At 71.2% G+C, this 54,891-nt stretch carries 42 protein-coding genes, 1 tRNA gene and 2 rRNA genes (1 of these 45 running past the window's edge); 17 read left to right on the forward strand and 28 right to left on the reverse strand.

Annotated elements, in window-relative coordinates; translation table 11 throughout:
* The 3 genes from Q8791_RS11630 to mca all read right to left on the reverse strand — a co-directional run.
* Positions 1 to 1,782 carry the 5' portion of a thioredoxin domain-containing protein gene (locus Q8791_RS11630; RefSeq protein WP_330091655.1) on the reverse strand. 339 nt of this gene lie to the left of the window's left edge, so 1,782 of the gene's 2,121 nt are visible here — the first part of the coding sequence; it begins with the start codon at positions 1,780 to 1,782; its stop codon lies beyond the left edge, outside the window.
* Positions 1,783 to 1,948: 166 nt separating this feature from the next.
* On the reverse strand, positions 1,949 to 2,230 hold the full coding sequence (locus Q8791_RS11635) for a hypothetical protein (protein ID WP_330091656.1): 282 nt from the start codon (positions 2,228 to 2,230) through the stop codon (positions 1,949 to 1,951).
* Between the two features lie 5 nt (positions 2,231 to 2,235).
* A complete protein-coding gene (gene mca / locus Q8791_RS11640) occupies positions 2,236 to 3,114 on the reverse strand; it encodes a mycothiol conjugate amidase Mca (protein ID WP_330091657.1) in 879 nt (292 codons plus the stop codon).
* Positions 3,115 to 3,271: 157 nt separating this feature from the next.
* Between mca and Q8791_RS11645 the strand changes: the two genes are divergently transcribed.
* The 3 genes from Q8791_RS11645 (at position 3,272) to Q8791_RS11655 (ending at position 5,218) form a co-directional block, all read left to right on the forward strand.
* Positions 3,272 to 3,712, forward strand: coding sequence for a DUF4307 domain-containing protein (locus tag Q8791_RS11645; protein ID WP_330091658.1), 441 nt, complete (start codon positions 3,272 to 3,274; stop codon positions 3,710 to 3,712).
* Positions 3,713 to 3,854: 142 nt separating this feature from the next.
* On the forward strand, positions 3,855 to 4,355 hold the full coding sequence (greA, locus tag Q8791_RS11650; RefSeq protein WP_267946558.1) for a transcription elongation factor GreA: 501 nt from the start codon (positions 3,855 to 3,857) through the stop codon (positions 4,353 to 4,355).
* A gap of 263 nt (positions 4,356 to 4,618) precedes the next feature.
* The gene (locus Q8791_RS11655) at positions 4,619 to 5,218 is read left to right on the forward strand and encodes an RDD family protein (RefSeq protein ID WP_330091659.1); all 600 of its coding nucleotides are present in this window, start codon (positions 4,619 to 4,621) and stop codon (positions 5,216 to 5,218) included.
* A 76-nt stretch (positions 5,219 to 5,294) separates the two neighbouring features.
* Here the strand turns inward: Q8791_RS11655 and Q8791_RS11660 are convergent, their stop codons facing one another.
* Both Q8791_RS11660 and Q8791_RS11665 read right to left on the reverse strand, forming a co-directional pair.
* Positions 5,295 to 6,605: a hypothetical protein gene (locus Q8791_RS11660; protein ID WP_330091660.1), complete on the reverse strand. Its 1,311-nt coding sequence runs from the start codon at positions 6,603 to 6,605 to the stop codon at positions 5,295 to 5,297.
* A gap of 211 nt (positions 6,606 to 6,816) precedes the next feature.
* On the reverse strand, positions 6,817 to 7,968 hold the full coding sequence (locus Q8791_RS11665) for an FIST signal transduction protein (protein WP_330091661.1): 1,152 nt from the start codon (positions 7,966 to 7,968) through the stop codon (positions 6,817 to 6,819).
* Between the two features lie 246 nt (positions 7,969 to 8,214).
* Between Q8791_RS11665 and Q8791_RS11670 the strand changes: the two genes are divergently transcribed.
* Both Q8791_RS11670 and Q8791_RS11675 read left to right on the forward strand, forming a co-directional pair.
* Complete coding sequence (locus Q8791_RS11670) at positions 8,215 to 9,624, forward strand: sigma 54-interacting transcriptional regulator (protein ID WP_330091662.1); 1,410 nt, start codon at positions 8,215 to 8,217, stop codon at positions 9,622 to 9,624.
* A gap of 384 nt (positions 9,625 to 10,008) precedes the next feature.
* On the forward strand, positions 10,009 to 11,217 hold the full coding sequence (locus Q8791_RS11675) for a VWA domain-containing protein (RefSeq protein ID WP_330091663.1): 1,209 nt from the start codon (positions 10,009 to 10,011) through the stop codon (positions 11,215 to 11,217).
* 125 nt (positions 11,218 to 11,342) lie between these two features.
* On the opposite strand, the gene Q8791_RS11680 is transcribed toward Q8791_RS11675, so the two are convergent.
* Positions 11,343 to 12,155 (reverse strand): GntR family transcriptional regulator, encoded by an 813-nt coding sequence (locus Q8791_RS11680; protein ID WP_330091664.1) that lies wholly within the window; start codon positions 12,153 to 12,155, stop codon positions 11,343 to 11,345.
* Positions 12,156 to 12,163: 8 nt separating this feature from the next.
* Complete coding sequence (locus Q8791_RS11685; RefSeq protein WP_330091665.1) at positions 12,164 to 12,895, reverse strand: GntR family transcriptional regulator; 732 nt, start codon at positions 12,893 to 12,895, stop codon at positions 12,164 to 12,166.
* Positions 12,896 to 13,203: 308 nt separating this feature from the next.
* Here Q8791_RS11685 and Q8791_RS11690 point away from each other — a divergent pair, with 308 nt between their 5' ends.
* Positions 13,204 to 13,443, forward strand: coding sequence for a hypothetical protein (locus Q8791_RS11690; RefSeq protein WP_330091666.1), 240 nt, complete (start codon positions 13,204 to 13,206; stop codon positions 13,441 to 13,443).
* 297 nt (positions 13,444 to 13,740) lie between these two features.
* Here Q8791_RS11690 and Q8791_RS11695 read toward each other — a convergent pair whose 3' ends face one another.
* The 3 genes from Q8791_RS11695 to Q8791_RS11705 form a co-directional block, all read right to left on the reverse strand.
* A complete protein-coding gene (locus Q8791_RS11695) occupies positions 13,741 to 14,886 on the reverse strand; it encodes a cystathionine gamma-synthase (RefSeq protein WP_330091667.1) in 1,146 nt (381 codons plus the stop codon).
* A 99-nt stretch (positions 14,887 to 14,985) separates the two neighbouring features.
* A complete protein-coding gene (locus tag Q8791_RS11700) occupies positions 14,986 to 15,726 on the reverse strand; it encodes an acyltransferase (protein ID WP_330091668.1) in 741 nt (246 codons plus the stop codon).
* A gap of 197 nt (positions 15,727 to 15,923) precedes the next feature.
* Entirely contained in the window at positions 15,924 to 17,291 is a 1,368-nt protein-coding gene (locus Q8791_RS11705; RefSeq protein ID WP_330091669.1) for a cystathionine beta-synthase, read from the reverse strand.
* A 405-nt stretch (positions 17,292 to 17,696) separates the two neighbouring features.
* Between Q8791_RS11705 and Q8791_RS11710 the strand changes: the two genes are divergently transcribed.
* The 3 genes from Q8791_RS11710 (at position 17,697) to Q8791_RS11720 (ending at position 20,699) form a co-directional block, all read left to right on the forward strand.
* Complete coding sequence (locus Q8791_RS11710) at positions 17,697 to 18,749, forward strand: SGNH/GDSL hydrolase family protein (protein ID WP_330091670.1); 1,053 nt, start codon at positions 17,697 to 17,699, stop codon at positions 18,747 to 18,749.
* 144 nt (positions 18,750 to 18,893) lie between these two features.
* Entirely contained in the window at positions 18,894 to 20,114 is a 1,221-nt protein-coding gene (locus Q8791_RS11715) for an acetyl-CoA C-acetyltransferase (RefSeq protein WP_330091671.1), read from the forward strand.
* A gap of 333 nt (positions 20,115 to 20,447) precedes the next feature.
* Positions 20,448 to 20,699, forward strand: a complete 252-nt coding sequence (locus Q8791_RS11720; protein ID WP_330091672.1) for a DUF4287 domain-containing protein — start codon at positions 20,448 to 20,450, stop codon at positions 20,697 to 20,699.
* Positions 20,700 to 20,818: 119 nt separating this feature from the next.
* Here the strand turns inward: Q8791_RS11720 and Q8791_RS11725 are convergent, their stop codons facing one another.
* The 3 genes from Q8791_RS11725 to pruA all read right to left on the reverse strand — a co-directional run bounded on the left by Q8791_RS11725 (position 20,819) and on the right by pruA (position 24,847).
* Positions 20,819 to 21,751, reverse strand: coding sequence for a Bax inhibitor-1/YccA family protein (locus Q8791_RS11725; protein WP_330091673.1), 933 nt, complete (start codon positions 21,749 to 21,751; stop codon positions 20,819 to 20,821).
* Positions 21,752 to 22,149: 398 nt separating this feature from the next.
* Positions 22,150 to 23,076: a proline dehydrogenase family protein gene (locus Q8791_RS11730; RefSeq protein ID WP_330091674.1), complete on the reverse strand. Its 927-nt coding sequence runs from the start codon at positions 23,074 to 23,076 to the stop codon at positions 22,150 to 22,152.
* A 145-nt stretch (positions 23,077 to 23,221) separates the two neighbouring features.
* Complete coding sequence (gene pruA, locus Q8791_RS11735) at positions 23,222 to 24,847, reverse strand: L-glutamate gamma-semialdehyde dehydrogenase (RefSeq protein ID WP_330091675.1); 1,626 nt, start codon at positions 24,845 to 24,847, stop codon at positions 23,222 to 23,224.
* Between the two features lie 142 nt (positions 24,848 to 24,989).
* On the opposite strand from pruA, the gene Q8791_RS11740 reads away from it, so the two are divergent.
* Positions 24,990 to 26,825 (forward strand): helix-turn-helix domain-containing protein, encoded by a 1,836-nt coding sequence (locus Q8791_RS11740; RefSeq protein WP_330091676.1) that lies wholly within the window; start codon positions 24,990 to 24,992, stop codon positions 26,823 to 26,825.
* A 346-nt stretch (positions 26,826 to 27,171) separates the two neighbouring features.
* On the opposite strand, the gene Q8791_RS11745 is transcribed toward Q8791_RS11740, so the two are convergent.
* The 7 genes from Q8791_RS11745 to Q8791_RS11775 all read right to left on the reverse strand — a co-directional run bounded on the left by Q8791_RS11745 (position 27,172) and on the right by Q8791_RS11775 (position 33,307).
* Positions 27,172 to 27,248 (reverse strand) — tRNA-Leu (locus Q8791_RS11745).
* 149 nt (positions 27,249 to 27,397) lie between these two features.
* On the reverse strand, positions 27,398 to 28,774 hold the full coding sequence (locus Q8791_RS11750) for an NAD(P)/FAD-dependent oxidoreductase (RefSeq protein WP_330091677.1): 1,377 nt from the start codon (positions 28,772 to 28,774) through the stop codon (positions 27,398 to 27,400).
* Positions 28,775 to 29,098: 324 nt separating this feature from the next.
* Positions 29,099 to 30,097, reverse strand: coding sequence for a Ppx/GppA phosphatase family protein (locus tag Q8791_RS11755; RefSeq protein WP_330091678.1), 999 nt, complete (start codon positions 30,095 to 30,097; stop codon positions 29,099 to 29,101).
* Positions 30,094 to 30,708 carry a DUF501 domain-containing protein gene (locus tag Q8791_RS11760; protein ID WP_330091679.1) on the reverse strand — a complete coding sequence of 205 codons (615 nt, stop codon included), beginning with the start codon at positions 30,706 to 30,708 and terminating at the stop codon, positions 30,094 to 30,096. The genes Q8791_RS11755 and Q8791_RS11760 overlap by 4 nt, the downstream gene beginning before the upstream one ends.
* An 86-nt stretch (positions 30,709 to 30,794) precedes the next feature.
* A complete protein-coding gene (locus tag Q8791_RS11765; protein WP_330091680.1) occupies positions 30,795 to 31,166 on the reverse strand; it encodes an FtsB family cell division protein in 372 nt (123 codons plus the stop codon).
* Between the two features lie 177 nt (positions 31,167 to 31,343).
* Positions 31,344 to 32,627 (reverse strand): phosphopyruvate hydratase, encoded by a 1,284-nt coding sequence (gene eno / locus Q8791_RS11770; RefSeq protein WP_330091681.1) that lies wholly within the window; start codon positions 32,625 to 32,627, stop codon positions 31,344 to 31,346.
* A 104-nt stretch (positions 32,628 to 32,731) separates the two neighbouring features.
* A complete protein-coding gene (locus Q8791_RS11775) occupies positions 32,732 to 33,307 on the reverse strand; it encodes a TetR/AcrR family transcriptional regulator (protein ID WP_330091682.1) in 576 nt (191 codons plus the stop codon).
* A 354-nt stretch (positions 33,308 to 33,661) separates the two neighbouring features.
* Between Q8791_RS11775 and Q8791_RS11780 the strand changes: the two genes are divergently transcribed.
* Positions 33,662 to 35,155, forward strand: a complete 1,494-nt coding sequence (locus tag Q8791_RS11780) for an FtsW/RodA/SpoVE family cell cycle protein (protein WP_330091683.1) — start codon at positions 33,662 to 33,664, stop codon at positions 35,153 to 35,155.
* Here Q8791_RS11780 and Q8791_RS11785 read toward each other — a convergent pair.
* A complete protein-coding gene (locus tag Q8791_RS11785; protein WP_330091684.1) occupies positions 35,131 to 35,877 on the reverse strand; it encodes a MazG family protein in 747 nt (248 codons plus the stop codon). The two genes, Q8791_RS11780 and Q8791_RS11785, sit on opposite strands and share 25 nt — an antisense overlap.
* 54 nt (positions 35,878 to 35,931) lie before the next feature.
* On the reverse strand, positions 35,932 to 37,497 hold the full coding sequence (gene cysC / locus Q8791_RS11790; protein WP_330091685.1) for an adenylyl-sulfate kinase: 1,566 nt from the start codon (positions 37,495 to 37,497) through the stop codon (positions 35,932 to 35,934).
* Between the two features lie 347 nt (positions 37,498 to 37,844).
* On the opposite strand from cysC, the gene mfd reads away from it, so the two are divergent.
* Positions 37,845 to 41,453, forward strand: a complete 3,609-nt coding sequence (mfd, locus tag Q8791_RS11795) for a transcription-repair coupling factor (protein WP_330091686.1) — start codon at positions 37,845 to 37,847, stop codon at positions 41,451 to 41,453.
* A gap of 96 nt (positions 41,454 to 41,549) precedes the next feature.
* Here the strand turns inward: mfd and Q8791_RS11800 are convergent, their stop codons facing one another.
* The gene (locus Q8791_RS11800; RefSeq protein ID WP_330091687.1) at positions 41,550 to 43,271 is read right to left on the reverse strand and encodes a cell division protein PerM; all 1,722 of its coding nucleotides are present in this window, start codon (positions 43,269 to 43,271) and stop codon (positions 41,550 to 41,552) included.
* Between the two features lie 155 nt (positions 43,272 to 43,426).
* Here Q8791_RS11800 and Q8791_RS11805 point away from each other — a divergent pair, with 155 nt between their 5' ends.
* On the forward strand, positions 43,427 to 43,933 hold the full coding sequence (locus Q8791_RS11805) for a DUF1707 SHOCT-like domain-containing protein (RefSeq protein ID WP_330091688.1): 507 nt from the start codon (positions 43,427 to 43,429) through the stop codon (positions 43,931 to 43,933).
* A gap of 249 nt (positions 43,934 to 44,182) precedes the next feature.
* Here Q8791_RS11805 and sucD read toward each other — a convergent pair whose 3' ends face one another.
* The 3 genes from sucD to Q8791_RS11820 all read right to left on the reverse strand — a co-directional run bounded on the left by sucD (position 44,183) and on the right by Q8791_RS11820 (position 47,096).
* Positions 44,183 to 45,061, reverse strand: a complete 879-nt coding sequence (sucD, locus tag Q8791_RS11810) for a succinate--CoA ligase subunit alpha (RefSeq protein WP_330091689.1) — start codon at positions 45,059 to 45,061, stop codon at positions 44,183 to 44,185.
* Positions 45,062 to 45,076: 15 nt separating this feature from the next.
* Positions 45,077 to 46,258: an ADP-forming succinate--CoA ligase subunit beta gene (gene sucC, locus Q8791_RS11815; RefSeq protein WP_330091690.1), complete on the reverse strand. Its 1,182-nt coding sequence runs from the start codon at positions 46,256 to 46,258 to the stop codon at positions 45,077 to 45,079.
* Between the two features lie 427 nt (positions 46,259 to 46,685).
* Positions 46,686 to 47,096, reverse strand: a complete 411-nt coding sequence (locus tag Q8791_RS11820) for a cobalamin B12-binding domain-containing protein (RefSeq protein ID WP_330091691.1) — start codon at positions 47,094 to 47,096, stop codon at positions 46,686 to 46,688.
* A 142-nt stretch (positions 47,097 to 47,238) separates the two neighbouring features.
* On the opposite strand from Q8791_RS11820, the gene Q8791_RS11825 reads away from it, so the two are divergent.
* The 4 genes from Q8791_RS11825 (at position 47,239) to Q8791_RS11840 (ending at position 51,412) form a co-directional block, all read left to right on the forward strand.
* Positions 47,239 to 47,643: a hypothetical protein gene (locus tag Q8791_RS11825; protein ID WP_330091692.1), complete on the forward strand. Its 405-nt coding sequence runs from the start codon at positions 47,239 to 47,241 to the stop codon at positions 47,641 to 47,643.
* A 56-nt stretch (positions 47,644 to 47,699) separates the two neighbouring features.
* A complete protein-coding gene (locus Q8791_RS11830) occupies positions 47,700 to 49,271 on the forward strand; it encodes a DNA-3-methyladenine glycosylase 2 family protein (RefSeq protein ID WP_330091693.1) in 1,572 nt (523 codons plus the stop codon).
* Between the two features lie 150 nt (positions 49,272 to 49,421).
* Positions 49,422 to 50,027 carry a methylated-DNA--[protein]-cysteine S-methyltransferase gene (locus Q8791_RS11835; RefSeq protein WP_330091694.1) on the forward strand — a complete coding sequence of 202 codons (606 nt, stop codon included), beginning with the start codon at positions 49,422 to 49,424 and terminating at the stop codon, positions 50,025 to 50,027.
* A gap of 317 nt (positions 50,028 to 50,344) precedes the next feature.
* A complete protein-coding gene (locus tag Q8791_RS11840) occupies positions 50,345 to 51,412 on the forward strand; it encodes a M23 family metallopeptidase (protein WP_330091695.1) in 1,068 nt (355 codons plus the stop codon).
* A gap of 84 nt (positions 51,413 to 51,496) precedes the next feature.
* On the opposite strand, the gene rrf is transcribed toward Q8791_RS11840, so the two are convergent.
* Both rrf and Q8791_RS11850 read right to left on the reverse strand, forming a co-directional pair.
* Positions 51,497 to 51,612 (reverse strand): 5S ribosomal RNA (gene rrf / locus Q8791_RS11845).
* A gap of 105 nt (positions 51,613 to 51,717) precedes the next feature.
* Positions 51,718 to 54,811: ribosomal RNA gene (locus Q8791_RS11850) — 23S ribosomal RNA — on the reverse strand.
* Positions 54,812 to 54,891 lie beyond the last annotated feature (80 nt).

Below are 54,891 nucleotides of genomic sequence, written 5' to 3' on the forward strand. Positions count from 1 at the left end.
CTCGGCGGCCGTCCTGTGGCGTTCCGAACCGGTGAGGGCGGCGTAGGTCACCAGCGCGGACGCGACGGCCGAGCGCCCTGAGGGGGTCGCGTTGTCGGTGGGGTCCTGCGGGCGGCTGAAGAGCTTCTCCGCGTCGTCCGCGGTGTCGAAGAACCCTCCCTCGCCGTCACCGAAGTGCTCCAGGACGGCGTCCAGGAGCCTCCCGGCCTCGTGCGCGTAGCGCGGCTCACCGGTCACCCCGTGCAGGGCCAGCAGCCCCTCCGCCACGTCGCCGTAGTCCTCCAGCACCCCGGCGCTGGTGCCGGCCCGGCCGTCACGGGACGTGCGCGCCAGGCGTCCGTCCCGCAGGTGCACGGAGAGCAGCAGCTCCGCGGCGTCGCGGGCGGCGTCCACGAGGTCGGGGCGCTCCAGCAGCGCTCCGGCCTCGGCCAGTCCGGCGATCGCCAGACCGTTCCAGGCGGCCACCACCTTGTCGTCGCGCGCGGGCGCGACCCGCTCGGCGCGGGCGGCCAGCAGGGCGTCCCGGACCCGCTGGAAGCGCCACGTGTCGGCGGGAGGGACCGGCAGCCGGAGCACGGAGGAACCGTGCTCGAAGGTGCCCTCGTCCGTCACCCCGAACACGTCGGCGGCGAAGGCGGCGTCCTCCTCGCCCAGGACCTCGCGCAGCTGGGCGGGCGTCCACACGTAGTAGGTGCCCTCCTCGCCCTCGCTGTCGGCGTCCAGTGCCGAGGCGAACCCTCCCTCGGGGGTGCGCAGGTCGCGCAGCATCCAGTCGGCGGTCTCCTCCGCCACCCGGCGCAGCAGGGCGTGGACGGCGGTGTCCGCGGTCGCGGCGCCCGGCCGCGCCGGACGGCGGCCCATACGGAGGTAGGCGCGCAGCAGCAGCGCGTTGTCGTACAGCATCTTCTCGAAGTGGGGGACGACCCACGCGCGGTCCACCGAGTAGCGGGCGAAACCGCCGCCGAGCTGGTCGTACATGCCCCCCTGGGCCATGGCCAGGGCGGTGCCGGTGGCCATCAGCCAGGCCGGGGTGGACTCTGCCGTGTCGGAGGCCGGGGACGGCGGCGCGCTCCGGTGCAGCGCGGCCCCGTACGGCGCCGTCGGGCGGTTCTCGGTGGCGCCGGTGCTCGGGAAGGGCCGGGTGCGCTCGTCCTGCGCGGTCAGGAAGGACAGCAGCATCGACGGCGGGAACTTGGGGGCGTCGCCGAACCCGCCCTCCAGGCTGTCGTAGTCGCGTACCAGCGCGTGGACGGCCAGGTCGAGCTGGTCGGCGGAGGGCGGCGGCGCGGACGGCAGGGTGCGCGGGGCCCCGAGGGCGTCCACCACGCGCCTCCCCTGGTCGAGGAGTTCGGGGCGCTTGTCCCGCCAGGCGGTGGCCACGCCCTCCAGCAACCGCTGGAAGTGGTCGCGCGGGAAGTAGGTACCGCAGTAGAACGGCGCCCCGTCGGGGGTGGCGAACACGGTCATGGGCCACCCGCCCTGGCCGGTCATGGCCTGGGTGGCCTCCATGTAGACGGCGTCGACGTCCGGGCGCTCCTCGCGGTCCACCTTGACGTTGACGAAGTGCGCGTTCATGCGCGCGGCGGTCGCCTCGTCCTCGAAGGACTCGTGGGCCATCACGTGGCACCAGTGGCAGGCCGCGTAGCCGACGGACACGAGGACGGGGACGTCGCGCCGGCGGGCCTCCGCGAAGGCCTCCTCACCCCAGGGCCACCACTCCACGGGGTTCTCGGCGTGCTGCAACAGGTACGGGCTGGTCGCTTCGCTCAAGCGGTTGGGCATGCCACCACTGTGCCACCCGCGGCCGGGAACCGCCCGGGGCGGGAGGGCCTGCCGGTCCGTGCCGGAAACCGTCCCGCCCCGCCGGGCGGGGGACGGTTTCCGGGGAGCGCTCCCGCGGACTCCGCCGGGCCTTCCCGTGCCCGTGTCCGAACCGGCGCCCGGGGGATCAGCCCCTGGGCTCTGCGGCGCCGTCGGCCGCGGAGGCGGCCACCTCGTCCGCCCCCGCCTCCCCGGCGGAGGCCTCGGAACGGTCGGGGCCGCCGGTCTCCGGCGTCCCGCCCTCCCCGGGCAGCGCGCGGAGCTTGCCCGTCAGGCTCCTCATCAGGAAGTACAGCACGACGCCGATCGCGAAGATGACCAGGAAGCCCATGACCCCGGGTGTCACGGTGTCCTTGTCCAGCGAGACGTCGGTGGCCAGCACAGCCGAAGAGGTGAGAAGGGTATTCATGCCACTCATACTCTCACTGCTTCTCGGACACCCGCGAAGAGGTCCTTCTCAGGGACCTCGGTGTCCACCAGCGAGCGCACCAGGTGGTAGTCCTCGGTGGGCCAGGCCTCGGAGAGGATCTCGTTGGGGACGGCGAACCAGAAGCCGTTCGGGTCCACCTGGGTCTCGTGCGCCTTGAGCGCCTCCTCCGCCACGCCGAACTGCTCGCTGCAGTGCACCCGGGTGGTGATCTCCCACCGGGGGTACTCGCGGTCGTTGATCCGCTTCATCCAGTCCTCGAAGGGGTTCTCGATGCCGCGCTCGGCGAGGACCGCCGCCAGGGCCACGAACCGCTCCGGCGGGAACGAGACGAAGTAGTACAGCTTCAGCGGCTGCCAGGGGTCTCCGGCGTCCGGGTAGGCGTCGGGGTCGCCCGCGGCGTCGAACGCGTGCATCGAGACCTTGTGGGTCATGATGTGGTCCGGGTGCGGGTAGCCGCCGTTCTCGTCGTAGGTGAGGATGACGTGCGGCCGGAAGCGGCGGATGGACTCCACCAGGGGCGCCGAGGCCTCCTCCACCGGCAGGGTCGCGAAGCACCCGTCCGGCAGCGGCGGCAGGGGGTCGCCCTCGGGCAGGCCGGAGTCGACGAATCCGGCGAACTCCTGCTGGATGCCGAGGATCTCCCGGGCCCGGTTCATCTCCTCTCGGCGAACCGCGGCGATGTTCTCGCGGATCTCTGGACGCTCCATGGCGGGGTTGAGGATGTCGCCTCGTTCGCCACCGGTCATGGTGACGACGAGCACGTCGGCGCCCTCGTCCACGTAGCGCGCCATCGTGGCCGCGCCCTTGCTGGACTCGTCATCGGGGTGGGCATGGACGGCCATAAGCCGCAGGCGCTCGGACAACGAAGGGTTCTCCTTGACTTGGTGAACACGGGTGCGGGGGCGTGGCTGTCCGGCTCCCCTGGGGCACGGCTTCGACGACTCACGCACGGGCCGCGTAGGGGGGCTGTCAGGTCGGGGATATCTTAGACAACACCGTCCCCTTGTTCGGAGATTCCCGATGCAGCACACCCCGGAAGAAGACGCTGTGAACAGTGCCGACACCCCGGCCGACACGGCCGAACCCGTAGCGCCGGCGCTCCGCAGACGCCACGGCAACGGCCCCGTCTTCTTCGTCATCGCGACCGTGTTCGCGGTCCTGTGCGCGGTCGGCTGGGGCTACTCCATGATGAGCTACAGGGGCCTCGGCGGTGGCGTGTACCACCAGGTGGTGACCTACTCGCTGGAGTCCCCGGACGAGGTCACCATCAGCTACGAGGTGAACAGCCGGGACGGGGCCGAGTGCCTGATCGTCGCCCTGGACGATCAGCACGTCGAGGTGGGCCAGAAGCGCTCCGAGGCGCAGGCGGGGAACCGGATGGTCACCGCGACCGTTGAAACGGTTCGTCAGGCTTCCACGGTACAAGTGGCCTCATGCAGGGAACAAGGTTCGCAGGACTGATTGTTCGAGCCCTTCCTCTGCCTGGTCCCCGGTGCCACCGCCACGCCCGCGAGATCCATTGTGCCACCACACACGGTGATATTCTCGTGAGTTCAGCTTTGGCCGCCTGGTGGCCCTTGCTTCTAGTACACAAGGAGTTCCAGTGACCCAGACCCGCGATGACAACGTCACCTGGCTCACCCAGGAGGCGTATGACCGGCTCAAGTCTGAGCTGGACACCCTGTCGGGGCGTGGGCGGATCGAGATCGCGGAGAAGATCGAGGCCGCCCGCGAGGAGGGCGACCTCAAGGAGAACGGCGGTTACCACGCCGCCAAGGAGGAGCAGGGCAAGATGGAGGCCCGCATCCTCCAGCTCACCGGGATCCTGCGGACCGCGCGCGTCGGGGAGGCCCCCCGCACCGAGGGCGTGGTCGGCCCCGGCATGACCGTCACCGTCAAGTTCGACGGGGACGAGGAGGAGGTCACCTTCCTGCTCGCCTCCCGTGAGGAGAGCGGTTCCCCGATCGACGTGTACTCCCCCAAGTCCCCTCTCGGCTCCGCCATCAACGGCAAGCGCATCGGTGAGAGCGTCAGCTACACGCTCCCGAACGGCAAGAGCCTCGGAGTCGAGATCATCGACGCGGTCCCCTACAGCGGCATGTGACACCGGCGGTACGGGTTGGGGGGCGGCCGTCGGCCGCCCCCCACCGCGTTCCGGGTGGCCCGGTCCGCGCGCGGTGCGCCGGCGCGCGGTGGGGAACGGCGGGACCGGGGCCGCTCCGGCAAGCGGGCCGGGACGGGAGGACCCGTGACGCATCCGTTCGCGGTCCCGGTGCGTCATAGTCTCGGAGTCCCGGAGATCCGACGGGTGCCGCCCGTCCTCTCCGCCCCCCGCCCAGACCGACGAACAGAGGGACCAACGCCGCGATGTCCTCCCCCCACTGGAACCCCCAGGAGCCCCGGCCCGGTTCGTACGCCCCGCAGGGCGGATGGGGACCGGTCTCCCCGCCTCCCGCAGCCGACTGGGGCCGACCGGGGACGGAGCTCTCCCCCATGGCCGGGCCTCCCCGCACGGTGGAGACGGTCGGCCTGGGACGACGCCTGGCCGCACGCACCATCGACTACGTGCTGGTGGTGTTCGCCGCCTGCGTGTTCTTCGTGTTCATGGCCCTCGTGACGGTGGTGCTCACCGCGGGGGCGGAGACCACCGACGCCCAGGGCTCCCTGTGGGCGCTGCTGTTCTTCTTCGGCTGGGGACTGCTGCTCTTCTTCTACGACTGGCTGTACCTGGTCACCTGGGGACGCACGATCGGCAAGATGATGCTCGGCATCAGGGTGGTCAGCGCCGACGGCGGACGGCTCACCCAGGGCCAGGCACTGGGCCGGGCGGCGTTCTTCGGCCTCCCCCAGACCCTGCCGGGTGTGGGGCACCTGTTCTCCCTGGCGGAGGCGCTGCCCATCCACTTCGACCCGGACTCCCGGGCCCTGCACGACCGCGCCGCCGGAACCGTGGTCGTCCGCGGCTGAGGCCCGCGGAGGCGGCCCCGGGCACCGGGACCGCCTCCGCCGGGACGCATGGGCGCCCGAACACCGGGGCCGGGGACTACAGGTCCGCGCAGTCCGGGGCGTCGGCGCCGCCGTCGGCGAACGCCGCCGGGACGTAGTGGCCGGGACCGATCCGGTACCAGGCGCTGCTGGTGCCGAACGGGCCCGTCGCCTCGTCCCCGACAGCCTGGCAGGCGACGTCCACGTTGGCCTTGTACGCCGCCAGGCCCACCGGGTCGTGGTCCCGGCCGGGGCCGCCGCGCACGACCACGGGGTCGCTCTGGGTCACGGTGGTGATCTCGGCACGCTGCCGGTACTCGGCCGTCCACAGGTAGTCGACGTTCACCCAGCCGTTGGTGGGCAGCTGGAGGGCCTCCTGGAAGGCGCCGTCGGCCAGGTCGATCCCGGCCGGGTTGCGGACCTCGCGCCCGAACCCGTCCAGGCCCCCGTTGTATCCCTCCTGGTACGCGGCCTGCGCCTGGGGGCGGCCGCGGTCCAGGTCGCGCCACGACTCGCGGTCGCCGTTCCAGTGGTCGTCGGTGGTGTTCCAGGGGCCCACGTCCCACACGGGGAGGTAGGCGCAGCGCGGTTCGTGGTCCGCGGTCCCGCCCTTGCCCTCGGGGCCGAGCGCGCCCGTGGTGCACACCCGCACCGTGTACTCGCCGCCGCCGCGGGTGGCGAGGCCGCGGCGGGAGGGCAGTGCCGCGAAGTGGTCGTCCTGCCGGACGGTGTGCCCGTTGGCGGTGGTGCCGCCCACCAGGCCGATGCGGGTGGCGAAGAGCCTCGCCGAGAACGGTTCCGCCGCTCCGGACTCCTCCGCGGCGCCGTCCTCCCCGCGTCCGCCGTCGGGATGGTCGGCGCTGCTCACCAGCGGGCGGAGGCGGAGGCCGGTGAGTGCCGTTCCGTCGCCGTCGACCTCCACCCGCGACTGCACCCGGGAGACGTCGTGCGGCAGGGTCACACGGCCGCCGCGCTCCGGGGCCGGGTGCCACTCGGTCCACATCCCGTCCGGGCGGACGCCCCGCACCTCGGTCAGCAGGTCCTCGATGTCGCCGTCCGCCCGCACCCGCACGTCCACGGAGTCGGTGGGGTGTTCCAGTGCCTGTTCCGGGAAGGTCGCCAGCCCCGCACCGCCCTGCCCCTCCTCCAGCCGCAGCGAGGCCCCTCCCCCGTCCGCCTCCCCGCCGTCCAGCCGCAGGGTGCCCGATTCCAGCACCAGCCCGACCCGGTCCGCCGAGTCCAGGTCCTGCCGCGTCCAGCCGCTCTCCGCGAACGCGGGCGCCGGCGCAGCCAGGGGCACGAGAAGGGCCGCGGCGCCCAGGGCCGCCAGCGTCTGGGCCGTGGTGCGCTCGCACCGTCTGTCGGACATCTGTACCTTCCCTCACCAAACACCGAGAGTCACGCAATTGGTCACTCTCAGTAAGGGTCCTGGTGTGCGCGCACTCAAGGAGCTTGTGGCGGGTGTTGGTGATAGGGCGGTAAAAGTCCGACTCGCGTCCTACGGGACAGCGGTGACCCGCCGGGGCGCCGAGGGTTCCCGTTCCTCGCGCGCCCGCGGCGATCGCGGCCCGGCGCCCTCCCTAGGCGAAGGCGAGCAGGCAGGCGGTGAAACCGTGCACGTGGTTGACGCCGCCGACGGGGCCGATCTCCCCCGCCGCGAAGAAGCCCGCGACGGCGTCGACGCCCAGCACGCGGTGCACCGCGAGGACGTCGTGGTCGGCATGGGGGAAGAGCGCCGCTCCCCGCCCGTTGCAGGAGAAGAGCAGACCGGCGCCGACCGGGTGCTCGGCCCCGAAGTCGGCGAGCCGCCGGGCGAGGTCCTCGTCGGCGGTCCCCGCGTCGCGGACCTGGAAGCGGACGGTCTGGCCGATCTCGACCATGTCGCCGACGGTGAGTCCGCCGAGTTCGGGGTCGGCCCCGACGACGCTGCGGATGAGGAAGTCGCCCTGGCCGTGGTGGTCCGCGTACTCGTCCATGGCGATCCCGAGGTGCAGGCCGTTCGAGGCGAGTTCGCGGTCCTCCTCCGAGAGCTCCTCGACGAGCTCCTCCAGCTTGTCGTAGGCGTTGACGCCCGCGAGTTCGAGGATGAGGTTGCCCTCGGCCTTGGTGATGGTCATCGGCGGGCCGACGGGGCGGCAGCCCTGGCTGACGACGGTGCCGAGGACGTTGGCGCCGCCGAGCAGGATGCCGATGGCCCCGTGTTCGGCGACGTCGCCCTCGCAGAAGAGCCGGACGGACTCCTCCCCGCGCATGCCGTCGGCCATGCCGCCGATCAGGGGAAGGCCGTTGAGCGCTTCCGTGGACTCGCGCACGAACGCCTGGGTGGGGAACTCGTACGGGTTGGTCAGCAGGACGGCGGCTCGGTCGTCGGGACCGGGTTCGCGCATGCCGACGACGGCGAGGTGGTCGCCCTCGATGACGGTGTCCAGCCGGAACGGGGTGATATCGACCCCGGGCAGCTCGGCGCACCACACGCTCACCGAACCCTGCCCCTCGACGCCGCGCCCGCCCCCGATGACCCCGGTGGAGCTGCACCCGAGGGTGGTCGCCTCACCCGCCAGGGCCATGACGCGCTTGCCCGCGAGGGTGACCTCCTCGGGGTCGGCGCCGCAGACGAAGAAGCAGACCAGGTCGGCCGATCCGTCGACCTGCTCCAGTGCGCCGAGGACGGCGCGCTCGGCCGCGTTCACGAGGTCGGCCCCCGTCGTCAGTGCATTGCCGAACCGTGCCACCAGCCGCCACCTCCGGTTTCACCGGCCGCCTGGGCCGTGCGTGGGACTCCACCGTCACGTCCCATTCTTCCACCCCGGTGCCCATCGGGGGGTTTTCCGGTGAACAAGCCCGGACACCGGCTCGGGCGGCGGGGCGGTCGAACGGGGACGCGTTGACGGGGGGTCTCTTTCCTCAACCGCGCCCCGGAAACCCCGGACGGGCGACACTCCGGTTCGCGCGGCGCCCGGTGCGGATAGGTTCGGAGGGTGAGCGCACTCCCCGAACTCCCCCGGACCCGTGCGGCGTTGCGCGAGTCCGGCCACGTCCACCGTTCCGTCGCCGCCGAGGTGCGGGAGAACCTGCTCGGCCTGATGGGTTCCGGCGAGCCGCGCTTCCCCGGGGTGCGCGGTTTCGACTCGACGGTGCTCCCCCAGGTGGAACGCGCGCTGTTGGCGGGACACGACCTCGTGCTGCTCGGCGAGCGCGGGCAGGGCAAGACCCGGCTGATCCGCGCCCTGGTGGGCCTGCTCGACGAGTGGTCCCCGGCGGTGGCCGGGTGTCAGGTCAACGACCACCCCTTCGCCCCGGTGTGCCCGGCCTGCGTGCGGCGGTCGGCGGAGGAGGGGGACGGGCTGCCGGTGGTGTGGCGCCACCGGAGTGAGCGCTACGGGGAGAAGCTGGGCACCCCCGACACGGGCGTGGGCGAGCTGGTCGGCGACGTGGACCCGGCGCGGCTGGCCGAGGGGCGTTCGCTGGGGGACCCGGAGACCATCCACTACGGTCTCGTGCCGCGCGCGAACCGGGGAGTGTTCTGCGTGAACGAGCTCCCCGACCTGCCCACCCGCGCGCAGGTCGCCCTGTTCAACGTGCTGGAGGAGCGCGATCTCCAGGTGCGGGGCTACAGCCTGCGGCTCCCCCTGGACGTCCTGGTGGTCGCGAGCGCCAACCCCGAGGACTACACGAGCCGGGGGCGGATCGTCACCCCGCTCAAGGACCGCTTCGGCGCACAGGTGCGGACCCACTACCCGCTGACCCTGGAGGACGAGCTCGCACTGGTCCGCCAGGAGGCGGTGCTGCCGGAGGGGACGATGCTGCCCGCGCACGTGTGGGAGACCGTGGCGCGGTTCACCCGGCTGGTGCGCGCCTCGAAGCGGGTGGACGCCGCGTCGGGGGTGTCCGTGCGCTTCGCCGTGGCGGCGGCCGAGACGGCGGCGGCGTCGGCGCTGCGCCGGGCCGCACTGTCCGGCGGGGAGGCTCCCGTGGCGCGTGTGTGCGACCTGACGGTGGCGGTGGAGCCGCTCCTGGGCAAGGTCGAGTTCGAGCTGGGATCCGAGGGCCGGGAGTCGGAGGTCCTGCACGCGCTGCTGCGCCGGGCGACGGCGGAGACGTTCAGGGAGCGGCTGGGCGGGACGGACCTGTCCCCGCTCAGCGACCGGTTCTCGGGGGGCGCGACCGTGGAGTCCGGCGACCTCGTGGGCGCCGTGGAGCTGCTGCGCCGGGTCGGCGCCGTGCCGGGGCTCTCGGCGATGATCGACAGCGCGGCGCCGGAGTCGGAGGACGGACCTCCGACGCAGAGCCTGGCGGCGGCGGTGGTGGAGTTCGCGCTGGAGGGTCTGTACCTGGAGCGCCGCCTCTCCAAGGACGTGCTCCCCGGTGGAGGGGTGTACCGGTTCTAGGCGGGATTCCTGCCTCCTGGCCCGCGTGCACCGGGCTTCCTCTCGCCGCGCCTCTGCGCCCGTGCGGCACCACCGGGGCCGGACCCCGCACATCCTCCCCCGAGAGATCCCCCGGACAGTTGATCGCCGACCCGGGAGCCGGCCGGGGAACACTCCCCCGGCCGGGCCCACCAGCCCCGGACCCGCGCCCCCATCTCGCCTGCCGCTTCGGTGTCCCGCCCCCGAGCTCCCCCGGCCTCCCGTCCCGCCGGGACCGCGCACGGCAGGGGCGACGGCCGTCGGCGCCCGTCCGTCCGCGGGCAGGACGCCCGGGACGCGGCGCCGGGCGTAGGGTCGTGCCCGACGCGCCCGGAACGGTGCGCCGGGTGGATCGGAGGGGTGCGAGTGAGGTTCCGGTACCGGGAGTACGCAGGCGGGCCCGATCCCCTGGAGGGGCCCGGGCCGTCCGCGGGTGAGGACGCCTCCGACGGGGTCGCGGCAGCGCTGCGGGAGCGGCTGGCCCGGCTGGCGCACGGCGTCGGCCCCACCTCCGGGGCCGAGCATCTGGAGGCCACTGCCCTGGAGGGAGCGCTGCTGCGCTACGAGGAGGGCGATCCCACGGCCCTGGACGGACTGGACCCCGACGCGTCCGGCCCTCCGGACGGGTGGCCGGGCGCGGGGAGCTCCGCGGAGGAGGCTCCCGGAGGCGGGGCCGCCCCGGACGGCGGCCCCCGGGAGGGCCGGGCCGACGTGGGAGCGCCCGCCCGCGGATGGGGACCGCGCGAACTCCGGCGGCTGGGCGAACTGGCGCTGCGCGACATCGAGGCGGTGAGGCGCGTCCGCGGCCATCTGGGCGGGGACCTCCGGGGCGGCGCCGGTCCGGGCGGCGGACCGACCGGCGGCCACCTGCCCCGCGCCGAGGGCGGGGACCGGGCGCTGGACGCGGTCGCGACGGTGCGGGAGGCGGCCCTGCGCCGCGCCCGGCCCGGGGAACGGGACGTGGTCCTGCGCCCGGAGGACGTGCGGGTGGCGGAGACCGAGCCCGCGGAGGCTGCCGCGGTGGCGTTGCTGGTGGACCTGTCCCACTCGATGACGACCCGCTCGCTGCACGAGGCGGCCACCGGCACGGCGCTGGCCCTGCACACGCTGGTCCGGGTCCGCCGCCCGCAGGACCGGCTGCGGCTGGTCGGCTTCGCTGACCGGGCGCGGGTGATGACACCGGCGGAGCTGGCCGCCCACGACTGGAGCCGCGTCCCGGGGACGAACCTGCACCACGCGCTGAGACTGGCGCGGATCCACCTGCGGCGCCACCGCGACCTGCGTCCGCAGGTGATGGTGGTGACCGACGGGGAGCCGACCGCCCACCTGGGCGAGGACGGGGGCGCCCGCTTCTCGTGGCCCCCGGACCCCCGTACGGAGGAGCTGACGCTGGCCGAGCTGGACGCCGCGCTGCGGGAGGGGGCGGAGGTGGCGTTCTTCGTCCTGGCGGACGATCCGCGGCTGCGCGCGTTCCTGGAGCGTGTGGAGCGGCGCCGGGGCGTCCGGGTGGAGCGTGCCGGCGCCGGGGAGCTGGGCCCGCTGGTGGTGGACCGGTACCTGCGCCGCCCCGGCTGACCTCGGGGCCGAGGCCCGCGCGGGCGGACCGCCCGTCCCGGGGACGCCACCCGTGTCAGGGGCCGCCCGTGCCCGCGACGGACGGGCCGCCGCCCCGCGCGGTCACGCGGGGCGGCGCAGGGGTGTCACCGCTCGAAGATGTTGACGTCGGAGGCCATCAGGAGCAGTTCCTCGGGCGCCTGCCCCCCGGAGTACAGGAGCTGGTGCCGGTTGGCGGGCATGATCGTCTCGGTGAACCTCAGGGGGACCTCCCCGTCGTAGGCGACGCGCTCCTGGACGAGCAGGGGGATCCCCGGGCTCAGGCCGAAGGACTCCGCCTCGTCCTGGGAGGGCATCCGGGCGCCGACGATGTCCCAGTTCCACTCCTCCCGGTAGCCGAGGCCCTGGAGGATCGCGGCCACACCCTGCTCCAGCCGGTCGGGGGACATGAGCGGGGTGTTGTTGGCGATGTGGAAGGGGAAGTAGGTCACCTGGGACTGCCACAGGCCGCCGTCGACGAACCGGTCGGAGGCCCGGATGACGACCAGCCCCCCGTGAGGACCGTCCGCGGCCTCGCCGTGGCGGAGCCGTCGGGCCACCTTGGGGCGCATGGTGTCCAGGCTGACCTTGATCTTCTCGTCGATCTGGTCGTATCCGGCCTCGCGCAGGTGCGGCTGGTATCCGGCGTCGAAGCGCTCGGAGTCGCTGCCGCCGCTGATGGGGGTGGCCAGGTGGACGATGGGTCGGTGGTCGGAGACGAAGGCCCCTCGTCCCGCCTGGATGGCGATGCGGCCCTCGTCCTGGAGGATGCGCATGCCGAGGCGCGCGGTGGCCCGGGAGACGTCGAGCTGCTCGGCGAGCTCCTCCTCCCCGGGGAGCCGCTCGCCCGGTTTGTAGTCGCCCCTGGACAGCGCCTCCCGCAGGTGGTCGGCGACCTCGGTCTTCCTCGACGTGCTCATGGGTGTGCTCAGTCCCGGCGGTAGGCGTTCATGTTGCCGTGTTCGTACTGGTAGCGGATGCTGTGCCCCGCGTAGACCGTCTCCACCACACGGATCGGCCTCTCCTCCGAGAGGTCGGTCCGGTGGACCTGCAGTACCGGGACCCCGGGGGGGAGTTCGAGCTGCCCGGCCTCGTGGGGGCTGGGCATGCGGGTCGTGAGTTCGTCGACGAAGCCGACCTGGCGGTGCCCGTGCTCCGCCAGTACGGACAGCGCGCTCTCGACGTCCTCGGGCAGCATGAGCGGGGTGCCGCCGACGAGGTTCATGGGGTAGTACGCGGAACTGATCGAGCCCGAGATCTCACCGGAGAAGCGGTACATCCGCCGGACGACCGTCATGTCGCCCTCGGGGACGCGCAGGCGGCTGGCGATGTCGGGGGTGGCGCTGAGGAGTTGGAGCTCCTCCAGCATCTGCCCGGTCATGCCCGACTCGTTGAGTCCGGGGGGACCGCCCCTGGAGCGGTTGGCGTAGAAGGTCTCCGGGACGACGTCCTGCACGAAGTGGCCCCTGCCGGGGCGGCTGACGATCAGGCCCTGGTTGCGCAGCATGCCGAGGGCCAGTCTGATCGTGTTGCGGGACGCGTCGAAGCGTTCTTCGAGCTGCTTCTCCGACGGCAGCTGTCCGCCGAGCGGCAGGCTTCTCTCCTGGATCTCCCGCCTCAGGGTTCGAGCGATCTGACGGTATCTGCTTTCTGCCCGCATAAGTCAGCCCTCGCTGGGGTACTAGACCAACAACCTAGCTTGTACCAACAAGGTGATCGGTACACCATCCGAACAGGTCCATCCGGTTCTCCTGAACCTATCGTAGATGAAGGCCACCCTAAGTCCAGGGTGGAGCCACCGACGAGACACCCGTGAAGACGACACCGGACAGGCCGCAACCCGCAGGACCGAACACCCGAACACCCTCGACAACGGATACAGCACTCGTGAGAGATCACCTCGCGCCCCCTCACCCCGCACGGGGGCGTACGAAGCACTGAGAAGAGACTTCCCCTGAGGAGACCAGTATGATCCCGATCGTCATCACGCTCGTAGGAGTCGTGCTTCTGGGACTGGCCGTAGGATTCCTGCTCGCCATCTCCATCGGCATGCGCCGCCAGGACCGCCGTGGAACCTACCGCTCCCTGCGGGGCGACGACGGCACCGCGCTCTCCCGCACCGGCAGCCTCGTCGTCGGACTCCGCTTCGCCAACGAGAAGCCCTCCGCGCCACACCCTCCCCAGGACCGCACCTCCACCACGGTCTGAACCGGGAGCACGGGGCCGGAGACGGCGCCGCGGCCCCCGCCGCGGAACCGCGGACCGGCCCGACGGCGGGAGCACCGCCGGAGTGAACGGACCCCCAGCAGGGGTCGCCGCAGGTGCCCGCGGGCACCGCACGGCGGGCTCACCGAGGAGCCCGCCGGCCGGGACCCCGCGCGACACCGGACACGCGGTGCCGGAGAGGCGCCGTGAGGGGCCCGGCGACGAGGCCGGGAGACCCGCACGGCGGGGCCGGACGGGCGTCACGCCGCGGCCCGGCGCCCCAGCCCCCCGGAACACGCCCTAGCCCTCCAGGGCCTGCAACAGATCCGCCACCAGGTCGTCACCGGACTCGATGCCCACGGAGATCCTCACCAGGTCGGAGGGGACCTCCAGCGGGGAGCCCGCGGTGGACGCGTGCGTCATCCGCCCGGGATGCTCGATCAGGGACTCCACCCCGCCCAGGGACTCGCCCAGCGTGAAGACCTCGGTCCGCTCGCACAGGTCCAGCGCGGCCTTCTCCCCGTCGCGCAGAGCGAAGGAGACCATCCCGCCGAAGGACCGCATCTGCCGCTCGGCGACTTTGTGCCCCGGGTGGCCCTCCAGCCCGGGGTAGTAGACCCGCCGGACCGCCGGGTGGCTCTCCAGCGCGGCCACGACGCGCTCCGCGTTGGCGCTGTGCCGGTCCATCCGCACGCCCAGGGTCTTCACTCCGCGCAGGGTCAGCCAGGAGTCGAAGGGCCCCGGAATGGCACCCATGGTGTTCTGGTGGAAGGCCAGCCGCTCCCCCAGCTCCGCGTCGGACACGACCAGGGCGCCCCCGACCACGTCGGAGTGCCCGCCGAGGTACTTGGTGGTGGAGTGCACGACGACGTCCGCGCCCAGGGTCAGCGGCTGCTGGAGGTAGGGCGAGGCGAACGTGTTGTCGACGACGTACAGCGCACCGGCCTCGTGGGCGATCTGCGCGACCGTCTCGATGTCGGTGATGTTCAGGAGCGGGTTGGTGGGCGTCTCGGTCCAGACCACCTTGGTCTCGGGCCGGATCGCCGCGCGCACCGCCTCGGGGTCGGACTGGTCGACCGCGTCCCACCGCACGCCCCAGCGCTCGACCACCTTGGAGACGAGGCGGAAGGTGCCGCCGTAGGCGTCGCCCGGGATGATCATGTGGTCACCAGGCGACAGGACCGTGCGCAGCAGGGTGTCCTCCGCCGCCATCCCGGAGGCGAACGCGAGGCCGCGCGTCCCGGACTCCAGCGCGGCCAGGCACTCCTCCAGCGCGGCGCGCGTGGGGTTGCCGGTGCGCGAGTACTCGTAGCCCTGGCGCAGACCGCCCACACCGTCCTGGGCGTAGGTGCTGGTCTGGTAGATCGGGACCACCACGGCGCCGGTCCCGGCGTCCGGTTCCTGCCCTGCGTGGATGGCCAGTGTTTCAAACCCGTCGAACTTCATGGGGCCACACTAGCGCCCGCGGACCCCTCGGAACCCGTGTTCAGCTGGGAGGGAGCACCGCGAACGGGGGCCGGCGGCGGTCTGCGCGCCGGGCCGGGGTCAGGCGGGCGGGAAGCGGGTGGCCGACCCGGGCAGGGGCGGCTCCACCGGGACCTCGGGGGGCAGTCCGCTGACCGGGGTGGGCACGCGGGTGGGTGTCCCGGTCTCCCGCAGCGGGGGCTCCCATCCGAGGTCGGCGTCGTAGGTGCGCACGACCTTCCCGGGGATGCCCGCGATGACGGCGTGGTCGGGATAGGCGCCGGGGCGGACCACCGTGCCCGCCGCGACGACGGAGTTGCGGCCCAGGTGGACGCCGGGGAGGATGACCGCGTTCGCGCCGATCCAGGTGCCGTCGCCGATGCTGACCGGGTCGTCCACGGGCCACTGGAGGCCGACGGGGATCTCGGTGTTGGCGTAGGCGTGGTTCTGGTCGGTGATGTAGACGTAGGGGCCGGTGTACACGTGGTCGCCGATGTCCACGGACTTGTGGGCGACGATGTGGGAGCCGCGGCCGATGGCGCAGCCCGATCCGATCCGCACGACGGAGCCCTCGCCCAGGTCGTAGTCGGGCCCCATGCCGGCGGCGAGGGTCATGTCGCCGCCCAGGACGGTGTGCACGCCGATCTCGATCCAGGGCTCGCCGTAGAGGGTCGCCGTGGGGAAGGCGATCGCGGACCCCGCCCCGAAGCGCGCGAACTTCCGGGCGGCCCCGGATCCGGCTCGGATCTCGGCCTTGCTTCGGGCGTACGACCAGACGGAGCGGATGATCCAGGACAACAGCCGAGACACGCGTGCTCCCATTTATTACCTGCCAGTAATACTGCCGCGAACATTAGCAGTGTCCGAGTATGCGTCGGAGTGCCCGCTGCCCGCACACCGGGGCCCCGGGACGCGTCCGGAGGGGACGTGTCCCGGGGCCCCGGAGGCCTGCGGGTGTTCGGGTCGTACTCGGGCAGGGGCGGACCGCGGTGGGGCAGGGGCGCCGGGTTCGCGGTCCGCTAGTTGGCCAGGTGGGCCAGCAGGTCCTGGCGGGTGAGAATGCCCACCGGCTTGCCGTCGCGCAGCACCACCAGGGCCCCGGACCCGCGCAGCAGGCGCACGCAGTCGCCGACCGGCGTGCCCGTACCGACCGTGGCGAGCGGCTTGCCCATGTGGGCCTCGACCATGTCGTCCAGCTGGGCGCGGCCGTCGAACAGCGCGTCCAGGAGGTCGCGCTCGGCGATGGAGCCGACCACCTCGGCGGCCATGACCGGCGGCTCCTCCTTCATGACGGGGAGCTGGGAGACGCCGTACTCCCGCATGATCGCGACGGCGGTGCCGACGGTCTCGTCCGGGTGGCTGTGCACGAAGTCGGGCAGCGCCCCGCCCTTGTCCCCGAGGACGTCGCCGGCCGTGGCCTCCTCCGTCTCGTTGGTCAGGAACCCGTAGTCGGACATCCACTCGTCGTTGAAGATCTTGCCGAGGTAACCGCGGCCGCCGTCGGGGAGCAGGACGACGATGACGTCGTCGGGGCCCGCGTCCTTGGCGACGCGCAGGGCGGCCTCGACGGCCAGGCCGCAGGAGCCGCCGACCAGGAGGGCCTCCTCGCGGGCGAGGCGGCGGGTCATCAGGAAGGAGTCCTTGTCGCTGACCGCCACGATCTCGTCGCACACGGTCGTGTCGTAGGTGCCGGGCCAGATGTCCTCGCCCACGCCCTCGACCAGGTACGGGCGGCCGGTGCCGCCGGAGTACACGGAGCCCTCGGGGTCGGCGCCGACGATCTTCACCGCGCCCTGGGAGACCTCCTTGAGGTACCGGCCGGTGCCGCTGATGGTGCCGCCGGTGCCGATGCCCGCGACGAAGTGCGTGATCCGGCCCTCGGTCTGGTCCCAGATCTCCGGGCCGGTGGAGTGGTAGTGCGACTCCGGGTTCTCGACGTTCTCGTACTGGTTGGGCTTCCAGGCGCCGGGGATCTCGGCGGCCAGCCGGTCCGAGACCGAGTAGTAGGACTCGGGGTGGTCGGGTGCGACCGTGGTCGGGCACACCACGACCTCGGCGCCGTAGGCGCGCAGCACGGACAGCTTGTCCGGTCCGACCTTGTCGGGGCAGACGAAGACGCAGCGGTAGCCCTTCTCCTGCGCGACGATCGCCAGACCGATACCGGTGTTCCCGGAGGTGGGCTCGACGATGGTTCCGCCGGGGCGCAGGGCGCCGCTCTTCTCCGCGGCCTCGACCATGCGGAGCGCGATGCGGTCCTTGACCGAGCCTCCCGGGTTGAAGTACTCGACCTTGGCCAGGATCGTCGGCGCGAGCCCCTCCGCGACCTTCCGCAACCGGACGAGAGGGGTGTCCCCCACCAGGTCGATCAGTGAGTCGTGTACCCGCACTTGTGCTCCCTCAGCATCGTGGCGACCGGGTCTTCGGCCCGCCGTGTCCTCGCCCCGGCGGCGAGACCGGGGCCATGGGCCGGTCCGGCCCGTCTCACCCCGACTCTAACGTTTCCCACCAGGGTGTTCGGCGCGTGGAAGACGACGCGGACCGGCACCCGGGCCCGCCCCCGCGCACGGTCGGAGGCGGACCCCCTCGGGGCCGGGCGGCGACGGCGCCGAGGGGCGCCCGGGGCACGGCCCCTCCCGGGACCGGGAGGTGTCGCCCGAACGCCCGTCCACCCTCACCCCGCGGCGCGGACGGTGTGCCGCGCAGGTACGTGACCCGCGGGTTCCCCGCCGGTAACGTCGCACGTGACCGGCGCGCCCCAGGGCAGGCGGGTCCGAGGAATCGGAGGTCGTTCTGTGCTGCGAGCCGCACGTGCACGGCGGATCGCCGCTGCCACCGCGTTCGGTGGCGGCGGGCTCACACTCGTGGGTGGCGGGACGGTGGCGCTCCTCTACCTCCAGGCGAGGTTGGCCCGTCGCGCCGTCGGCACGACCCAGTGGGACCGCCCGGTCGTCAACGGTGTCTACGGAGACGGCGAGGGGCCGCCGGTCCGGATGCTGATGATGGGCGACTCCACCGCCGCCGGGTTCGCGGTCGACAGGGCCGACCAGACCCCCGGCGTCCTCCTCGCCGTCGGGGTCGCTGCGGCGTCGGACCGTCCGGTCCGACTGCGCTGCACCGCCTCCCCCGGCGCCACCTCCGCCAACCTGGCCGCCCAGGCCGAACGCGCGGGGGCCCTGGAGCCGGGTTCGCACTACGACGTGGCGGTCGTCTTCATCGGGGCCAACGACGTCATCCGGCGCGTACGCCCCAACGACGCCATCGCCCGGCTGCGCGACACCGTGCGCGCGCTGGTCGGACAGGGCACCGCCGTGGTCGTCGCGACCTGTCCGGACCTGGGCACCGTCCGCCCCATCGGCTGGCCGCTGCGCACGGTCGCCCGCCGTGCCTCGCGGCAGCTCGCCGCGGCGCAGACGATCGCCGTCACCGAGGTGGGCGGTCGCACCGTGTCCCTGAGCGACATCCTCTCCGACGACTTCCGGACGGACCCTACGGCGATGTTCGGGCCTGACCGTTTTCATCCGTCAGCTCGCGGGTACGCGCAGGCCGCGTTCGCGGTCCTCCCCTCCGCCTGCGCAGCCCTGGGGCTGCTCCCGGAGCTGGACGAGGTCCGCAGGACGCGGGGCATCCTGCCCGTCGACCGGGCGGCCGTCGTCGCCGCGGAGACCCCCGGCACGGAGGTCTCCCGCGCGGGAGCCCACGTCAGCGAACAGCCGACGGGGGCGCGCGGGCGGTGGGCCGCGCTCATCCGGAGCCCCTTCCGGCTCCGGGCCCACGGCGAGCACGAGGAGAGCACAGCCGAACTCGGTGCGGCCGACACCGCGCAGCTCCCCGGCGACTCCGCCTGAAGGCCGCCCCCGGGTGGCGGGAGGAGGGGCCGTACGGGTTTACTGGGCGGTAACAAGACATGCTGTGACCTGTCCCGGCGCGCCGACCGCCCGGCCGAAACCCACAGCCAGCCCGCAGCACCCCAACCGATAGGGACGAAGCCCATGCCCGAAGCAGTCATCGTCGCCACCGCCCGCTCCCCGATCGGCCGCGCCTTCAAGGGCTCGCTCAAGGACATCCGCCCGGACGACCTGACCGCCCAGATCATCGGGGCCGCCCTGGCCAAGGTCCCCCAGCTGGACCCCGCGGGCATCGACGACCTGATGCTCGGCTGCGGCCTGCCCGGCGGCGAGCAGGGCTTCAACATGGCCCGGATCGTGGCCGTCCAGCTCGGCCTGGACACCGTCCCCGGCACCACCGTGACGCGCTACTGCTCCTCCTCGCTCCAGACCACCCGGATGGCCTACCACGCCATCAGGGCGGGCGAGGGCGACGTGTTCGTCTCCGCCGGCGTCGAGACCGTCAGCCGCTTCGCCCACGGCAGCAGCGACAACCCGCAGAACGAGAACCCGCTCTTCGCCGACGCCAAGGCGCGCACCGAGAAGCGCAAGGAGGGCGGCGCCCAGGCCTGGACCGACCCGCGCGAGGACGGCCTGCTGCCCGACGCCTACATCGAGATGGGCCAGACCGCCGAGAACGTCGCCCAGATCACCGGCGTCTCCCGGCAGCGCCAGGACGAGTTCGCGGTCCGCTCGCAGAACCTCGCCGAGAAGTCCCTCGACAACGGCTTCTGGGAGCGCGAGATCACCCCGGTGACCCTCCCCGACGGCACCGTGGTCAGCACCGACGACGGCATCCGCCGCGGCACCACCTACGAGAAGGTCGCGGGCCTCAAGCCGGTGTTCCGCCCCGACGGCACCGTCACCGCGGGCAACGCGTGCCCCCTCAACGACGGCGCCTCCGCCGTGGTCGTCATGAGCGACACCAAGGCCGCCCAGCTCGGCATCACCCCGCTGGCGCGCATCGTGTCCACCGGCGTGACCGGCCTGAGCCCGGAGATCATGGGCCTGGGCCCGGTCGAGGCCTCCCGGCAGGCCCTCGCCCGCGCCAACATGGCCATCGGCGACATCGACCTGGTCGAGATCAACGAGGCGTTCGCCGCGCAGGTGCTGCCCTCGGCCGACCAGTTGGGCATCGACATCGACGGCACCCTCAACGTCAACGGCGGCGGCATCGCGGTCGGCCACCCGTTCGGCAGCACCGGCGCCCGCATCACCGGCACGCTGATCAACGGCCTCCAGTTCCACGACCGGACGTTCGGCCTCGAGACCATGTGCGTGGGCGGCGGCCAGGGCATGGCGGCGATCTTCGAGCGCCTGAGCTAGGGCCGTCCCGTGCGGGCCCCGGGGCCCGCGCCCCGGTCCGGCCGGAACAGCCCGAGGGCCCTCGGCCGCCTCCCGGATTCCGGGGGGGCCGAGGGCCCTTCTTCGCATTCATGGATATTTCCGACACTCCACCGATGAACGCCCTTACCCCTGCACTTCGCCGGAACGCGTGTTTTTCCCTTATGTCGCATCCGGGATCGTCTGTCGGTCCGCGTGAGGCGAACGTTCCCGCACGGGCAAGGTAAAAGCTGATGACCGGGGCTTGTCCAGAACGTGATCCTGATGCAGGGTCGCAGATAAGTGCCACACGCCGAAGCGCTGCCGGAGGTGCCTATGTCGGTAACCCACTCGCCGGAGATCCACGCCAAGCTCATCGAACGCATCCCGGTCGTCACCGGCCGAGGACTCCACGAGTGGTTCGACGCCCTCGACAAGGGACCGGGGCTGCTCCGCTGCCAGGACAGGTCCAACTGGCTCGCGGACGAGTACGAGCTCCCCCAGTGGTACGCACAGGCCCTCGTGACGGAGTACGACCGCCGTCGCAGGAACCGTTCGATCCCCGCACCGCGGCCCGAGAACGCCTGACCACAGGTCCCACGACCGACACCGCACGCGACATGACGAAGGGGCCACCACCCGGATGCCCCGGGTGGTGGCCCCTCGCCGCGCGACGTGAAACCGTGTCGACCGACGGCCGCCGACCGCTAGTCGGCGAAGATCGTCTTGATGATCCAGAGCAGGCGCAGGATCTCGATGTAGAGCCAGACCAGGGAGACGGTCAGGCCGAAGGCGAACTGCCAGGCGAACTTGTTCGGGATCCCGGCGTTCAGGCCCTCCTCGATCCCCCGGAACTCCAGGGCGAGGGTGCAGGCCGCGATGACGACGAACACGAGGCCGACGATCAGGCCGAGCGGGCTGGGCTCGCGGATGCCGATGCCGCCGGAGACGAAGAAGCTGGCCACGAAGTTCACCAGCATGAGCGCGGCGGCGCCCATGGTGGCGTACATGACGACCTTCATGAAGCCGTCGGTCACCTTGATGATGCGGAACTTGTAGAGCGCCAGCATCACGGCGAACACCATGACGGTGCCCAGCACCGCCTGGGTGACGAGGGCGCCACCCGCACCGGCGTCACCGGTCGTCGCCTCCAGGGACGAGGCCAGGAGCGCCGAGAGCCCGCCGACGAGCAGGCCCTCCAGGGCCGCGTAGGCGAGGATCGCGACGGGGTTGGTGATCTGCTTGAAGGCGATCACCAGCCCGAGCACCAGGCCGCCGAGGGCGCCGACGATCATCAGACCGAGGGTCAGGCCCGGGGCGAACGGGTCGAAGAGGAAGTAGTTGACGACGGCGAAGAGCGCGACGACACCGAGGGTCATTCCGGTGCGCACGACGACGTCGTCGATGGTCATCCGCTGCTCGCCGGCGCCCTGCGCCGGTCCGCCCGGGTATCCCTGCTGGGGGTAGCCCTGCTGGGGGTATCCCTGCTGCGGGTACTGCTGGCCGTACCCCTGCTGCGGGTACGGCTGTCCGTACCCCGGCTGGCCGTAGCCCTGCTGACCGTACCCCTGGTGGGGGGCCCCGGCCGGGGCCTGCTGAAGTGCCCGCTTGAGGACGGGGTTGGAACTCCGCATCCGCATGTCTAGTAATGGCCTTTCACGCGTGGATTGCTGCCCACAAGGTAACGTACGGCACTGACACGGGGTTCCGCCGGACAGGTCACCGTTGGGAAACGGGTCGGACCGCCGGCCGCGGTGTCGCGCGCGGCGCTGAGCGCCCGTCCCCCGCGGGGGACGACGCGGGTCCGTGCCCGCCGAGCGGACACGGACCCGGTACCGGCCGGAGGCGAGGGATAGGGCGTGTTCCGTGGATGCTTTCGGTTGACTCGGCGCTTGCGCCGATCGACGCGAGCGGCTTCCAGGCCATCTCTCGCAAGACGAGTAGCGCAGGTCAGCCCGGGTTTGGCTGTCCAAGCGCAGTCGGCGCAGCGAGAGGCAGCCTGGGGGACGCGAGCCCGGAATGATCCGCGGAACGCGGCCTAGCCGCGCGTCACCAGCGAACGGGCGAGGAAGAGCACGTTGGCCGGGCGCTCCGCCAGACGGCGCATGTAGTAGCCGTACCACTCGGTGCCGTACGGGACGTAGACGCGCATCTTCTTGCCCTCGGCGGCGAGTCGGACCTGCTCCGCGTCGCGGATCCCGTAGAGCATCTGGTACTCGTAGTCGTCCGCCGAACGGCCGTTGACCTGGGCCAGCTCACCGGCGATGGCGACCATGCGCGGGTCGTGCGAGGCGACCATCGGGTAGCCGTCGCCCTCCATGAGAACGCGCAGCGCGCGCACGTACGCCTTGTCGACCTCGGCCTTGTCGCGGTAGGCGACCGACTCGGGCTCGTCGTAGGCGCCCTTGCACAGGCGCACTCGGGAACCGGCGCCGCTGAGGTCGCGGCAGTCCGCCACGGTGCGGCGCAGGTAGGCCTGGAGCACCGCGCCCACGAACGGGAAGTCCTCGCGCAGCTCGCGCAGGATTCCCAGGGTGGAGTCGACGGTGGTGTGGTCCTCCATGTCGAGGGTCACCGTGGTGCCGATCGCCTTGGCCGCCTCGGCGATCTGCCGGGCGTTCTCCAGGGCGATCTTCTCGCCGTCCCTGTCGAGGAACTGGCCGACGGCCGAGAGCTTGACCGACACCTCGGCCCGGTCTCCCAGACCGGCCTCGCCGAGTGCGGCGAGAAGGTCCTGGTAGGCGGTCACCGTCGCCGTGGCCTGCGCCGTGTCGGCGGTGTCCTCACCCAGGAAGTCCAGGGTGACGTAGCGGTCCCGGGTCAGGTCCGCGACGGAGGGGAGCGCCTCCTCCAGGGTGGAGCCCGCCACGAACCTGTGGACCATGGCCCGGGTCATGGGGGTGCGCTCGACGATGGTGCGGCAGGTCGCGGACCTGGCAGCGAGCAGAAGTGGCTTACGAAGCATGGTGACCTCGAAGAAGACGTGCACGAGCCTGTGGGCTGGCGCGGACGGGGCAGCGGCCGGGGGGTGTCCCCGCGGTGCCGGTGGATTCCTCGGGGGGCGGAAGGTGCCGCACCCCCTCAGGACGGGAGGGGGTGCGGACCCGGGACTACCCCTGGTGGGGGTAGGAGGAGACCGTCGGCGCGACGAACGTCTCCTTGATGGCACGCGGGCTGGACCAGCGGGACAGGTTCTGCGCGGAACCGGCCTTGTCGTTGGTGCCGGAGGCGCGTCCGCCGCCGAAGGGCTGCTGGCCCACGATGGAGCCGGTCGGCCGGTCGTTGATGTAGAAGTTGCCGGCCGCGAAGCGCAGCGCCTCGGTGGCCTTGGCGACGGCGGCACGGTCCTTGGCCAGGATGGCGCCGGTCAGGGCGTAGGCCGAACCCTCGTCGACGACCTTGAGGATGTCGTCGAACTCGTCGTCCTCGTACACGTGGACGGCCATGACCGGACCGAAGTACTCGGTGCGGAACACGTCGTTGGTCGGGTCCGTGCCCTCGATGATGGTCGGGCGCACGAAGTAGCCGACGGAGTCGTCGGCGGTCCCGCCCGCGATGATCTCCAGGGTCGGGTCGGACTTGGCGTCCTCCAGGACCTTGGCCAGCTTGTCGAAGGAGCGGCGGTCGATGACGGCGCCGATGAAGTTCGACAGGTCGGTGACGTCGCCCATGGTCAGGGCCTCGGTCTCGGCGACCAGGTCGTCGCGGACCTGCTCCCACACCGAGCGGGCGACGAAGGCGCGCGAGGCTGCCGAGCACTTCTGCCCCTGGTACTCGAAGGCGCCGCGGACGATCGCGGTGCGCAGGACCTCGGGGTCGGCGGAGGAGTGCGCGACGATGAAGTCCTTGCCGCCGGTCTCGCCGACGATCCGCGGGTAGCTGCGGTACGAGGAGATGTTCTCGCCGACGCTCTTCCACAGGTGCTGGAAGGTCTTGGTCGAACCGGTGAAGTGCACACCGGCCAGCTCGGGGTCGTTCAGGGCGACGTCGGAGACGGCGAGGCCGTCACCGGTGACCATGTTGATGACGCCCGGGGGCATCCCGGCCTCCTCCAGGAGGCGCATGGTCAGCTCGGCGGCGAACTGCTGGGTCGGGGACGGCTTCCACACGACCACGTTGCCCATGAGGGCCGGGGCGGTGGGGAGGTTGCCCGCGATGGCGGTGAAGTTGAAGGGGGTGATCGCGTAGACGAACCCCTCCAGCGGGCGCTGCTCCATGCGGTTCCAGACGCCGCGGACGCTCAGCGGCTGCTGGGCGATCAGGTCGCGGGCGTAGGAGACGTTGAAGCGCCAGAAGTCGATGAGCTCACAGGCCGCGTCGATCTCCGCCTGCTGCGCGGTCTTGGACTGGCCGAGCATGGTGGCGGCGTTGATGGTGGCGCGCCAGGGGCCGGCGAGGAGGTCGGCTGCGCGCAGGATGATGGCGGCGCGGTCGTCGAAGGACATCGCGCGCCACGCCGGTGCGGCGGCCTTGGCCGCGGCGACGGCGGCGCGGGCGTCGTCGTGGGTCGCGTTGCGCATGGTGCCCAGGACGGCGGCGTGACGGTGCGGCTGCACGACGTCGATGGGCTCTCCGCCGCCCATGCGGCTCTCGCCGTTGATGCGCATCGGCAGGTCGATGCTCTGCTTGCCGAGCTCCTCCAGCGTGGCGACGAGCTCGGCGCGCTCGGCGCTGCCGGGCGCGTAGGACAGAACGGGTTCGTTCTGCGGCAGCGGGACGTTGGTCACGGCGTCCATGGGCACCTCCCCAGTTAAGAATGTCCCTGAAACGAGCAGGGTTGAGCTGACTCAACGCTCTCAGAACAAGGCCGTGCGAACCTTGTGGGGCAGGCCACTCTTTGCCCGCCTTATTTGTTCACTAGGACAAAATGGGACACATATGAGTACTGACACCCCACCACCGGGCCCGTTTCACTCCGCTGGCGGCGACGCGCACCGGCCAGGATCGGGGACGAGCGTCTTCGCAGGTCATTCCACCCACGACGGGGAGGGGACGACGGGCGTCCCGTTGCGCAGACTACTCCTGGCGCTCGGCGACCCCGTCGTGGACGTGGCCGCCGCACCGGGCGGGCTCGATGTCCAGGTGGACAACGTCGTCATCCTGGACCCCGAGGACCGCGCCGAGGTCCGCGAGGGCGACCTGGTGCTCCTGATCGGGGCCCGCGGCGCGGCCGCGCGGCGGCTCGTCCGGACGCTGGCCGAACAGGGCGCCACGGCGGTCGCCGTCAAGGCCGGCGGGCACGCCCAGGAGGACGTGATGCCGCCCGGGGGCTCCAGGACGGGTCGTCCGCGACCGGGCGGGACCGACGAGTCGCGGGCCCTGCGGAACGAGGCGCGGGAGGCGGGGATCGCGCTCCTCGCCGTCCGCGCCGAGGTGCGCTGGGACCAGTTGCAGGCGGTGTGCCAGAGCATCGTGGACGACGCCCGGCTCACCGCCGTCGAGGACCCGGGCGAGTCCGGCGGCGACCTGTTCTCGATGGCCCAGACGATCGCCCATCTGACCGGGGGGCTGGTGAGCATCGAGGACGCGGCCAGCCGGGTGCTGGCCTACTCCAGCGGCGCGGAGGTCGACGAGCTGCGGCGGCTGTCGGTGCTGGGCAGGCGCGGGCCTGAGTCGTACCTGGCTCTGCTGCGCGAGTGGGGCGTGTTCGCCAAACTGCGTGCGGGCGAGGAGGTGGTGCGTATCGAGGAGCACCCCGACCTGGGCATCCGCCGCCGCCTGGCGGTGGGCATCCACGCGGGACGGCAGCCGCTCGGGGCGATCTGGGTGCAGGAGGGGGCGGTACCGCTGGCCGAGAACGCCGAGGAGGCGCTGCTGGGCGCCGCACGCACCACCGCGCTGCAGATGATCCGGCAGCGCAGCCAGGCCAGCGCGGGACTGCGGTTGCGCGAGGACCTGCTGTCGAGCCTGCTGGAGGGGCGGATCGACGCCGGCGCGCTGGCCGACACGGTGGAGGTGCACGCCGACCGCGGCGCGCTGGTGGTGGCGTTCTCGCTGTTGGAGGCCCCGGACGGCACAGGCGAGGAGCGTGCGGAGCGCCCCGACCGGCCCGCCCGGGAGTTGCGGCGGCGGCAGCTGATCGACCTGGTGTCGGTGCACACCGCGGCCTACCGTCGCAGTGCCCTGGTGACGGAGCTGGGCGGCCGGGTGTACGTCCTGCTGCCGGACCTGGAGCGCGGCCGGGAGGGGTGGCGTGGGATGGAGCAGTCGGTGCTCGCGCTGACGCGCAAGACGGTGGCGGCGGCGCGCACAGCCCTGGGCGCCCGGGTGCAGGCGGCGGTGGGTTCGCTGATGGAGCAGCTCGCGGACGTGCCGGACTCACGGGCGGAGGCCGACCGGGTGCTGGACGCGATGGGCCGCGACCTGGAGCGGAACCTGGACTGGGAGGTGGCGACCATCTCGGACGTGCGCTCGCGGGTGCTGATCAGCGAGACGCTGGCCCGGCTGAGGGAGGACCCGTCGCTGCGCGATCCGCGGGTGAGCCGGTTGATCGAGCACGACCGCGCGGGCGGCGCGGACCTGGTGCACTCGCTCCTGGCCTACCTGGAGGCGTTCGGGGACGCGCGGTCGGCGGCCGAGCGGCTGCACATCCATCCCAACACGCTGAGGTACCGGGTGCGCAGGGCGGCGTCGGTGAGCGGGATCGATCTGGGCGACCCGGGGGAGCGGCTGTTCACGCAGTTGCAGCTGCTGATGGAGCAGCAGAGCACGTGACCCCGCCCCAGGGGGTGTGTGCGTGAGGGCGCCGCCGGGATGCTGCAGGACGAGTCAAGCCGCGAGCGAGGAACGAGCGACAGGCACCGACGAGGACGAAGCACCCCGGCCACCGGGCGCCCGAACACGGGGCGAAGCAAAGCGGAGCCCCCAACAGCAAGGACTTGCCGGTCAAGACCCGCCCCGCCCCAGGGGGTGTGTGCGTGAGGGCGCCGCCGGGGCGCTGCAGGACGAGTCAAGCCGCGAGCGAGGAACGAGCGACAGGCGCCGACGAGGACGAAGCACCCCGGCTACCGGGCGCCCGAACACGGGGCGAAGCGAAGCGGAGCCCCCAAACAAACACTGCTGGTACCCCCGGTCGGACTCGAACCGACACTTGTGACCCTTTTAGGGGGCCTGCCTCTTCCATTGGGCTACGAGGGCGAGCCCATCATACCGGCCGGGCCGATTGCCCACTTTGGTTGAGCTTGGCCGGTTATGGTCACGAAAAGACCGGCTCCCCTGGGGAAACCGGCCGTTTCGTGCGTCTGGGACGGAGGCCGCGCGGGTGGGTGTCACGCGGCCGTGCCGTGTCAGCTCACCCGGCGGAGGCGGCCGTCCTCGATCTGCGGCTGGCTGGCCTCCTCGAAGGCCTGGCGGGGCTCGGCCATCTCCGGGAGCGCGGCGAAGTCGCGGCGCAGGAAGAGGGCGAGCGTCCAGTCCGACAGCACCCGCATCTTGCGGTTGAAGGTCGGGACCGCGAACAGGTGGTAGGCCCGGTGGGCGTACCAGGCGAGGCGGCCGTTCAGCTTGATCACGCCGAACAGCTGGGCCGCGCCCTTGTGCAGGCCGAGCCCGGCGACAGCGCCGAGGTTCTTGTGCTTGTAGGCGGTGAGCTCGGTGTTGCGCAGCGAGGCGATCACGTTGCCGGCGAGCACCGGGGCCTGGCGGACGGCGTTCTGGGCGTTGGGCGGGTAGTAGCCGCCGTTGCCGTCGGGGACCTGGGCGTTGTCGCCTCCGGCGAAGGCGTTCTCCACACCGTTGACGGTGAGGAACTCGCTCGTGTCCACGTGGCCCTTGGGGCCGAGGGGCAGGTCGCTGGCGGCGACGACGGGGCTGGGCTTGACGCCCGCGGTCCATACGAGGGTGCCCGCGTCGAACTCGGCGCCGTCGCTGAGCTTGATGTGCTGGTCGGTCGCCGACTCCAGGAACGTCTTGAGCCGGACGTCGATGCCGCGGCGGCGCAACTGGTTGAGGGCCTTGCTCCCGACCTCGGGGCCGACCTCGGGCAGGATCTTGTCGGCCGCCTCGATGAGGTAGAACCGCACGTCCTCGAGGTCGATCGAGTGGTGGAACCGGACCGCGTCGCGGACCATGTCCTCCAGCTCGGCGATGGCCTCGGCGCCGGCGAAGCCTCCGCCGACGAAGACGAAGTTCAGCGCCTTGCGCCGGGTGGCCTCGTCGTCGGTGGAGTCCGCGATGGTGAGCTGGTTGAGGACGTGGTTGCGGAGGTAGGCGGCCTCCTCCACGGTCTTGATCCCGATGCCCCACTCGGCCAGCCCGGGGATGGGCAGGGTGCGCGAGACGGCGCCCGCGGCCATGACCAGGTGGTCGTAGGCGATGGTCTCCGGCTCGCCGACGTTGGGCTCGTAGCGGACCTGGCGGTCGGCGTGGTCGATGCGCACGACGCGCCCGCCCAGGACGCGGACCCGGTCGAAGACCTTGCGCAGCGGGACGACGACGTGGCGCGGCGAGATGTTGCCGGACGCGGTCTCGGGCAGGAAGGGCTGGTAGGTCATGTAGGAGTTGGGGTCGATGACGGTGATCCGCGCCTCGCCCGCCCCGAGCTTCTTCTCCAGCCGCCTCGCGGTGTACATCCCGAGGTAACCGCCGCCGACGATGAGGATGTGCGGGATCTCCGCCTCGTCCCCTCCGCCGTGTACCAGCCGGTAGTTCCTGCTCTCGGTCATCGCATGTCCGCCCTAAAGGTTTCTGTCGCGCCCGTCCGAGGCCGCGAAGGTCTCGCGGTCTCCGGTCGCCCGCACTCGCGTTCCAGCGGGGCACCACCCCCGTGGGGGTACCCGACTTTTCGGGTGGTGCTTGTGCATTCTTTCACAAGCACCTACCGACAGAGAAGGTTCACATCTGCTCACCTTCCCACCACTTCCACACCGGCAAGTCTTGCATCTTCGCAGGTCAGAGTGGTTGTGAAAGCATTCACAAGAGCATTTCGGGGTGATGCGTCTCACCCGGAGGACCCTGTTCGAGGTCCCCGAAAGACCCTTGCGGAACGCCTACGCCTGGACCACGAGGCTCCAGGCGACACCGTCGAGGATGTCGTGCTCACTCGTCGTGAACGCGTCCGCCCCCGTGCGGGCGAGCACCCGCGACAGGATGAGCGCGCCCGCGCCGATGACGTCCACCCGGCCGGGGTGCATGACACCGATCTCCGACCGCTCCGCCGAGGTCGCCCCGAGGAGCTCCCCGGTGATGCGGTCGAGGTCGGCCGCGCCCACACGGGAGTGGTGGATCCGCTCCGCGTCGTAGGCGGGCAGGTCCAGTGCGATGCCGGCGACCGTGGTCGCGGTTCCCGCGACGCACACGACCGATCCCGCCTCGCGCAGCGGTACGACCCGCTCGACCTCGTCGAGCGCCGCGTCGATGTCGGCGGTGGCCGCGGCGATCTGCCCGGCCGTGGGCGGGTCGTCGCGCAGGTGCCGCTCGGTCATGCGCACGCAGCCGACGTCCACCGACAGCGCCGCGCGGACCAGCTCGCCGTCCTCGCCGCCCTCCGTGCCCGTCCCCAGGACGAACTCGGTGGAGCCGCCGCCGATGTCCACCACCAAGAACGGCGGGGAGAGCTCACTTGTTCCGTCCTCCGCCGCCTCGGCGTCGAACTCGGCGGTGGCGCCCACGAACGACAGCTCGGCCTCGTCGAGGCCGGTGACCACCTCGGGCTCCACGCCGATGATCTCGCGGACCCCGTCGATGAACACCTTGCGGTTGGCCGCGTCCCGGGTGGCGCTGGTGGCGACCATGCGCACCGCGTCCGGCCCCAGGGTGATGCCGTGGGCCTCGATGGCCTCGGCGTAGCCGCGGAGCGCCTCGAAGGTCCGCTCCAGGGCCTCGGGGGAGAACTCCCCGGTCTCGTCGACGCCCTCGCCCAGCCGCACGATCTCCATGCGCCTGTCGACGTCGACCACCTGCACCTCGTCGCCGTCGATGTGCACCACGTCGGCGATCAGCAGCCTGATGGAGTTGGTTCCGCAGTCGATCGCCGCGACACCGCTCATGACCCGTTCCCCTCACTGCCCTCACGGGCGTCCTCGTCGACACACACGCACGGGCCCTTGTCCCACCAGTGCGGCAGTTCCTCCAGCGCCTCGGCGCCGAAGGGGTTGGTGCCCGGTGCGGCCAGCTCGTGGCCGACCAGCGCGTGCAGGCACTTGACGCGGGTGGGCATGCCACCGGTGCTCTGCATGCCCTCGGGCAGCGGCTCGACCCCGTCCAGGCGCGCCTGCTCGGCCCTCTCCTCGACGTAGGACTCGTGGGCCTCGGTGTAGGCCTCACGGAGCTCCGGGTCCGTCCCCAGACGCTCCTGCATCTCGCGCATCCGGCCGGAGTTCTCCATCCGGCCGATGGCCGAGGCCGCGCGCGGGCACGTGAGGTAGTACAGCGTCGGGAAGGGGGTCCCGTCCTCCAGGCGGGGCGCGGTGCGCACCACGTCGGGGAGGCCGCACGGACAGCGGTGCGCGACCCCGCGCACTCCGCGCGGGGTACGGCCGAGCTGGAGTTCGATGGCGGCGATGTCGCGGGCGGCGACCGGGTTCTCGGAGTGGCCGTCGGGGCCGGCGTCCGCCGGTCCGGCGGCGCGCCCGGGCACGGGCTGATCAGCGGAAGTCATGGCGCACCCAGCATAGGGCCGCACCCGCACCCCTGCCGCCCTCGGGGACGGGACCCCGGTCACGGCGCCGCGCCCGGCGGCGGCGGTCAGAGTCCGTCGTCGGGCGGCGGGCTGTCCGCCTCCTCGACCGAGCGCCACAGGGTGGTGAACCACGGCTCGCTCGGACCGGTCTCGGCCTCGTCGTCGTCCTCGGCGTCCCGGGGGATGACGATGTAGGCGGTCTCCCCGGGGTACTGGTAGTGCAGCCGCGCACGGGCCTCGCGTTCGACGTACTCGTCCTGGGTGAGCTCCTGCTCGCGCTCGCGCAGGTAGAGGACGTTCTCCTCCATACGCGCGCGTTCTTCCTGGAGCTGGGCGATCTGGGCCCGCTGCGCCACGTACTCGCGCAGCGGGTAGGCCAGGCTCAGCGCGATGACGCACACCACGAGGGCGAGGATCGCCGCACGGCTGGTGAGCATGGGTCGCACCCTGGGGGCGGTGCGACCCCTGCTCTTCCCCGGGCCCCTGCCCTTGCCGGGGCCGGCGCCCTTGGGTCCCGCCTTGCTCCGGGCAGCCCTGCCCGTCGGCCTGTCGGCTTTGGACGCCTTCTCGGCCTTTGGGGGCGGCTGCTTGGATTCGCGGGACACTGGGGCAGACTAGCCGCGCGCGGCGAAGCGCGGGAAGGCCGACACGCCCGCGTAGACGGCGGCGTCGTCCAGTTCCTCCTCGATGCGCAGCAGCTGGTTGTACTTGGCGACGCGCTCGCTGCGGGCCGGGGCGCCGGTCTTGATCTGACCGGCGTTGGTGGCCACCGCGATGTCGGCGATGGTGGTGTCCTCGGTCTCGCCGGAGCGGTGGCTGATCATCACCGTGTAGCCGCTGCGCTGGGCCATGGAGACCGCGTCCAGGGTCTCGGTCAGCGTGCCGATCTGGTTGACCTTGACCAGCAGCGAGTTGGCGGTGTCGGCGAGGATGCCGCGCTGGAGCCGCTCGGGGTTGGTGACGAACAGGTCGTCGCCGACCAGCTGGACCTTGTCGCCGAGCTCGGTGGTGAGGGCCTTCCAGCCGTCCCAGTCCTCCTCGTCGAGGGGGTCCTCGATCGAGACGAGCGGGTACGCGTCGACGAGCTCGGCGTAGTACGCGGCCATGTCGGCGGACGTACGGGCCTTGCCCTCGAAGGTGTAGACGCCGTCGTTGAACAGCTCGGATGCGGCCACGTCCAGGGCGAGCGCGATGTCGGTGCCGGGGGTGTAGCCGGCCTTCTCGATGGCCTCGACGATCAGGTCGAGGGCGGCGCGGTTGCTGTCCAGGTTGGGGGCGAAGCCGCCCTCGTCACCCACACCGGTGCCCAGGCCGTGGGCCTTCAGGACCGACTTGAGGGAGTGGTAGACCTCGGTACCCCAGCGCAGCGCCTCGGAGAACGTGGGCGCTCCGAGCGGAACGACCATGAACTCCTGGATGTCGACGTTGCTGTCGGCGTGCGCGCCGCCGTTGAGGATGTTCATCATCGGCACGGGAAGCACGTGCGCGTTCGGACCGCCGATGTAGCGGAACAGCGGCAGCCCGGCCTCCTGGGCTGCGGCCCTGGCCACGGCCAGGGAGGCGCCCAGGATGGCGTTGGCGCCGATCCGGGACTTGTCCGGGGTGCCGTCCAGGTCGATGAGCGCGCGGTCGATGATGCGCTGCTCGTCGGGGGCGTGGCCGAGCAGCTCGTCGGCGATCTCGTCGTTGACGGCCGTCACGGCCTTGGTCACGCCCTTGCCGCCGTAGCGGTCTCCGCCGTCACGCAGTTCGACGGCCTCGAACTGGCCGGTGGACGCGCCGCTGGGGACGCCCGCGCGCGCGATGGTTCCGTCGTCGAGCAGAACCTCGACCTCGACTGTCGGGTTTCCCCGGGAGTCAAGGATCTCCCGCGCCTGTACTGCCTCGATGGACGCCACGGTCTCTCTCCGTACTCTTGGGGTTTCTCGGCCACTGGTTCAGGACCCGACACGAGAGTAGCGACACCGCCCGCCGACGTGTGAGGGCACCCGGCCGAATTGGTCTAGTCCTTCTGCGACATCCCGGACACGAGGGCCGCGAGGGCGCTGTCGAGGGCGTGTTCGCGGTACGCGAGGGCCTCCTCGGCGGGGAGCGTCACGCAGACCTCCCGGATCCCGCCCAGGGCGATGACCGCCCCCATCCTGGGCGGGACCCCGTGCCCGGGGCCGGCCAGGAGACGGTCGAGCCCGCGACGCCAGGAGAGGACGTCGTCGATGAGGCCGATGTCGGCCAGGGCCCCGACGTCGTCGAGGACGGCGACCAGCAGGGTGCTGTGACGCACACAGAGGTCGAAGTAGTCGCCGAGGAGCTCGCGGGCGCGGCCGGAGCCCTCTCCCGGGGCGCCCCGCGGTTCCTCCCCGTACCTGGCGAGGAGGTCGCCCATGTCCTGGCACAGGGGCTCCACCAGCGACCTGAGCAGGTCGCTCTTGGACGGGAAGTGGTAGTAGAGCGCCGCCTTGGTGATGCCCAGGCGCTCCGCGACCTCGCGGAGGCTCGTCTTCTCGAACCCCTTGCGGGCGAACAGGTCCAGTGCCGCGGCCTGGATCTCGGCCCCGGTGTCTCTCCGCGCTCTGGGCACCCGTGTGACTCCCGTTCGCTCGCGGCTCCGCCGGCTCCCGCCCGTACCTTCCGACCGGTAAGTTACCTGACGCACGGTAAGTGCCGGTACGGCGTCGGCCGCGCGACATCCGGGGGAGCGCGCGGCGGGAGCGGCGGCCCGGGGCCGGGGGCCGGGGCCGGACGCACCCGCACCGCCGGCGCGCCGAGCCGGCGGACGCCCCCGCCCGCGGCCGGACGGCCCCCGGGCAAGGCGGCACGCCTCGGGGACGGGCGCCGCTCCCCCGCCTATAGTTCAGTGGCGGAGTGCCCCGTGGAACCCGGGCCGAGGCGCCCGGCCGGGCGCCTGCGCCCCGACGTGGACGGTGGAACGACAGTGGGCGACCCCGAGACCGGACCGGCGCCCGCCGACGGAGCCCTTCTCCCGGTGCCCAGACGGGGCTCCGAACTCCTCCTGCTCGTGGCCGCGCTCGTGACGGTCGCGGCGACCCTGCTGTCCGCGTCCCTGTCCGTCACCGGCGGCGTCGGCCCCGGGGTGGTGGTCTACCTCGCCGTCCTCTGCGCCGGGGCCGTCTCCCTGCACCTGGTCCTCCGCCGGGTCGCCCCCCACGCCGACCCGGTCGTCATGCCGGTCGCGACCGTCCTGAACGGCCTGGGCGTCACCATGATCTGGGTCGTCGAGATGACCCGGTCGTCGAGCCTCGGGGAGCACGGGGACGCCGACCGCCAGATGGTGTGGACCGTGGTCGGCATGGCGCTGTGCGCCGCCACCGTGGTGGTCGTCCGCCGCCCGCAGCGGCTCACCCTGTACACGTACATGATCGCGGCCGCCGCCCTGCTCCTGCTCCTGTTGCCGCTCTCCCCCCTGGGGCACGAGGTGCTGGGCGCACGGCGGTGGATCCGCCTCGGCCAGTTCACGATGCAGCCCTCCGAGTTCGCCAAGGTCCTCCTGGTCCTCTTCCTCGCCTCCCACCTGGGCCGCCGGCGCGAGGTGATGGCACTGGTCACCCGCACCGTCAGGGTCGGGCGGTTCAAGGTGTTCAGCGTGCCCCGGGGCCGCGACCTGGCGCCCATGGCGGTGGGCTGGGGGATGGCGATCCTGCTGCTGGTCGGCACCAGGGACCTGGGGACCTCGCTCCTGCTGTTCGGGACCTTCCTGGCGGTGCTCTACGCCGCGACCGCCCGCAAGTCGTGGGTGCTCATCGGACTCGTGGCGTTCTCGGCGGGCGCGTACGCGGCGTACCTGATGTTCGGACACGTGCGCAACCGGGTGGAGATCTGGCTCCACGCCTTCGACGAGGAGGTGTACAGCCGCCCCGGGGGCAGCTACCAGATCGTCGAGGGCATGTTCGCGCTGGCCGAGGGGGGTCTGACGGGGACCGGTTTCGGCGCCGGCTTCGTCCAGGAGGTCTTCGCCGCCGACAGCGACCTGGTCCTGGTCTCGGTGGGCGAGAAGCTGGGGCTGACCGGCCTGATGGCGGTCCTCCTGCTGCTGTTCGTCCTGGCCGAACGGGGGTTCCGCATCGCGCTCGGCGCCAGGGACTGGTTCCTGAAGCTGACGGCCCTCGGGTACGCGTTCCTCACCGCGTTCGACGTGTTCATCGTGCTGGGCGGGGCGACGCTCATCATCCCCCTGACCGGCATGACCGCACCCTTCCTGTCGGCGGGCGGATCGGCGCTGATGGCCAACTGGGTGATCGTCGGCCTCTGGCTGACCATCAGCGAGACCGCGCGCCGGCCGCGGCCGGGCCCCGGCGGCGCGGCACAGGACCCGGCGACGGAGGCCATCGACGTGGGCCCCCGCCGGAACCGCTCCGGCGCCGCCGGGGACGAGGCCGGGCCCGGCTATCCGGCGGTCCCCTCCCAGTAGGAGCGCCACTCGGCCCCCGAGAGCTCGCGCGGCTCCCTGCCGTCGGCGCGGGCGGCGTCCTCGGCGGCGCGCACACGGGCGTCGAACCTGCGGGCCGCCGCCCTGAGGTCGGCCTCCGAGTCCCGGCCCCGCGCGCTCTCGGCGGCGATCGCGGCGAACAGCTCCCCGCCCCCGGCCCCGTCGTCGCCCACCAGCTCGGCGGGGAAGCCGTTGCGGACCGCCCTGCGCTGGAGCTCGTGGGCGAGCAGCACGGCGGGCTGCGCGAACGGCACCCCGTCCAGGACGGAGGTCGTCCCGTCGCCCCCGGCCGCCTTCGCCTTGGCCGCGCGCTCGGCGGCCTTGATGGCCTCCCAGTTGGACCACACCTCGTCGGTGCCCGACACGTCCGCCCCGCCGAACACGTGCGGGTGGCGGCGGGTCATCTTGTCGATGATCGCGTCCGCGACGTCGTCCACCGTGAACCGCGCCGGGTCGCCCTCGGGGCGCTCGGCGGCCACGGCCGCGTGGAAGACCACCTGGAGCAGCACGTCGCCCAGCTCCTCGCGGAGCGAGGCCAGGTCACCCTCCTCGATGGTCTCCAGGGTCTCGTAGGCCTCCTGGATCAGGTACTTGGCCAGCGACTCGTGGGTCTGGGCGCTGTCCCACGGGCACTCCCGGCGCAGGGTGTCCATCACCTCGACCAGGCGCAGCACACGGTGCCCGGTCGGCTGGGGGTCGGTCATCTCGGTCCTCGAATCTCGGGGTCGTACCACTGCTCGTCCTGCCCGCCGGCGGACCTACTCGGGCAGCCATCCGCCCGCGCGCAGGGCCGCCGTCACCCTGGCCACGGACTCCGACGGGTCGCCCCCGGTGTCCAGCACCAGGTCGGCGTCGTCGGGCTCCTCGTAGGGGTCGGAGATCCCGGTGAACTCGGCGATCTCCCCCGCGCGCGCCTTGGCGTACAGCCCCTTGCGGTCGCGGGCCTCGCACACCTCCAGCGGGGTGGCCACGTGCACGAGGAAGAAGTCGCCGAACTCCTCCACCATCGCCCGGACCTCGGCGCGGCCGTTCGCGTACGGGGCGATCGGCGCGCACACCGCCACGCCGCCGTGCCGGGTGATCTCGGCGGCCACGTAGCCGATCCGGCGGATGTTGAGCTCCCGGTCCTCCCGCGAGAACGTCAGCCCGCTGGACAGCATGCGGCGGACCACGTCCCCGTCCAGCAGGGTCACCGTGCGCCCGGACCGCCGGATCCCGTCGCACACCCCCCGCGCGATCGTGGACTTGCCCGACCCCGACAGGCCGGTGAACAGGACCGTGACCCCCCGTTTCGTCCGGGCCGGGCGCAGCCGCGCCAGCGCGGCGCCCACACGGGCCGGGGTGAACCAGGCGGGCAGCTCGCGCCCGTGCGCCAGCTCGGCCTCGATCTCCTCGTCGTCCGGTTCCCGGACGGCGTGCGCCGGGTCCACCCGGGTGAGCGGCTGCCACAGGCCCTCGGAGGAGTCGTAGCGCCACGGCTCCGGCTCCAGGACGGTGAGCGGCGGCCGCTGGGCCATCACCCGCTCGACGTCCGGTCCGTTGCCGCCGGTCACCGCCAGCATGTGGGTGGCCCCGTACGCGGCGGCCACGTGCGCTGCGAGCGCCACGTCGCGGACGCCCCAGGGGCCGCCGAGCGCACCCTCGGCGCGCGCGGCCCCCCTCGGCAGGGTGCACACGGCGAACGCGGTGCGCCCGGGCAGCAGCGGTTCGGCGGCCAGGACCGCCGTGGCCATGCCCTCGTCCTCGAAGCCCGCGTCGACGATCACCAGGACCTCGGCGCGGGCGCCGCCGGCCTCCCCCAGGGTGTCGGCCTCGGCCCGGATCTGGTGCAGGACCCGGTGGTGCAGGGGCCGGTCGGTGACGACCGCCAGCAGGGACCGCCCGGAGGAGGGTTCGAGTTCGCGCTGGCCCCGCACCTCGGCGGGCGAGGGCCGCAGTTTGCGCAGCACGCCGTACATGGGCGGACGCAGCATGGCGACGTCCCCGGCCAGGTGGTGGCCGCCCCCGTCCTCCCAGTGCTCGGTGACGGCCAGCTCCGCCAGCGGCGCACCCTCGGGGTCGGTGAGGGTCAGCAGCGCGGCGCCCGCCAGGGCCTCCGGCACCTCCAGGGTGACCGGAACCGGCCAGGGGCGCCCGTCGGGCAGCCGCCCGGTGCGCTCCACCGACCCCGCCTCGTCCCGCGTCATGAAGCCGGGCAGCGGATAGGAGCCGTTGAGGATCAGCTCCAGGTGGGCGAGACCATCCGGACCTGGGGCGAAGACCGGGGCACCCGGCTGCCCGCCCCCGCCCTCCGGCGCGCTCCCACTCCTGATCGCACTCACCACGAGGTTCCTCTCCTACGGTGTCCCGGAAAACGCCTCTAGCGTATGCCCGAAGCCCCCGGCCTCCCCGCGCCGCACTACGGGGAGCGCGGCCCGAGCGGCGGGCGACCGGAATAGAAGCACCTCACGAGCGGTTTCACCCACTGTGCACCGCCCCGCCCGTGCCGTACACCGCACGCGGGCGGCACAGGCCGCCCGGTCGGGCGTCTGTCCACACCCAGCCCACGCGAAACCTCCGGACTCGATAGTCTGAGGAGTGCCGGGCGTCCACTCCCGCAGCCGCCTTCCCGACGTGCAGGCCGCGACCACCGCCTGATCCGGACCCACTTCCACTTTCAGTTTCTGGTGCTATGAGCCTTATTGGACTTCTCGCCGACGTCTCCAGGGACCCGGCACTGCACAGCACGATCGAGGCCGCCCGACGCGGACTCGATCCCCACCTCGACCTCGTCGCGCCGGCCGCGCTGCGCCCCTTCATGGTGGGCGCGCTGGCCGCCGACGCGCCCGTGGGCGCGGGTCGGCCCGTGCTCGCCGTCACCGCCACAGAGCGGGAGGCCTCGGACCTGACCGACGCGCTGCGGTCGCTGCTGCCCGACGACTCGGTCGCGCTCTTCCCGGCCTGGGAGACCCTCCCGCACGAGCGCCTGTCCCCCCGCTCCGACACGGTCGGCCAGCGCCTCGCCGTCCTGCGCCGCCTGGCCCATCCGGATCCCGCCGACCCGCTCACCGCCCCGCTGCGGGTGGTCGTGGCCCCGGTGCGCAGCGTCCTGCAGCCGCTGGTGGCCGGTCTCGGCGACCTGGAGCCCGTCCGCATCCGACCGGGCGACGAGGCGTCCCTGGAGGACGTGGTCACGGCCCTGGCCGACACCGGCTACGCCCGGGTCGACCTGGTCGAGAAGCGCGGCGACATGGCCGTGCGCGGCGGCATCCTCGACGTGTTCCCGCCCACCGAGGAACACCCGCTGAGGCTGGAGTTCTGGGGCGACACCGTCGAGGACATCCGCTACTTCCAGGTGGCCGACCAGCGGTCCATCGCCCCCCACGAGGGCGGCGAGGGGGCGCGCACCAGCGCCGCCTCCGGGCTGTTCGCCCCGCCGTGCCGCGAGCTCCTGCTCACCGACACCGTGCGCGGGCGCGCGCGGGCCCTGGCCGAGGAGCACCCCTCCCTGGCCGAGATCCTGCACAAGATCGCCGACGGCGTCTCGGTCGAGGGCATGGAGGCGTTCGCGCCCGTGCTCGCCGACCGGATGGAGCCCTTCTTCACCTACCTGCCCGAGGGCGCGATGGTGGTGGGCTGCGACCCCGAGCGCATCCGCACCCGCGCCGTGGAACTGGAGGCCACCAGCGCCGAGTTCCTCGACGCCTCGTGGATCAACGCCGCCTCCGGCGGCGAGGCCCCCATCGACCTGGGCGAGTCCGCCTACATGTCCATCTCCGAGCTGCGCGCGGCCGCCGCCGGACTGGACCTGCCGTGGTGGGGGCTCACCCCCTTCAGCGCGGGTGAGGAGGGCGGCGCCTCCGAGGAGGACGACGCCGTCGTCGTGGGCGCCGTCCCCGCGGACTCCTACCGGGGCGACACCGAGCGGGCGCTGGCCGACATCAAGGGCTGGCTGCACGACAACTGGAGCGTCGTCCTGGTCACCCAGGGCCACGGCCCCGCGGAGCGGCTCGTCGCGATGCTGCGCGACGCCGGGCTGGGCGCCGCTCTCGCCTCCGACCTGGCCGAGCCTCCCCCTCCCGCCGTCGCCACGGTCACCACCGGGTTGGTCGACCACGGGTTCCTGCTGCGGACGGTCCACACGGTGGTGCTCACCGAGACCGACCTGGCGGGGCAGAAGTCCTCCACCCGCGACATGCGCAGGATGCCGAGCAGACGGCGCGGCACCGTGGACCCGCTGCAGCTCAAGCCGGGCGACTACGTGGTGCACGAACAGCACGGCGTGGGCCGCTACCTGGAGATGGTCAGCCGCCAGATCCAGGGCGCCACCCGCGAGTACCTGCTCATCGAGTACGCCCCCTCCAAGCGCGGCCAGCCGGGCGACCGGCTCTTCGTCCCCACCGAGCAGCTCGGCGAGGTCACCCGGTACGTGGGCGGCGAGGCGCCCACGCTGTCCAAGATGGGCGGCGCCGAGTGGAGCAAGGCCAAGAGCCGTGCCCGCAAGGTCGTCCGCGAGATCGCCGGTGACCTCATCCGCCTGTACTCGGCCCGCCAGGCGTCGCCGGGGCACGCGTTCGGCGCGGACACCCCGTGGCAGAGGGAACTGGAGGACGCGTTCCCGTACATGGAGACGCCCGACCAGCTCGCCGCCATCGACGAGGTCAAGAAGGACATGTCACGGTCGGTCCCGATGGACCGGCTGATCTGCGGTGACGTCGGCTACGGCAAGACCGAGGTCGCCGTGCGCGCCGCGTTCAAGGCGGTGCAGGACGGCAAGCAGGTGGCCCTGCTGGTGCCCACCACCCTCCTCGTGCAGCAGCACATGTCCACGTTCACCGAGCGGTACGCGTCGTTCCCGGTCACCGTCAAGCCCATGTCGAGGTTCCAGACCGACGGCGAGGTGGAGCTGACGCGCGAGGGGCTGCGCAGCGGTGAGGTGGACGTCGTCATCGGCACGCACCGCCTGCTGTCGGCGGAGACCCGCTTCAAGGACCTGGGCCTGGTCATCATCGACGAGGAGCAGCGCTTCGGCGTGGAGCACAAGGAGGCGCTCAAGCGGCTGCGCACCCAGGTCGACGTGCTCGCGATGTCGGCGACGCCGATCCCGCGCACCCTGGAGATGGGCCTCACCGGCATCCGCGAGATGACCACGATCCTCACCCCGCCCGAGGAGAGGCACCCGGTGCTCACCTTCGTGGGCCCCTACGAGGACAAGCAGATCACCGCCGCCATCCGCCGCGAGCTGATGCGCGAGGGACAGGTGTTCTTCGTACACAACCGGGTGGCCTCCATCGACAAGGTGGCGGCCTCCATCAAACGCCTGGTGCCGGAGGCACGGGTGGCCTACGCGCACGGCCAGATGAACGAGCAGCAGCTCGAGAAGGTCATGGTCGACTTCTGGGAGAAGAACTTCGACGTACTGGTCTCCACGACCATCGTCGAGTCCGGCCTGGACGTGCCCAACGCCAACACGCTCATCATCGACCGCGCCGACACCTACGGGCTCTCGCAGCTGCACCAGCTCCGCGGCCGGGTGGGCCGCGGGCGCGAGCGCGCCTACGCGTACTTCCTGTACCCGCCGGAGAAACCGCTGACCGAGACCGCCTACGAGCGGTTGGCCACGGTCGCCCAGCACACCGAGATGGGCGCGGGCATGTACGTGGCCATGAAGGACCTGGAGATCCGGGGCGCGGGCAACATCCTGGGCGCGGAGCAGTCCGGGACCATCGCGGGCGTGGGCTTCGACCTGTACGTCCGCATGGTGGGCGAGGCCGTGGCCGAGCTCAAGGGCGATCCGGACGCGGTCGAGGAGATCGAGACACGCGTCGAGCTCCCCATCAACGCGCACATCCCGCACGACTACGTCCCGGGCGAGCGCCTGCGGCTGCAGTCGTACAAGCGCATCGCCAGCGTCGGCAGCGAGGAGGACATCCTCGCCGCCTACGAGGAACTCACCGACCGGTACGGGGCTCCGCCGCAGCAGGTGGACAACCTGATGGCGGTGGCCCGGTTCCGGGTACTGGCCAAGTCGGCGGGGCTGTCCGACGTCGTCATGCAGGGCAGCCAGATCAGGTTCTCCCCGGTCGACCTGCGCGAGTCGCAGGAGCTGCGACTGCGGAGGATGTACCCCAAGTCCCTGCACAAGGAGTCGGCGCGGACCCTGCTCGTGCCGGTGCCCAAGTCCGGTGGCATGGGCGGCAAGCCGCTGCGGGACCTGGAACTCCTCAAGTGGTGCACCGACCTGGTCAACGCCGTCTTCGAGCCCCAGCGCAAGACCGCCCGGACCACCCCGGCCCGGTAGGCCGCAGGTGCGCCGGCCGGCGCACCTGCGGCGGAGGCCCGTCCACCTCACGGCCTCCGCCCGGCCGGCGCGTCGGGCGACGCACCGGCCGGGCGGTCAGGCCCTGGGAGCGTCGGAGTCCCCGGGATCGGCCTCGTAGGTGATCCCGTACATCTCCTCGTCCTCGCTCGGCCTGCGCCGCCACCGGCGCCCGCCGGACGCCCGCCGGGCCTCCTTCGCCGACCTCTTCTCCTGGCGCCGGTGGGTGCGCAGCTCCTGTCGGGCCTCCTTGCGCGCCCCGCGCTCGGCCTCCCGGTCGACGGCGCGCGCGGCCCTGACCCGTTCCCTGGCAACGCGGCGCTCCCCGGGGGTGGCGGGCCGGGGCTCCTCCTCGGTCTCCGCCCCGGTGTCCTCGTCCTCCCGGCGGCGCAGCGGCGTCACCGTGGCCAGGCCCTTCCCGACCGGAACGTCCGGCGGCAGCTCCACCACCGGCCTCGGGTCGGATCCGGTCCGCTCGGAGGACCGCCGCGCCCCCGTCTCGGCGGTGGCCGCACCGGCCGCGGAGGCGTCCGGGGGGACCGCGCCTCCGCCCAGCCGCAGCTTGCGCCAGTACCACCAGTTCGCGATCCAGGCGGCGACGGCGGCGGCCACTCCCACCTCCAGAGCGGCGACGAGGCCCACCTGCCACGCCGAGGGCCCCACGTCGCTGAGCCGTTCGCCCCCCAGCGGCCCTCCCGCGATCTCCGCCAGGGCCGCGCACAGCATCCCCGTGGTCACCCCGCACACGAACCCCCACAGTGGCGCCGCCTCGCCGACCGCGTCGGGTGCGCTGCGCTGGGTCAGGACACCGCCCACCGCCCCCGCGGCGAACGGCACCGCCAAGGCCACCAGGGACACCACAGGAGCGGCCCCGTTGTCCGGCAGCGCGGCCAGCATCGGGAACACCGGCAGGGCGCCCACCGACACCCCCGTCGGTGCGACGACGGTGCCCGCCCCCATCGCGAACCCCGGCCCCAGCGCGTAGCAGACCGCGAACACCACCGCGTTGGGCAGGTACGCCAGCTGGATGACCACCAGCAGCACCCCGCCGACGAGCCCGGGCCCCAGCACCCGCGTCGTCTCGACGACCTCGGGGAAGTTCACCGCCAGGGCCGCCGCGAACAGCAGCAGCCCGCCCAGCAGGAGCATTCCGGTGGACGCGAGCATGCCCACCAGGAGGGACCTCGACCGGGCCGGCATCAGTTCCAGCAGGTCCCCGGCCGCCACGCCCTTGTCGCGCATGAGTTGGCGCAGGACCCCCCACCCTCCGGCGAGGAAGGCGATGACGAACCCCATGACCAGGGCGCGCGGCATGCTCGGTTCGATCGCGTCGGTGCGCGCCACCAGGGCCAGCGTGCCCGCGATCGCCGCGTAGGGGCCGGCGATCGCGACGGCCGCACGCCACACGTACCGGAGGCGGAGGATCTCGCAGGAGCGGGCCAGCCACCGGCCGGACCGGTACAGCAGCAGCCCCGGCAACAGGACCAGACCGAGCGGGAGCAGGGCGATCTGCCCGTCGGGAACCGAGAACGACACGTGGTGGCCGACCAGCCAGGCCAGAACCGCACCCTGGAGGATGTCGACGATCTCCTCCCCGAAGGTGTCGTGCGGCGCGGCCACCCAGCCGATGATGGTGAGGGTGACGATGGCGGCCAGCCCGCTGCCCGCCGCGGTGGCCGCGGCGATGCCGCCGGTCGCGTAGAGGGGCCTGAGCTCGTCGGCTGCCGGGGAGGCGGCGGCGGTGGTCCGCGAGCGCTTCGTCGGTCGGCCGCGGTCGGGGGGAGATCCTGGCGTACTCACCCGACTTATGCTGCCAGGGACCGGAATGCTCCGTGGTATCCCGGCGACGCGTGTCGTGTCCGCGTCCGCGGCGGCGGGGCGGAGGGAACCGCCGGTGTTCTGCCTTCGTCGTACGATATGAGACAGGTTTCACCCCCCGCCCCGAATGGATGCCCATGGCAGGCCCCGAACCCGACCGTTACCGGCTCTCCGACGAGGAGCGCGACGAGGCGCTGGAACGGTTGCGAACGGCACTGGAGGAGGGCCGCCTGGACTCCGAGGAGCACGGCGAACGTTCGGGGGCCGTGCTGAAGGCCGTCACCAACACGGATCTGGTCCCCGTGTTCGAGGACCTGCCCGCGGCCTCCAGGCCCGGTGCGCTCGCCGTCCCCGGGGTGAACGGACCGGGGAACGAGCCCTCACCCGCCGCCGGGGCGCCGGCCGGACGGGAGAAGGGGAAGAACTCCCCCGACCGCCGCAACCGGCCCAACGTGGGCGGACTGGTGATCTGGGGCGGGATCATCTTCGTGCTCTGGGGGGTGCCGTCCATCTCCAGCGGCAACACCAACGCGATCCTCGCGTGGCTGTTCTTCCTCGTGGTGTTCATGGTCCCGGGCGTGGTCGTGGCCTCCGTCCAGGCCGTCCGCAACAGGTCCGAGGGCGGTCGGCGAGCGATCGACTAGGCGTCCTCCTCCGAGGGCCTCAGGACCGGAGGGCAGCTGTCCGGGGGCTCCGCGCGGGACGCTGTGCGGCGTCCGTCCTGCTGGTGCTCCACGAGCGCGGAGCCGCGGTGGGAGGCGGGCCCGGAGGGATGCGGGCGGCTCGACCTGGTTCAGGGCACGCGAAAACGGCTCCGCCCCACCCTCCGGAAGATCCGGCGGTGGGGCGGAGCCGTGGAAGCGGACACCCGGGGGCGTCCCGTGGAACGCGTGCTAGAAGAGCTCGCGCACCAGCTTCGCGGTCTCGCTGGGGGTCTTGCCGACCTTGACGCCGGCAGCCTCCAACGCCTCCTGCTTCGCAGCCGCCGTGCCCGCCGAACCCGACACGATCGCGCCCGCGTGACCCATCGTCTTGCCCTCCGGAGCGGTGAACCCCGCGACGTAACCCACCACGGGCTTGGTCACGTTCGCCTTCACGAACTCCGCGGCACGCTCCTCCGCGTCACCACCGATCTCACCGATCATCACGATCACGTCGGTGTCCGGGTCGGCCTCGAACGCCGCCAGCGCGTCGATGTGCGTCGTCCCGATGATCGGGTCACCACCGATACCCACCGCCGACGAGAAACCGATGTCGCGCAGCTCGTACATCATCTGGTAGGTCAGCGTGCCCGACTTGGACACCAGACCGATCCGACCCGGCTTGGCGATGTCGGCCGGGATGATGCCCGCGTTCGACTGCCCCGGCGTGATCAGACCCGGGCAGTTCGGGCCCACGATCCGCGTCCTGTTGCCCTTGGCGTTGGCGTAGGACCAGAACGCCGCGGTGTCGTGCACCGGGATGCCCTCGGTGATCACGACCGCCAGGCCGATCTCGGCGTCGATCGCCTCGATCACCGCGTCCTTGGAGAACTTGGGCGGCACGAAGATCACGGTCACGTCCGCGCCGGTCGCGGCCATGCCCTCGGCCACCGATCCGAACACGGGCACCTCGGTGCCGTCGAAGTCGACCTTCTGGCCGGCCTTGCGCGGGTTGACCCCGCCCACGATGTCGGTGCCCGAAGCGAGCATCCGACGGGTGTGCTTGGTGCCCTCAGAGCCGGTCATGCCCTGGACCAGCACCTTGCTGTCCTTGGTCAGGAAAATAGCCATGGTGTGTCCCGTCCCCTACTTAGCCGCGAGCTCGGCGGCCTGAGCGGCGGCGCCGTCCATCGTGTCGACCCGGCGAACGGCCGGGTGGGCGCGCTCGTCGAGGATCTGGCGGCCCAGCTCGGCGTTGTTGCCGTCCAGGCGCACGACCAGCGGCTTGGTGACGTCGTCGCCGCGGCCCTCCAGCAGCTCCAGCGCCTGCACGATGCCGTTGGCCACCGCGTCGCACGCGGTGATGCCGCCGAACACGTTCACGAACACGCTCTTGACCGCGGGGTCGCCCAGGATGATCTCCAACCCGTTGGCCATCACCTCCGCGGAGGCGCCGCCACCGATGTCGAGGAAGTTCGCGGGCTTGACCCCGCCGTGCTCCTCACCGGCGTAGGCGACCACGTCCAGAGTGGACATGACCAGACCCGCACCGTTGCCGATGATCCCGACCTCACCGTCGAGCTTCACGTAGTTCAGACCCTTCGCCTTGGCGGCGACCTCGAGGGGGTCACCCTCCTCGGCGAACGTGAGGCTCTCCAGGTCCTGACGGAACTCGGCGTTCTCGTCCAGGGTGACCTTGCCGTCGAGCGCGACGACGCGGCCGTCCTTGGTGAGGATGAGGGGGTTCACCTCGACGAGGGTGGCGTCCTTGCCGACGAACGCGTCCCACAGCTTGGTGATGATCTCGGCAGCGCCCTCGGCCGCGGCCTCGGGCAGCTTGCCCGCCTTGGCGATCTCAGCCGCGATGTTCGCGGGAGCGCCGGTCAGCGGGTCGATGGAGATCTTGGCGACCGCGTCGGGGTTCGAGACGGCGACCTCCTCGATCTCCATCCCGCCCTCGGCGGAGCAGATCGACAGGAAGTTGCGGTTCGCACGGTCCAACAGGAAGGAGAAGTAGTACTCCTCCGCGATGTCGGAGGCCTCCTCGACCAGGACACGGTGGACCGTGTGGCCCTTGATGTCCATACCGAGGATCTGCTCGGCCTTGGCCTGAGCGTCCTCGGGGCCCTCGGCGACCTTCACGCCACCGGCCTTACCGCGACCACCGGTCTTCACCTGCGCCTTGACAACGACGCGGGGCTTGCCGGCAGCGGCGAACTCGTCAGCGATAGCACGTGCCTCGGAGGCCGTGCTCGCCACCTTCCCCTGGGGTACGGGAACCCCGTACTCTGCGAAGAGTTGCTTCGCCTGGTATTCGAACAGGTCCACGAGGGTCCGTCCTTGTAACTCGCTGGCTCAGGATGTCTACCGGGGTGGCCTCGTCCGGATCGGCTGTGACCTACTGGTACGTGTCACACGGAGCAGGCCCCCGAGGGGCCCTGCCGTTCACAGAGATCGGGATCGCCGCGGAGTCGCCACCCGCGACATGCGCAAAGCTTAGTCGCCTGAAATCCGGCCACCGGACACCGGGGGCGGGTTCTCCGCCTCCGCCCGGCCCCAAAAGCCGTCCATTCCGCACTGCGGGAGCACCCGCGTGGGAAATTGTGTGACCAGCGACACCGCGAATAACACGACATGGGGGCATTCGCCGCTCCGTGGCCGCTTCGGCCCTGCGACCAACATCACGCCCACGGGCGGCCTCCCGCCCCGGTGACGACGGGGCTGCCCGCTCGCGGTGCCGGCCGGTCCGCGGGGGTCAGGCGGCGTGCGCGGGGCGCACGTTCTCCCGCACCCACTCGGCGATCTCGGAGGTGGGCGCGCCAGGGGTGAAGATCTTGGCGACGCCGAGGCGTTCGAGCTCCGCGATGTCCGCGTCGGGGATGATCCCGCCGCCGAACACCCGGATGTCCTCGGCGTCGTTCTCCCTCAGCAGCTCCATCACCCGGGTGAACATGGTCATGTGCGCGCCGGAGAGCACGGACAGCCCGATCCCGTCGGCGTCCTCCTGGAGTGCCGCCGCGACGATCATCTCCGGCGTCTGGCGCAGCCCGGTGTAGATGACCTCGATCCCGGCGTCGCGCAGGACGCGGGCGACGATCTTGACCCCCCGGTCGTGCCCGTCCAGTCCCGGTTTGGCGACGACGATCCTTGCCGCACCCTCGGCCATGGCGTACCCCTCACGATGTGCCCCACGGCCCGGTTCCTCCTTGTGGGAGGTCCCCCGGGACGGGGTGGAGATGATGAATTCGTCTGAAGCGTAACCCAGGTCACTCACGGGTGGCGGGCACGGGGACGGGTATCTTCCGAACATGGGAGACGATGCCACCGAATTCGACCAGACCAGCACAGAGGACCTGCGGGACCGCGCCGTCGAGCTGGCTCGGAAGCGATGGGATCTGCGCTTCTTCTGGCGGCTGCTCGGCCTCATCCCCGCCGCCGAGGCCGCCGCCGGGAACGAGAGGGCCAGCGAGGCGAGCGTCGCCCAGCTGTCCGGCTTCGTGTACGAGGCCCTCTCCGTCGAGACCGACCCCGGGGTCCAGGAGGCCCTGCGTCCCGTCTACGTCCAGTACCTCGTCGACCACGGCGGGGAGGCGGACGACAGCGGCTCCGGCACCGGGGACCCCGGGCGCGGCCGGAGCGGGGCCGGCTCCGACGGGGCCGGTCCGGGCGGAGCGGACGCGACCGGGCCGGACCGCACACCAGGGGGCTCCTGACCCCGAGGGGTGCATGTCCGAAAACCGCCAGCACCCGGCCCGCCCCCTGGGTGACCATGGACAGTGTGATGGACGACGACCAGCGCTACCGCGCAGTACACAGCAGGGACTCCCGCTTCGACGGGGTCTTCTACACGGCAGTGCGCACCACCGGTATCTACTGCCGTCCGAGCTGCCCCGCCGTCACCCCGAAACGGGTCAACACCCGCTTCTTCCCCACGGCGGCCGCGGCCCAGGAGTCCGGGTTCCGCGCCTGCAAGAGGTGCCGCCCGGACCTGACTCCCGGCTCTCCCGAGTGGAACCTGCGGGCCGACGTGGTCGGCCGCGCGATGCGGCTCATCCAGGACGGCGCCGTGGACCGGGGCGGTGTCGGCGCGCTGGCCTCCGCCGTGGGATACAGCGAGCGCCAGCTCAACCGGCTGCTGTCCGCCGAGGTGGGGGCCGGGCCGCTGGCCCTGGCACGCACCGAGCGGGCCCAGACCGCCCGGATCCTGGTGGAGACCACGGACATGCCGATGACGGACGTCGCGTTCGCGGCCGGGTTCGCGAGCGTCCGCCAGTTCAACGAGACGATGCAGGCGGTGTTCGACCGCTCCCCCACCGAGATGCGCTCGATGGGCCGGTCCCGGTCGCCCGGGGCCTCCGAGCCGGGGACGATCACACTGCGGCTGCCCTACCGGGAGCCGATCGACCTGGCCGGGATGCTGCGGTTCCTGGGGGACCGCGCCGTCCCCGGCGTCGAGGAGTACCGGGACGGCGTGTACCGGCGGACGCTTCCGCTTCCGCACGGCCCCGGTGTGGCGGAGCTCTCGGCCGGCTCGAAGCCGGGGCACGTGCTGTGCCGCCTGCGCCTGACCGAGACCCGCGACCTGGCCAGCGCGGTACGCCGGTGCCGCAGGCTGCTCGACCTCGACGCCGACCCGCGCGCGGTCGCCGAGGCCCTGGGCGGGGACCCGCTGCTGGGCCCGGTCGTGACCGCCCACCCGGGGACGCGTTCGCCCGGGCACGTGGACCCGGCGGAGCTCGCGGTCCGGGCGGTGCTCGGACAGCAGGTGTCCGTGCGGGCCGCCCGGACCCTGGCGGGCCGGCTGGTGGAGCGGTTCGGGAAGCCGCTGGTGGAGGGCCTCGAGGTCCCGGGGGGCGGGCTCACACACGTGTTCCCGGAGCCGGACGTGCTGGCCGGGGCGGACCCCGCGGGGTTCTCGATCCCGGTGGCGCGCGGAACGGCCCTGGTGGGGCTGGCCTCGGCCGTCGCCTCGGGCCGCATCGACCTGGGGCCGGGCTGCGACCGGGACGAGGCCGAACAGCGCCTGGTGGAGCTGCGCGGGATCGGGCCCTGGACGGCGGGCTACGTGCGGATGCGCGGTCTGGGCGACCCCGACGTGTTCCTGCACGGCGACCTGGGGGTGCGGCTGGCGTTGGAGGCCAAGGGGGTGAAGTCCTCCCCCGCGGTGGCGGCCCGGGACGCTCTCGCGTGGAGCCCCTGGCGGTCGTACGCCACGCACCTGCTCTGGACCTCGTTGGGCGACGCAGCCCGGGCGCGGGAGGCGGGCCCCGCCGTGGACGGGGCGAGCGGGGCACGGACGGGTGATCGCGTGGCCGCGGGCGGCACCGGTTCCTCGGTGTGAACGGGAGCCGGTTCGACAGGAGCGCGATCGGCCCGGGGCCGGACCGGGCGGGAAGCGGTGGCCCCCGCTGCATCGTTGGAACCACGGGGCCCTCCGGGTCCGGTCGCCGTCGGAAAACGAAGACGGACGTGAGGGACGAGAGGGAACGGTATGAGCACCAAGCAGGCACCGCGTGCCGAGGCACACGGACAGGAGTCACTCTTCGGGGACATCGAGCCGGTCGCCCCCCAGCGGGTACCGACCGTGGAGTTCCGCGCCCCGTTGGCCGGGCCGACCAGGTACACCACGATGGACTCACCGGTGGGGCTGTTGACCCTCCACGGTGACGGCGAGGCCCTGAGCGGGGTGTACACGCCGGCCAAGGACGACAGCACGCTGAGCGTTCCGGCGGACTGGGTCGCCGACCCGGCAGCGTTCGCCGAGGCGGTCCGCCAGCTGACGGCGTACTTCGCCGGTGAACTCCGGGACTTCGCCCTGCCTCTGGCCCCCGCAGGGACCGAGTGGCAGCGCAGGGTCTGGACGGGGTTGACGACCATCCCGTACGGGGAGACCGCGAGCTACGGTCAGCTCGCCGAGGAGCTGGGACGGCCGACCGCTTCCCGCGCCGTGGGGATGGCCAACGGCCGCAACCCCCTCAGCATCATCGTTCCCTGCCACCGGGTGATCGGAGCGAACGGCACCCTCACGGGGTACGCGGGCGGCCTGGAGCGCAAGGAGTTCCTTCTCGGGCTGGAGGCCAGGGTCGCCTCCGCCTGACGGAACGGCGCACATCCACGCGGAACGGTCCCGGAAACGGGGCCGTTCCGCGTTGTCCACAGGAAGGAACCCGGGCTGGTCACGCACTCCCCACCGGGGTTGACTGGAAATCGGGGGGTCCCCTGGACGGGGGTGCTTCGGCCTGCCCTGGGGCGCCTGCGGGGTTCGGTGGACTTCCGACTATGCGGCATTCACACCTTTCCACCCCTTGCAGGCTGGTATTCGCATAGTTACTGTGCGGTAGCAATGTGATCCGAGACCCATGATCACACCTTGTCGTGTCAAACCCGTTCGCTCTACCCCCACAAGGAGAAGCGTTGACACCCCCCACCTCCCCCGCCTTTCGCGCGCGCCTTTCCCGCACCCGGTTCCTGGGCGCGGCCACCCTCTCACTGACCGCGGCAGCCGCCCTGGTCGTCTCCGCTTCAGCGGCCCAGGCCCAACCCGCACCGGCCGACACCGCGCTCGCCACCGCACCCAACGTCGAGGTCACCGCGGACGACTCCGCCGCCGGGGCCCTGCCGGGCGGGACGGCCGGGACCACGGCCGAGGACGTGCTCGCCGACGCGGTCATCGCGGATGTCCTGGAGGTCCGGGGCTCCGGCATCTCCGCCCTCGACGCCCAGGACCGCGACGTGAGGATCGACATCCGCGAGGCCTCCGACGGCTCGGCCTTCGGTGTGGCCATCGTGACAGCGCCCACGGGCTCCGAGGAGAGCCCGTACGCCTGGCTGTTCGCCGCCGACCACGAGGGGGCGGAGTGGACCGTGGGCCTGGAGGGCACGGAGGAGTTCTCCGAGATCCTCTCCGCGTCGACCCTGCTGGCGGAGGAGGAACGGGAGACCGTCGCCGACTCCACCAACCCGGACGAGGTGTCCGCCTCCTCCTACATCGGGGTGGGTCTGCCGTTCTCCATCGGCTCCTCGATGATCATGACCGGGGGCCCGCACGGGTTCAGCTCCGGCCACCCGTACAGTTCGGTGGACTTCGCCGGCGGCAACGGCCAGGCCCGCGCCGCCCGGGGCGGCTACGCCTACAGCCTCTGCACCGGCTGGACCCGGGTGATCCACGACAACGGGTACTCCACGGACTACTACCACCTGGAGGACTACCAGTGGCTGCCCGGCAACAACGTCGGCACCGGCCACTACCTCGGCACCCAGGGCAACAGCCTCTGCGCGGGCGGTTCCACGACCGGCGCCCACATCCACTTCGCCCTGCGGGGCTACACCGACCCCAACGCGGCGGGCTGGTACGTGGCGCTCCACGGCAGGACCCTCGGCGGCTGGACCTTCAATGAGGGCGCGGCCTACGGCGGATACGTCTACCGGAGCGGTGTCGGCACCGTCTACCCGGGTGGTGCGGTCTACAACTACGGGTTCTAGGAAACCCTGATTCACAAACGCACAATCTAGGGCGACAAAAAAGTGGGGAGGTTCCCATAAGGGAACCTCCCCACCCAAGAAAAACCGTGGCAGCGACCTACTCTCCCACCCCACCACAGGGCAGTACCATCAGCGCAAGGAGACTTAACGACCGGGTTCGGAAAGAGACCGGGTGTGACCCTCCAGCAATAACCACCACGGAAACCAAACACCACCACGAAACCCTCAACCCACCCCGAAAGGCAAGGAGAACCCCACAGCGGAAAACCGTGTGAACAAGTGTGCGCGAACATCCAATTATCTGCAGCGGACAAGCCCTCGGCCTATTAGTACCGGTCAGCTCCACCCCTCACAGGGCTTCCACACCCGGCCTATCAACCCCGTCGTCTACAGGGAGCCTTACCCTCTCAAAGGAGGCAGGAGACCTCATCTCGAAGCAAGCTTCCCGCTTAGATGCTTTCAGCGGTTATCCCTCCCGAACGTAGCCAACCAGCCATGCCCTTGGCAGGACAACTGGCACACCAGAGGTTCGTCCGTCCCGGTCCTCTCGTACTAGGGACAGCCCTTCTCAAGTCTCCAACGCGCACAGCGGATAGGGACCGAACTGTCTCACGACGTTCTAAACCCAGCTCGCGTGCCGCTTTAATGGGCGAACAGCCCAACCCTTGGGACCAACTCCAGCCCCAGGATGCGACGAGCCGACATCGAGGTGCCAAACCATCCCGTCGATATGGACTCTTGGGGAAGATCAGCCTGTTATCCCCGGGGTACCTTTTAGCCGTTGAGCGACACCGCTTCCACACGCCGGTGCCGGATCACTAGTCCCAGCTTTCGCTCCTGCTCGACACGTCCGTCTCACAGTCAAGCTCCCTTGTGCACTTACACTCAACACCTGATTACCAACCAGGCTGAGGGAACCTTTGGGCGCCTCCGTTACTCTTTGGGAGGCAACCGCCCCAGTTAAACTACCCACCAGACACTGTCCCCGAACCGGATCACGGTCCAAGGTTAGATGCCCGAAACAGTCAGAGTGGTATTTCACCAACGCCTCCACCGCCACTAGCGTGACAGCTTCACAGGCTCCCACCTATCCTACACAAACCATCCCAAACACCAATGTCAAGCTATAGTGAAGGTCCCGGGGTCTTTCCGTCCTGCTGCGCGAAACGAGCATCTTTACTCGTAGTGCAATTTCACCGGGCCCATGGTTGAGACAGTGGGGAAGTCGTTACGCCATTCGTGCAGGTCGGAACTTACCCGACAAGGAATTTCGCTACCTTAGGATGGTTATAGTTACCACCGCCGTTTACTGGCGCTTAGATTCCCAGCTTCGCAGAGGCGAACCCCCGCTAACCAGTCCTCTTAACGTTCCAGCACCGGGCAGGCGTCAGTCCGTATACAGCGTCTTACGACTTCGCACGGACCTGTGTTTTTAATAAACAGTCGCTTCCCCCCGCTATCTGCGACCCCACCCAGCTCAGACCGCAAAGGCCATCACCAGACAGGGCTCCCCTTCTCCCGAAGTTACGGGGACAATTTGCCGAGTTCCTTAACCATGGTTCACCCGAACGCCTCGGTATTCTCTACCTGACCACCTGCGTCGGTTTAGGGTACTGGCCACACACGAACTCGCTAGAGGCTTTTCTCGACAGCATGGGATCACTCACTTCACCAAAAACGGCTCGGCATCACGTCTCAGCCTTCACGAAGGGCGGATTTGCCAACCCCTCAGCCTACACGCTTACCCCCGGACAACCACCGCCGGGTAGAGCTACCCTCCTGCGTCACCCCATCACTTACCTACTACAAGCTCGGATCCCAGACCAGTTCAGAGGCAGCTCCCGAAGGACCCACCAAGAACCAGCGTGGTTAGCATCACCTGATTCGATACTGGACGCTCGTGCACGGGTACGGGAATATCAACCCGTTATCCATCGACTACGCCTGTCGGCCTCGCCTTAGGTCCAGACTCACCCTGGGCGGATTAACCTGCCCCAGGAACCCTTAGTCAATCGGCGGCAACGTTTCTCACGTTGCTTTCGCTACTCATGCCTGCATTCTCACTCGCACACCCTCCACCACACGATCACTCGGCAGCTTCTCCGGATGCACGACGCTCCCCTACCACACCAACACAAGGTTGGCATCCACAGCTTCGGCGGTGTGCTTAAGCCCCGCTACATTATCGGCGCAGAACCACTTGACCAGTGAGCTATTACGCACTCTTTAAAGGATGGCTGCTTCTAAGCCAACCTCCTGGTTGTCTCAGCAACTCCACAACCTTTCCCACTTAGCACACGCTTAGGGGCCTTAGCTGATGATCTGGGCTGTTTCCCTCTCGACTACGAAGCTTATCCCCCGCAGTCTCACTGCCGCGCTTCACTTAACCGGCATTCGGAGTTTGTCTGACGTCAGTAACCTTGTAGGGCCCATCAGCCAAACAGTAGCTCTACCTCCAGCAAGAAACACGCGACGCTGCACCTAAATGCATTTCGGGGAGAACCAGCTATCACGGAGTTTGATTGGCCTTTCACCCCTACCCACACCTCATCCCCCAGGTTTTCAACCCTGGTGGGTTCGGGCCTCCACGAGGTCTTACCCCCGCTTCACCCTGGACATGGGTAGATCACTCCGCTTCGGGTCCACAGCATGCGACTCAAACGCCCTATTCAGACTCGGTTTCCCTACGGCTACCCCACCCGGGTTAACCTCGCCACACACCATGACTCGCAGGCTCATTCTTCAAAAGGCACGCCATCACCAAAGACAAGCTTCAGCTCTGACGGCTTGACAGCACACGGTTTCAGGTACTATTTCACGACCCCTCACCGGGGCACTTTTCACCTTTCCCTCACGGTACTAGTGCACTATCGGTCATCAGGACGTATTTTGGCTTAGCAGGTGGTCCTGCCAGATTCACACGGACTTTCACGGGCTCCGCGCTACTCGGGAGAACACCAACACCTAGACTCTTCCTTCACCTACGGGACTCTCACCCACTACGGTTCCGTTTCCCAACGGATTCAGCTAAAAGAATCAATCAGCGCTCCAGGTCGGCAGACCTGGAAAGATGTTTCCCACAACCCCGCACACGCAACGACTGCCGTCTATCACACGCGCACGGTTTAGCCTCTTCCCCGTTCGCTCACCACTACTAGGGGAATCACTGTTGTTTACTCTTCCTACGGGTACTGAGATGTTTCACTTCCCCGCGTCACCACCAACTACCCTATACATTCAGGTAGCGGCAACCCGACACAACTCGGGCTAGGTTTCCCCATTCGGACACCCACGGATCAAAGCTCGGTTGACAGCTCCCCGTGGCCTATCGTGGCCTCCCACGTCCTTCATCGGCGCCTGATGCCAAGGCATCCACCGTGTGCCACTATCACTTGGCCACTACAGATAATAAGATGCTCGCGCACACTATTCACAAATCAAAACACCAACCGCATACCCTCACACCACGTCCCCCAGCC

Origin of the sequence: Nocardiopsis codii (assembly GCF_036327455.1) — a bacterium.
In the GTDB taxonomy this organism is placed as follows: Bacteria; Actinomycetota; Actinomycetes; order Streptosporangiales; family Streptosporangiaceae; genus Nocardiopsis; species Nocardiopsis codii.

Coding starts and splice junctions, on each gene's coding strand:
- pruA (WP_330091675.1), bottom strand. CDS start 24,847: ATGGACGCCGTGACCAACGTCCCGCTGCCGCAGAACGAACCCGTTCTG.
- Q8791_RS11695 (WP_330091667.1), bottom strand. CDS start 14,886: ATGAAGTTCGACGGGTTTGAAACACTGGCCATCCACGCAGGGCAGGAA.
- Q8791_RS11835 (WP_330091694.1), top strand. CDS start 49,422: ATGAGCACCAAGCAGGCACCGCGTGCCGAGGCACACGGACAGGAGTCA.
- Q8791_RS11645 (WP_330091658.1), top strand. CDS start 3,272: ATGCAGCACACCCCGGAAGAAGACGCTGTGAACAGTGCCGACACCCCG.
- Q8791_RS11825 (WP_330091692.1), top strand. CDS start 47,239: ATGGGAGACGATGCCACCGAATTCGACCAGACCAGCACAGAGGACCTG.
- Q8791_RS11725 (WP_330091673.1), bottom strand. CDS start 21,751: ATGCGGATGCGGAGTTCCAACCCCGTCCTCAAGCGGGCACTTCAGCAG.
- Q8791_RS11765 (WP_330091680.1), bottom strand. CDS start 31,166: ATGCTCACCAGCCGTGCGGCGATCCTCGCCCTCGTGGTGTGCGTCATC.
- Q8791_RS11755 (WP_330091678.1), bottom strand. CDS start 30,097: ATGAGCGGTGTCGCGGCGATCGACTGCGGAACCAACTCCATCAGGCTG.
- Q8791_RS11720 (WP_330091672.1), top strand. CDS start 20,448: ATGTCGGTAACCCACTCGCCGGAGATCCACGCCAAGCTCATCGAACGC.
- Q8791_RS11700 (WP_330091668.1), bottom strand. CDS start 15,726: ATGGGAGCACGCGTGTCTCGGCTGTTGTCCTGGATCATCCGCTCCGTC.
- Q8791_RS11685 (WP_330091665.1), bottom strand. CDS start 12,895: ATGCGGGCAGAAAGCAGATACCGTCAGATCGCTCGAACCCTGAGGCGG.
- mfd (WP_330091686.1), top strand. CDS start 37,845: ATGAGCCTTATTGGACTTCTCGCCGACGTCTCCAGGGACCCGGCACTG.
- Q8791_RS11715 (WP_330091671.1), top strand. CDS start 18,894: ATGCCCGAAGCAGTCATCGTCGCCACCGCCCGCTCCCCGATCGGCCGC.
- Q8791_RS11820 (WP_330091691.1), bottom strand. CDS start 47,096: ATGGCCGAGGGTGCGGCAAGGATCGTCGTCGCCAAACCGGGACTGGAC.
- Q8791_RS11785 (WP_330091684.1), bottom strand. CDS start 35,877: ATGACCGACCCCCAGCCGACCGGGCACCGTGTGCTGCGCCTGGTCGAG.
- Q8791_RS11730 (WP_330091674.1), bottom strand. CDS start 23,076: ATGCTTCGTAAGCCACTTCTGCTCGCTGCCAGGTCCGCGACCTGCCGC.
- Q8791_RS11635 (WP_330091656.1), bottom strand. CDS start 2,230: ATGAATACCCTTCTCACCTCTTCGGCTGTGCTGGCCACCGACGTCTCG.
- Q8791_RS11830 (WP_330091693.1), top strand. CDS start 47,700: ATGGACAGTGTGATGGACGACGACCAGCGCTACCGCGCAGTACACAGC.
- Q8791_RS11655 (WP_330091659.1), top strand. CDS start 4,619: ATGTCCTCCCCCCACTGGAACCCCCAGGAGCCCCGGCCCGGTTCGTAC.
- Q8791_RS11690 (WP_330091666.1), top strand. CDS start 13,204: ATGATCCCGATCGTCATCACGCTCGTAGGAGTCGTGCTTCTGGGACTG.
- Q8791_RS11760 (WP_330091679.1), bottom strand. CDS start 30,708: ATGACTTCCGCTGATCAGCCCGTGCCCGGGCGCGCCGCCGGACCGGCG.
- sucD (WP_330091689.1), bottom strand. CDS start 45,061: ATGGCTATTTTCCTGACCAAGGACAGCAAGGTGCTGGTCCAGGGCATG.
- Q8791_RS11660 (WP_330091660.1), bottom strand. CDS start 6,605: ATGTCCGACAGACGGTGCGAGCGCACCACGGCCCAGACGCTGGCGGCC.
- Q8791_RS11680 (WP_330091664.1), bottom strand. CDS start 12,155: ATGAGCACGTCGAGGAAGACCGAGGTCGCCGACCACCTGCGGGAGGCG.
- Q8791_RS11740 (WP_330091676.1), top strand. CDS start 24,990: ATGAGTACTGACACCCCACCACCGGGCCCGTTTCACTCCGCTGGCGGC.
- Q8791_RS11805 (WP_330091688.1), top strand. CDS start 43,427: ATGGCAGGCCCCGAACCCGACCGTTACCGGCTCTCCGACGAGGAGCGC.
- Q8791_RS11750 (WP_330091677.1), bottom strand. CDS start 28,774: ATGACCGAGAGCAGGAACTACCGGCTGGTACACGGCGGAGGGGACGAG.